Source organism: Arsenophonus sp. PmNCSU2021_1 (assembly GCF_036919435.1).
GTDB lineage: Bacteria > Pseudomonadota > Gammaproteobacteria > Enterobacterales > Enterobacteriaceae > Arsenophonus > Arsenophonus nilaparvatae.
In genome coordinates this window covers 1-54,879 of sequence record NZ_JAZHPL010000008.1, presented here as the reverse complement: position 1 = coordinate 54,879, position 54,879 = coordinate 1, and the positions used below count along the sequence as shown (strand labels likewise).

Genomic DNA, 54,879 nt, shown 5'->3' with positions numbered 1-54,879 from the left:
GAACACGCCCCCTTAATCAGGAGGTCAGCCAGTGAATATCAAACTTGATGAAAACGGTATCACGATTGCGACATTACCTGAACTGATTGAAATATTCATTGCCGAGTTTAAGACAATTTACGGCAGTGATATTAATCTTTCACAAGATACGCCTGACGGGCAGCGCATTGCTATTTATAACCGAATTGCCCATGAATGTTTGGTATTGGTCAAAAAGCTCTATCAGAACCACGAGTTTCGCACAGGCATATAAAATTCTAGAAATGGCTTAAAAGCAATGATCAACCTGCAAGTTACTAAAACACATTAATTTTCTTAAATTACAATAAGTTGCATTTGATTTATAAGGTTTTATCTATTTATATATTATGCTGAATTAAACTTAAAAATAGAGCGTTTTTTTATTGGTGCGAAACTCGTGAGAACTTGAAGCCGGAGCAAGCCGAAGGACTCCACCTTGATTATCTAGCCAGAATCAACGGGCTGTTACGTAAGGAAAACGAAAGTGATAGTCATTTACGGCGAGACGGTTAAAAACCTTTGCGAATGCCAGCCAAAGCACGATTGGCGGTATGGCTGCCCGTTTGAATCTGGTTAAAGGCGTTAATGATGCAGTGGTATACGAAAACACCACCAATGAGACTGATGCGCTGAATATTCCGCCTCATTCGATTTGGGTAATAGCAGAAGGGGGTGAAAATCAGGCAATTATTGATTGTATCGCCCGCAACAAAACAGGGGGGACGGGACTTAAAGGCACTATCACGGGAAAATACATTGACAAGATAGCCCAAGCAGACGACACGTTTTTTGAGGTAGTGCATGAATACCGATTTGACCGTCCTAAAATCACCACAATTTCAATTAAGCTCACCGCCACGCGTGAAAAAGCCAATGAGCCTGTGCCGATACAGGAGATTAAAGACGAACTGGTTAAATCCCTTATCGCATTGGCGAAAACATCAAAGTGACTGCGCTTTATTGCATTTTGAACCGCATTGCACGTACTTACTATGTCTCTGACCTTCAAATATCAAAGGACGGCAACACGTGGACGAGTGCCATTTTAAAAGCCGATGTTGATGAGAAATTCAACATCGTCAGTGACAACATCATCGTTAATGAGGTAGTCACATGAGTCTCAAAGAAGAATATCAAAAACTGCTAATCAAGCAGTATTACACCAAACCCAAGGCAAGGGCGGAGATTTCCGCCCTTTTTAATGGGTATGCGGATTGTTTTGATACCGTTAATGCCTTTCGGGAAGCGTTTAATCTCGAAACGGCGCAAGGTGACCCGCTGGATATCATCGGCAGTTGGGTAGGAATCAGTCGCTTTCAACCCAGTGGTGAGCGCAAAGGCTTTTTTGGCTTTAAAAATCACGCCAAAGCGTTGCCGTTTGGTCAAAAGAGCGGAAAAAACAAGGGGGCTTTCGCTCCAAATTTGCACAGGATTTTTTGCCATTGAAATTACCCGATAAGCAATATCGCAGCCTGATTAAGCTCAAAATCATCAAAAATACCGCCCTTGCTACCGCCACCCAAACCGGTGATGTGAGCCTGTTATCACTGCAACAGGCGGTCAATTTTGCCATAGAAGGCGAAGGCTATTTAATTGACCGCCAGAACATGAGCCTCACCATCGTTATTACACAAAGAGCCGATAGGGAGTGGCTGGAATTCATCTTACGGCTTGATTTACTGCCCCGTCCGCAGGGCGTGCAAATTAATTATGTAACTCAGGAACCGAAAGGCACGTTTGGCTTTAAGGGACATCAAAATGCCATTTCGTGGTACAGCCGTTTTGACGTTAACCCAGAAGCAAGCATTGGTTACTTTGCCAAGAAAACTTTTTTGAATAACAGGAGATAACTTTGAAAATAGACAGACCGAATATTGATATTCAACCGTTTGCAGGGGGCAGCAAAACGGAAGAAAGAACCGCGTTTGGTTCGAAAGAAATCACCGACAATCTTGAGAAAAATCTCAATGCCGATTTTGAGCGTGGATGGGGCATTTTGCCCGTGTCAGAATTGCCCACCATGCAGGATTTTAATGCGGTGGGATTTACCGTTAGCGCCCTTGTGACCCACCTTTACCAAAACGGGATTGCTGAATATGCCGAAAAGCAGATTTACAACAAAGGGGCGGCATGCCTGTCTGACGGTAATATCTATCTCTCAAAGACCGAAAACAACGCCGGCAATCCCTTAACCGATACCACCCAGTGGCAGTCGCTAAAAGACGCTATTTTATCCGCAAATATCGTGCAGCAAACAGGTAACGCCACTGATAAAGTAATGAGCCAGAAATCGGTGACAGATGCATTAAACAGCAAGCAGCCAAACGGAGACTACGCTACAAAAACAGAATTAACCCAAGGACTCAATACCAAGCTCAACAGTTCCGCTGTAAAACAAACAACGGGTAATTCGACAACCGACGTGCTAAGCCAAAAAGCTTCTAACGACAATTATGCCAAAAAGAATTCAGAAGAGCCCCTAAAAGTAGGCAGGCTTAACGTTGAATCACCAACGTTGTCACCGATCATGCAAAACTGATCCACTAACGATCATCTAAAACTGATCCACTTGGTATTATTCGCACATTTTTGTACGGATAATTTATGTTAACCAAGGAGATATTTGTGGATATTCATGTTCGCTTTGCACAAGGACAAAGCCTTCGAAAAATTGCCCGTGAATTGGGCATATCCCGTAACACCGTAAAACATCATTTACAACAACAGACAATGCCAACTTATGCTAAAAGAAGTCAACAACCGACTAAATTAGCACCCTTTAAACCTTATTTGCTTCAGCGAATTGAACTGGCTAAACCTGATTGGATCCCTGCAACAGTCTTATTTGATGAAGTAGTTGAAAGCGGCTATCAAGGCGGTATTGCTCAATTACGCCGATTTGTTTGTCAATTTAAACCAAGCATTGTTCCCGAAGCTGTCGTCCGTTTTGAAACACAGCCAGGTCAACAAATGCAAATCGACTTCACCAGCATCCGGCGAGGTAAAAAATCACTAAAAGCGTTTGTTGCAACGCTAGGCTATTCGCGTGCGAGTTATGTAAAGTTCTTTGATAATGAACGAGCAGAATCCTGGCAACAAGGTTTACGAGAAGCTTTCGACTATTTTGGTGGTGTACCACAGGAAATATTGTGTGATAACGCAAAATTCCTCATCATCGAACGGGATGCTTATGCAGAATGTGAACATAAATTACATGTCGAAAGATTACGGGTTTAAATTGTGTGCTTGCAAGCCCTACAGGGCAAAAACTAAAGGGAAAGTAGAGCGCTTTAACCTCTATTTAAAAAACAGCTTTATCGTACCATTAAATACCGACCTTCGTGCTCATAATCTTGAACTGGATATTGAGATAGCTAATGCAAGAGTGGGGCCCTGGTTACAACGCGTTGCCCATCAGCGGATTCATGGAACAACGTTAGAGAAGCCAGCAGATAGACTAGCTAAGGAAGTTAAGTATCTTCTACCCTTACCAGCAAGGGTTTGCCAATCTATCCCGCAGACTGATACGCTTAATATCCGTATCGTACCGCCCCTTGAATCTGTCAGTTTGCAACACTCAATCAGCGTATACGAAGCATTGCTGGGAGGTGAACATGTTATTGCATGAACAAATTGAACACCTGTGTGAGTCATTGAAATTAAATTCTATTCCGACTCATTGGTCATCACTTGCCGAACAATGCATTGCCCAAGACAAAAGCTACGGAGAGTTTTTACTGTCCCTATTAAAATGTGAGCAACAACAACGAGATGAACGAACCCGTAATCTTTTGAGTCGGATGGCAGGATTCCCAGCACATAAAGAACTTAATACGTTCGATTTTAAGTTTGCAACGGGGATCCCCAAACAACACATACACGAGTTTCGCAATCTCCAAAAAAGAAGTATAAATTTAAAAACAAGAAAAAATCAGGGTGTTCATATTTTGTCGGGTTATCCATGTATTAAAGATATCTATAAAACATTCTTACAAGTAAGCAGTTTAAGATACTCTGGTTTAGCATTATCAGAAGTAAGCCCATCGCCTTTATCTCATGACACTGTTAGCCGATGGCTAAAAAGTAGATGTTTTAGACCTAAAGACCTATGGCGATTAGTTGAACCTTCTATAGACAAAAAAAGCCCTTGCGTACTAATTGCCGATGATACATTGATTGCCAAAACACGTAGTCACGAGTTTCGCACAGGCATATAAAGTTCTAGAAATGGCTTAAAAGCAATGGTTAATCTGTAAGTTACTAAAACACATAAATTTTATTAAATTACAATAATTTGTATTTAATTTATAAGGTTTTGTCTATTTATATATCATGCTGAATTAAACTTAAAAATAGCGCGTTTTTTTATTGGTGCGAAACTCGTGGTAGTAAAAAAATAGAGATGGTCCATTATCAATATTCAGGTAATGAACATGAGGTTATTGCTGGCATAGGTTTAGTTAATTTGCTTTGGCATGATCTGACGAAGGTTGAATCAATTCCTATCAATTATCGGATTTATGATAAAGATTCTGATGGAAAAACAAAAAACACGCACTTTTCCGAAATGCTCACTCTTGCTAAAAAAAGAGGGATCATGCCAGAAGCCGTAGTGATGGATGCTTGGTATTCTAGCCTGGATAACCTGAAATCAATTCGCTCTCATGGTTGGATCTGGGTAACCACGCTGAGGAAAAATAGGATTGTTAACCATAACAAACAACTGAACAAGTTAGACATCTCAGAAGAAGGAACGTCAATACACTTGCGAGGATATGGTTGGGTAACCGTTTTCAAATTTACAGCCAAAAACGGCCGTATTGATTACATAGTAACAAACAAAGAGAATCACACCCGTCAATACCTCAAATCTATCATGGATGCCCGTTGGTCTGTTGAAGTTTATCATCGAGAAGTTAAACAAAACTGTGGTATTGAACGCTGTCAGGCTCGCACGAGCCGAGCGCAAAGAAATCATATTTTTCTCGCTATTTCTGCGTGGTTTGAACAACATAAACGTCGTATATCTGAAAAAATAACCCTTTATCAACAAAATTGGGACGTAATCAAAAGTGCTATTACTGAGCAAATCCGTGTTTTATTAGCGTACCCAAATTAGTTTTGTGCGAAACTCGTGACATACAGGAATTAAGCGCATTAACGTTTATTGAACGTAATGAAAATGTCGTGTTGCTTGGCCCAAGCGGTGTAGGCAAAACGCATTTAGCTATTGGGTTAGGATTAAAAGCAGTACAGGCCAAGAAGAAAACCCGCTTTACCACGGCAGCTGAACTGATGTTGCAACTCTCAACTGCCAAACGACAAAATAAGCTCAAACAATATCTATCACGTTCGGTGATGGCCCCGAAATTGTTGATTATCGATGAGATTGGATACCTGCCGTTTGGGCGAGAAGAAGCAAACCTGTTTTTCAATGTGATTGTCAAGCGTTATGAGTATGGCAGTGTCATATTGACGAGTAACTTATCATTTGGGCAATGGCCAAATGCTTTTGCTGATGACGCAACATTAACTGCCGCTATGCTTGATCGTTTACTTCATCATTCGCATGTACTGCAATTAAGCGGTGAAAGCTATCGATTGAAAGATAAGCGGCGCTCAGGAGCAATGACTGAGTAAAAGTGGATCAATTTTGATTGATCGGATTTAGCTAAAAAGTGGATCAGTTTTCGGTGATCGTTGACAACGGGTGATACGATTTTCAATTTAGGTGGCACTAACGGTTCCAGTGGTGCTGAGTTTGCTTATGTCAGAAATTCCAAAAGAACCCAGGTTCACGATACAAACACAAAAACAACGGTTTTGTTTCCTCCAAAATCAGGCACGCTCGCATTAACCTCCGATGTTGAAGCAATCGATAATTATCCGGTTGGCGCGCCTATTCCTTGGCCTCAAGCTGCACCACCAAAAGGTTATTTAATTTGTGACGGTCAACCGTTTGATAACCTGAGTTCGGGATAAGAAATAAAGAGAAAGTCTTGATATTCAAATAGTTGAATGAGCCTGTTTTGTTAAAATACTCTAACAGTCTGGTTAAAGAGTAGAGCATTGTTAAACAATTATGGAAAATCTTACTGAACTTTATTGCCTGATGGATGATTTTTGCAAAGACTTCGAGCCAAAAATGCATGAATATTTGCTGACTAACGGTACTAAGCGTCGTAGACGGTCTACTCAGCTTTCGTTGGCGGAAATGATGACACTGGTTGTGTTGTTTCATCAACTCCGATTCAGGCAATTCAAGGTATTTTATCTCTATTATGTCCGCTTATATCTCCGGAAGGAATTTCCTAACTTGCCATCCTATTCACGCTGTGTAGAGTTACTTCCGCGTAGTGCCTTAGCGTTAACGGCACTGTTTGAGTCAATTAAGGGAAAATGCACGGGGCTATCGGTTGCCGATTCTACTCCGATAGCGGTGTGTGATAACTTACGGATCCGCAGACATAAAGTCTTCAATGGGATAGCTGAACGGGGAAAAAATTCAACAGGTTGGTTCTTTGGTTTCAAGCTTCATGTAATTATCAATCATTTGGGGGAAATACTCAGTTTTCGACTCACACCAGGAAACACCGATGATCGGAAACCATTGCCTGAGCTGACAAAGGATCTTTCTGGTTGTTTGTACGCAGATAAAGGGTATTTATCGGCTTCACTGAAACAGCAACTCAAAACGATGGGAATTAGCCTTATAACGAATATCAAGAAGAAAATGAAGCCTATTAAACAGACTTGTTTCGACAAAGCCATCTTGCGTCATCGTTCTGTCATTGAAACGGTATTTGATGAGTTAAAAAATCTTTGTCAAATAGAGCATACGCGACATCGCTCTCCGGCTAACTTTGTAGTGAATTTATTAGGCGGACTGGTTGCATATTGTTTAATGCCATCTAAACCAAAGATACCTGTTGCAGGTACGTATCTTCAAGTATAATTGATAATGCTTATCCCGAACTCAGGTTTTGATAAGGTTAAATGTCCAAAATTAGCTTTAGCTTACCCATCAGGAAGACTACCTGAGTTACGTGGTGAATTTATTCGAGGACTTTCCGCAGGTAGAAAAGATGTTGACGTAGGAAGAACCGTATTGAGCGAACAAGGTGATGCTAGTCGCAATATCAAGGGGCGTATTGGGTATGTTCGACAAGGCGAGGCGATTCCGCCTATTGCAGCGGATGGCGCCTTTAAAGTAGACGGGAACTACAACGTGCAAGTCGCACAAGGCAATCGTGATAATTGGGGGTCAATTTCTTCTTTTGATGCTTCAAGAGTTGTTCCTACCGCAAATGAAAACCGACCGCGAAATATCGCGTTTTTATACATCGTGAGTGCAGCATAATGAAATACAGCTTAGAAATAACAAATAAGAATGACATTACTGAAAGTTCGATTACGAAACTTGGCGAAAGCGGTTTTGCTATATCGGATGGATATATGTTGGTTTATGAATATTTGGCTGATTCGACGAGAGAATACTTTGGAGCAAGGTATAGGTACGTCAGTCAGAATACAAGGCCGGGTTACGGCTATGCCCTAGATACACCTGTGATACCAGATAATGACGAATATGCGCTTATTCGTAGTGAAGATCACAAAAGTTGGTTATATGTGCCAGATCATAGAGGAAAAACAGTATACAAAACTGATGATCGCTATCAATACACTATTGATTACCCAGGCGAAATAAAAACGGGTTTCACTTTTTTAGCGCCAAAAACGCCTTTTGATTATTGGGACGGAGAAAAGTGGATCACCGATAAAGAAGCTCAGAAACAAGACGCTCTCCAGAATGCGGGGTATGAAAAACAATCTCGCATTAATAGAGCATCAGAGATTATACAGCCGTTGCAAGATGCGGTTGATTTGGATTTGGCAACAGCGGACGAAATCAAACAACTCAGGAATTGGAAACTCTATAGGTTAAACCTTCATCGTAAGGATATTTCGACAGCACCGGATATTGATTGGCCGAAAAAACCGGAAATAAGCAACATTATCGATTTCGGTGCGCCAAACGTTGCAGATTATCGTCAACATCGGCTTGGATGACCTCGCCAACTATCTGACCATCTTTATCATAACGAAACGCGCCTAACTGGATAAGGGCGCGATAATCAGCATGATAACCAATACTGCCTAAACAGGCTCTCAACCGCCTTCTCGTTATTGGGAAACTTCTTTCCTTCACCTCTTGCCACATATCCTGCTGGATGCCAATTTTCATTGGGCACAACTTGCCATCGGGAAAAAGATAAGGCCAAAAGGTGCTTATCTGGGAAATTGCCTCATCTAACAGCAATCGCTTTTTAGGCGGTGTGGGTGGTTTTGGGATTTTAACCTTCACTGCCTGTTTAGGTTTAACAACCGATTTCTTGGGCTGCTGTTTTGCTACTTTCGGAGGATGAGGCTTTTTTGCATGTTTTTTAGGCGTAGCATTCACCCAGACCTTTTTACCGTAAACAGGGTTACTTTGGGGCTGCTCTTCTTGTGAAGCCTTTCTAGGGCGATTGAGGCTTAATTTCTGGCGTTTCGTCATAATTTAATCTTTAAACAGGTTACTCATTTCGGCATCAGTTAACCCCGTAAATTTCATCACAGATTGTCTGTCCATACCACTTTCTAGCATTTGGCGCGCTATCTTCATTGAAGCCTGTTTTTCGCCCTCTTGGATGCCCTCAATTTTCCCTTGTTGTATGCCTTTCTTGATTCCAATTTCTTCAATCTGTTGAGCAATAGTCATAAATGCCCCCTCGTGTTTTTCTGATTGTTTCGCTATCTCATTGATAAATTCCATTGGCTTTGTGGTGTTACCTTCTTGGATGAGATAGTTAAACATCGTGATAACCTGATTATCGGTATAATAATTATACGACAACAGTTTAACAATACTATCCAGTAGCTCGGTCATATCCCGTCTTCGAATGTGCTTTTGAAGTAACTCAAGCAACGCTATTCGCTTGTGTTGCATGATGTCACCATCATCAAGCGTGGTGACATCAACCAGCTTAAACGGTTTGGTATATATTTCTTCTGCAATATCTCGCCCACTAAAGCAATCAAGCCAGTCAGTACTGTATGGGTGTGGGCTTTTTTCACCACAATAAAACAGGATGGGGAAAACGAGTGGCAGCTCTTTGTGTCCCGCTTCCAGATGCTTCTGCATGGCAGCCATACAGTAACGCATGAGTCGCCAAGCCATCAATTTATCAGGCGTTGACTGGTGTTCAATCAGCAGATAGAAATAACCGCTTCCCTTTTCTGTTTTGACAGAATAGAGAATATCGCTCTGATAGTTTTTCATTTCACTATCGACGAATGAGCCTGATTCCACTTTTAGGCTATCCAAATCACACAAGGCTTTAATCTCATCCGGTAGCCAGATGTCAAAGAAATCTTTTGCCGTCTCTTTTTCACTTAAAAATTGCTTGAATATGGCATCATGGGGCGTTGGGGTAAATTTTTTACTCATCCGATATCTTCAATAATTGTTAATAAGGTATTGAGTTATTAGAAATAAGTAAATTATATTAAATGTGATACTCATTTATAACCCAACGTTAACATACGCGCCCCTATTTACATCGGGGCATTTTTTTAATGACTCGGACTAAATCGGTATTGTTTCTGCTTTTCAAGCACCGCGCCTATCTCTTTAGCTTTTTTCTCAGCCTCAAAAAAACCGTGAACGATTTCACCGTTTCGAAATCGCCAAGCATCGCCTGTGCCGTTCACCAGTCTTGCCATCCACACTTCGCTATCTTTATTGGGTGGCATTAACCGCTTTTTGCTAGCCTTAATCTTTTCACGGAGTTGTATTTTTTCATCCTCAGACAACTCGGCGGACAATAGGGTACAATGCTCAACGATTTCAGCAAGGCTTTTTTCGTCGGTGGCATCGTCGAGGGCGATTAATGCCGCTTCCAGTTTTGGATGGGTTGCTGGTTGTTTTTCTGGTGGTGACGTTGTCACTGTTTCTGCTTTTTCACGCATTTTTTCATTGCGTTCACGGATGACATCCCTCAGTGATAGCCGTTTAAACGAAGCAGGAGCCATTTTGAGCGGTTTTTCCGTTAAATTTGCATCTTCTGTATATCTCAAACATCGAAAATAGCTCAGAGGCGCAAGGAAGCCGTCTAGCAAGGCGATGAATCACTGTTTTGAGTGCCATTCTGTCAAACCACTTCACCCACGGGCTAGAATCGTATTTTGCGCTTTGTACCGTATCCCGTATCTTTTCCACGTCAGCCCGACTCATCACTTCCATTAAAAATTCGCCATTTTTCAGTTTAGCAACAGCATAAACCAGTCGAATTTCACCGCGCTCTTCTGTGTCGTTCGAGATGTGCTTGAAATGTTTCCCTCGCTCATCCGCCCAACGTTTGAATTCATCGGCTTCATAAACCACATCAACAAAAATACTGGAGACCTGACCCGATTGACAGGCACATTTGATAACGCCGTCCACCATCGGCATGTAGACGGCTTTTTTCACAAACTGATTATTCACTTTGGTACTGCGAACAACCAAGGCTGCTTCTCTCCCGTCAGGCATCAGTCCGTCTTTGGCGCAGCGGGTTAAGGCGAGCACCAGCGATTGCTTGTCGGCTTTTTGCAACTCCGCATTTTCAATCAACGCGGTAGCTGCGGTTCGGGTGAACTGCTCAGGGGTAACCTGAGCAGGTAACAGGGCGGCGATTCCTTACTGCATAATGACCGATTGTAGATTTGTATAGACGTTATTCATCGTTTGTAATTCGGTATTCATGACACACCCCCTTCCAACATCAACGCTTCTCTGCGTTTTCTGTCCGCCTGTTTTGCCCAGAAAGGACGGGATATTTTGACTATTGGGTAGGTTTCTATGACACTTTCTAGCATATCAATCACCCGATTTACTTCGTATACGCCCTGTTCGCTATCTTCGTCGTCTGGCTCACAAAGTATCACCGGAAAACGCCCACAAACTGTTTTTTTCCAATCGCGCAGAAAGTGAAAGTCATCGCTTGACCAAAAACCCAATAGGCAACCAGACGGTAAAATTCCGCCTGTATGTGATAGCTATATTTGTTAACGGAATTGCCAAAATCAAAAACATCTTCTGTTGTTTTCACATCCAACAAGGAGGGTTTGTCGGAATATATGCCGAAAAAATCAGGGCGGATTTTCAAGAGTGTTCCCTTTTCCGTACGATAGAAAATTGAAACCTCTGGTTCGCCGTTTTCAAGCAACTCCTCAACCATGGGGTAAGCCAGTGCAGAATCTCGCATCATTTCAACTTGCTCAAAGTCGTCTTTTTTGAGCACGATTTGATTTTTGGCCACGGCTTGCGCCTCAAAATCCGCCAATGTTTGCCTGCCGTCCTTTGCTCTCAAATCAACATCTGGCGCACAAGTGTACTGTTCACCGAAGCGCTCCGGCTCAAGAATAGCGGCATGTACAGCCGTACCAATCACAAATGCACCGTTTTTAGTCTCTTTGTAGGGAGCGTCCTTGTTTGAATTTACGACAGCTATTGTTTTTGCCTTTTGAACCAATCGTATTTGCGTACTCGAATAGCCGTTTGCCGCATGATAGGTGCCGTTTGACAGACGGCGAACAATCAAGCTCTCTGTTGATTTTAATGCATCAATACAGCCGTTCAACATCTCAAGCGTGATACCTTCACCGCTCATGATTTTCCCGTTAACGGGTGGGAAAGCAGAGAAGATAGAGTTATTGTCAATGTTTTTGATGACTGAGCCCATTAGCTCTTTTTCTTCTGTGCAATTATTAATCAATTCTTCAAGTGCGACATTCGTCACGCTTTTTTCGACTTCTCCCACGTTTTCCACAGGGATAACGACAGATTCAGTGGATAACTCTGTTGATTGCGTTAATAACTGATTATCTTTTCCACAATCAAAAAGTTGAATCGCTATTCCCTTGATTTCGCTTAAAGAGATGGTTTTGTATGTTTCCTCAATTTTTGAGGTTACCGCGTCACGTAATTCAGTATATTTCTCAAAAATCTCAGGCTCTTCTGACGGATTGGCTAGCAAATCATCCGCGTCTCGAATCTCGCCTTCGTCGTATTCTTCCTGAACACCAAAAATCGTTAGCAAAGCGCAGAACTGGTCTATTTCCTGTTCTTCGGTAATATCCGTCTGTTTTTCGGTATGAGCGAGATATTCATCAACACTGATTTCTTCCAATCGCGGCGATTTGTAAAAACAGCAATTTGCGCCGTCAGTTTTAAATATATGCCCAGAAGCCTTTTTTTTAGCGGCAATTTTTGTCTCAGACGCAAGATAGATGAAATTTGTTGTCTTGCCCTTCTCGTGGTCAACGGTTGTGATGATGGTTGCCTTGAAGTATTTCATTATTTCGCCCCCTCTATGCGGTTATTCGCCTGTTGTTCCAATCTCCGTAAAATGCTGCCTCTGGCTTTGGGTAATGCCTGTTCTCGCTGCTCATCAAAGCAGTGACAGCAAGCACTCGAACACGCTTTCATCGTTGAGGGTTTGTAAAAAAGCAGCTTGAATTGTTTACGGTTAATTTTTTCAACAAACTCAGTACACGCTTCTTCAAGATAAACGCAGGAGCGGTTATCCAGTCTTGCACGCCAGAAAAAACTCACGAGATTTAAGGAAAGTTTGCCACAGTGACAACAGGTGAAACGCACATCAGGGCGCCCCTGAAAGGTTCGCCGAAATCCATTGAGGGTATACCCCAATATGACACACAAAATCGGCTACAATGTATCCAAAAAAGAGACTGAACCTTTGATATATCCATCAAGTGAATAACGCACTGCATCCCAACAGTGATTGTGAGCATCAACGATAACAGGGAGCACGTCACCCGTATTGCGGTCAACTTTGTACGAGTACAAACGCGCCTCATCAATCGTATGTCTGCAACGTGGGTGAATAATGATTTTTTTGAAGCCTCGAAGGTGCGCTATACCATCTTCTACGCTACCATTCCATTTTGATGCCGGAGCAATATTAAAGCCCTGTCGTTTTAAGTAGCTAATAGTCTCTGGTCTGCTTTAATTGGCCAACGTTTTGCTTCCAGTATTGCTTGATAGAAATGAGGTAGTGCGTCCAATTCCACACCTACTTTGTAGGCTTCGTATTCGACGTACAGACAGTCACCAAGGATGAAACTACGGATCAGGGTGCTAGGGTCATTTGAAAATCCAAAATCGGCGCCAAACAAAAGTCTGTCTGCTTTTTTCCAGAGATCATCATCAAACTCAACAACATCATATTTACCGTTCAATACTTGCTTATTGGCATTTTCCAAATAATCCCCTTCCCAAATCCACGCATAGGTATGGGCATCAAGCCTGATCCGGTCGTTTTTCCGGTCTTCCTCCAAAACATCAGGAAACCACGGGTTGTCATTGTAGTTAAGTTCAACCGAAATACAGTTACTTGGCTTTTTTTGTCTAAAGCGAACATCGGTTGCGCTCCCTTTTCGCTCTGGATTCCACGTCACCCAAATTTCAGAGCCTTCTTCTCGTACCGTGGGAATTAATTTTTGCCATGCATACTCTGGTACGTTTTCAGCCTCATCTATCCAGCAGAACAAAATTGAGGATTTTGATTTTAGGCTATCCAAGTTATGCCTTAATCCACAAAATACAAAAAAAACCCACTTGTCTTTGGTACGAATATATCTTTCACCAATATCAAAAAAGGCATTGAGCCAGTTGACGCTTTGTATTGCCTGTTTGACTTCCTGCATACTGGAGTCTTCAAGTGAGTTCATGAATTCACGGGCGCAAAGTATCACGCCTTTTTTACCGATCCTTGCGGCATTGAAAGCGTTAACCGCCAACATCAACGCAAAGGGGCGTGTTTTGCCACTTCCGCGCCCACCGTAACCACAGCGATAACGGGCACAACGGTTAAAAACCTTAACAAGTTTTGGAGGAACTTTAACGGTTGCTACTTTCATCATTTTTGAATTTTCCGCCGATGACTTGAATAACAGAAGGGAAAATATCTTGTGATTCATCAAGTCCCGATGCTTGTTTAATTTCTAGCAATAGCGTGTTAGGGACGGGTATACCTTCTATCTCCATAAATTGCGCTGCTTCCAGTGAAGTCATTTCACCCGCTTTTTTGCGCTCAAGTATCGATCTTAAATATTCTTTTTGTTGCTGCTTTTCTTCGTCAAAGAAGACTTCGCTTACCCCCATTTTTTTGTAAACGGCAATATCATTGTGGCTAGGCAATCCTTCTTCTATCGTGGTCGTTTCGCCGTCCGGTGTTTTCTTAATGACACGAGTTTCGCACGGGCATATAAAATTCTAGAAATGGCTTCAGAACAATAATTAATCTGTAACTTGCTAAGACGTATAAATTTAATTAAATTACAATAAGTTATTTTTAATTTATGAGATTTTTTCTATTTATATATTATGCTGAATTAAACTTAAAAATAGAGCGTTTTTTTATTGGTGCGAAACTCGTGAATCACTGTCAGTAACTGCTCATTGAGTATCAGACTATCACGCCATGTCATCATACTCGTGATTGCTGGCGGTAAGCAGTCAGCGAGTAGGTGAGAGGGTATCGGAATGCGAGGTGTCTGAACGTATTCGGCTCGTGTGCTGCTGCAACTCGACAACAGCACCATGAGGGATAATGCGATTGGCGCAATCCTGATTGACGACATGCGTTTTAATTGCTGCTTGTGTTGCCTCAGAGTCAACCACTTTACGTTGGCGGGTTTCAACTATTAATTCGTGCAATATCATTGATTACCCTCATTGACTGAAAAGCATTAGTGGTGATGGCTATCTGTTTATTGAGGTCAACGGTGAGTTTTTTATTCAATGCCCTGACTTCGTTTAAGGATGTCAACAACCAAGATGCACATAAGATTAATCCTGCAATAATCACTACGATAAATATGTAAGGTCGCCATAACATATTAGGCTCTCTATCTCTCGACGGGTCATTAGTCCTTTCCAAACTTCGCCTTTTACATAAACCCACCTTTTCATCTCATCACAAACGCCCTTTCGGTCATTGGCGTTGAGCTTTTTGAGTAATGTGGATTTCGCAAAATTCCCCACGCCCACGTTGTAAGCAAATGAGTAAAGCGCTGCTTGAGTCAGTGTATTGATATTGACCTTAACCAGCGGGTCAACATAGCGTTTAACTGTGTTTAAATCGTCATTAAGCCACTTATCACAATCTTCTTCCGTGTACGTCAGGTTACGTTCAATATCGCTGCCTGTGTGCCCGTAGCAAACAGAGAGAATACCGCCCCCATCGAAATAGGGTTTAAATTTCAATCCCTCAAAATGCGTTATCATCGCTGAGGCTAAAAACAACGCACTACCGCCCGTTGCCATCAATATTTTTTTCGGTATCTTCATGGTGATGTTCCTTGAGTTCAAATTCCTTTTTGCGGTAATACCAATTAACAAAAAATGTCCCTATCGTGCAGACAATACCCACTACGGCTACCCACTGCTCAAGCGTGAGAATGCCAATAGCGGTTGTCGCCCCAGCCCATAGGTACGACAAGGGGCTGGAATACTTTTCCATCATGTGATTTTTTCCGGTGAGGTTTTTGGGAGGTAGTGAAAGTTGAGTTTTTATTTACTGCAAATGACCCGACAAAAACGCCATTAATTTTTCCCAATTGCTAAGCTCGTTTTTGACAGGCTCACCCAGTATTTGCCTTGTTCGAAGGTCTGCTACGTTACTCAAAGAGAGTCAGATATTAGGGTCTTCTTTTTGGATACACATCAAATCTTCTGTTAGCTGGGATTCAGGGGCGGTCAATGCTTGGGATGTATAGAGATTAAGATAATTGACCGCTTGCTTTCTGGCTGACTCTGCTATTTTTTCAAATGAAAATGCCATTCTGACGGCGGTAATAACAGCAATACAAATACCCACAAAAATATGATTTCCTAAATTACCAATGACAGATGAACTGAGCAGAAGCAGCAAAAATGATAAAAATTTATCGACTCGTCCAAGTAAAACACTAAACATACTGTTTAATTGATATGAATAATAAATTTGATACAACAATTGTTCCCGATTCATAGTTCCTCACTGCTTTTTACGGTTTCCTCCACCGGAATACGTGGATTGCTTTTCTTGTTTATTTTGTGAAATTTGTTTTGCCTTCTCATATATCTCTCTTGCAAGACTAGTAGGCATGCTGTCACCTAAATTTGTACTTTTCTTACTCATTGTATTTTCCTTATTTGAATCGTTAATTTTTATCGATTTAACAATATCAAATAAGGATCAAACCAAAAACTATTTAACCTTATGTCGACAAAGATTTCTTACTTCCGGTGAGATTTTGAGGTGGTGAGGTGTGAATTTTTGTTTAAAAACGCCTGTCTTTTCACCACGTCAGGCTCGGTGGTATCCTTATCACTCTTCAACTTATAAGGAATTTTTTATGTCTAAAAAATATGAAAAAATCGGATTTTATCCATACGACGCTCGTGCTTTGGCTGTTGAATATTTAAAACGCAGCGATAAAGAATTTACGCCGGAAGAATATATTAATGAGATTTTGAAATTTGAAGAAACTTACAAAATCTGTCTTGAAAAAATGAGTAATAATTCTTGTAACTTCCTCAATACTCTTAACGACGAAAAATAGACGTCATCCCTTCAACTATCGCCTCGGCGGTCGTTCTTGCTGCTTCGATGACCTCCGCTTTTTCGCACCGTTCTTTGACCAAATGTGTCACCACCTCAAAAATAGCGGGCTCCACTTTTTCGAACCATTTTATTATCCACGAGTTTCGCACAAAACTAATTTGGGTACGCTAATAAAACACGGATTTGCTCAGTAATAGCACTTTTGATTACGTCCCAATTTTGTTGATAAAGGGTTATTTTTTCAGATATACGACGTTTATGTTGTTCAAACCACGCAGAAATAGCGAGAAAAATATGATTTCTTTGCGCTCGGCTCGTGCGAGCCTGACAGCGTTCAATACCACAGTTTTGTTTAACTTCTCGATGATAAACTTCAACAGACCAACGGGCATCCATGATAGATTTGAGGTATTGACGGGTGGGATTCTCTTTGTTTGTTACTATGTAATCAATACGGCCGTTTTTGGCTGTAAATTTGAAAACGGTTACCCAACCATATCCTCGCAAGTGTATTGACGTTCCTTCTTCTGAGATGTCTAACTTGTTCAGTTGTTTGTTATGGTTAACAATCCTATTTTTCCTCAGCGTGGTTACCCAGATCCAACCATGAGAGCGAATTGATTTCAGGTTATCCAGGCTAGAATACCAAGCATCCATCACTACGACTTCTGGCATGATCCCTCTTTTTTTAGCAAGAGTGAGCATTTCGGAAAAGTGCGTGTTTTTTGTTTTTCCATCAGAATCTTTATCATAAATAAGATAATTGATAGGAATTGATTCAACCTTCGTCAGATCATGCCAAAGCAAATTAACTAAACCTATGCCAGCAATAACATCATGTTCATTACCTGAATATTGATAATGGACCATCTCTATTTTTTTACTACGTGTTTTGGCAATCAATGTATCATCGGCAATTAGTACGCAAGGGCTTTTTTTGTCTATAGAAGGTTCAACTAATCGCCATAGGTCTTTAGGTCTAAAACATCTACTTTTTAGCCATCGGCTAACAGTGTCATGAGATAAAGGCGATGGGCTTACTTCTGATAACGCTAAACCAGAGTATCTTAAACTGCTTACTTGTAAGAATGTTTTATAGATATCTTTAATACATGGATAACCCGACAAAATATGAACACCCTGATTTTTTCTTGTTTTTAAATTTATACTTCTTTTTTGGAGATTGCGAAACTCGTGTTATCCTGGAAGCCCTCAAGATATCTTTATGAAAATTTGTACCAATCGACTATTTATTCTCGAAATAATTCTTTATGAGCACCGGAAGAAATACTCAACTATATTTCAGCCTTTAATTGGTAAAGAAGCGCTTAACCACATGATTTTTATCCAAACCCGTTGGAAACCCGCAGAAATACGTAGCTTATCACTTGCGGATAGCTTATTTGTTATTGATGAAGAACTCCAAATTGACAAACTGCCAGAAGACGCAAAGTCATTTATCGAACAGTTTGAAATTCCTGAAAATCCGATTATGGCTTATTCGCTTTTAGAAGCGGACTGGGATCCCAAGGAAAACTCAGTTTATCTGATGTAAAGAAATTATTAGCACTCTCCAACATCCTTTCTACCTCTGATAGCTGCTTGCTCAAGGCAGCTTTTTCTCGTTTTAAATTATTGTAATGCGATAAGGCGGTTTTTTGCTCAGCCAACCAATCCTCAAGCTCTTCACTGCTTAAGTTTGGATTGAAAAAATAAGGTTTTTTATTCATGTTTGACCTCGTGTTTGTTATTGAATTTTCCGGCGGTAGCTTGACCAGTTGAAATTGAGCCAAATCCCATTGCTCATCATCATTCTGTCGATAACTCTATCGCCCAAGACTTGTCGAATTTGTTCACTGCTCAGATTCGTGAGCATGCCAAGCGTTTTTTTGTGGGAAGTTCGCCTATCAACCAGTTGATTTACAATAATCTTCGTGTTTTCGCTATGCTGATACTGAATACCTCACGAGTTTCGCACAGGCATATAAAATTCTAGAAATGGCTTAAAAGCAATGATCAATCTGCAAGTTACTAAAATACATGAATTTTCTTAAATTACAATAAGTTGTATTTGATTTATAAGGTTTTATCTATTTATATATTATGCTGAATTAAACTTAAAAATAGAGCGTTTTTTTATTGGTGCGAAACTCGTGTACCTATCTCGTCTAGAATCAACAAATCAACTTTGCAAAGTTCATCGAGTAGTTGTTGTTCGGTCACTTTTGTGTTTTTTTCGTAGGTTGCCCGAAAGCGCATCATCAAATCGGCTACAGTGATACACAATACGGAACGACCTTTGCTCATGAGATAATACCCTATCGATGCCGCAAGATGATTTTTGCCCGTTCCGCACCCACCACTGAAAACAAATCCGCCAAATCCTGTACCAAAACTCTTTGCAAATGCGACAGATTGATTCAACGCATTTTTCTGACCCACGTTGAAAATGCGATAGTTTTCAAATCGGCAATGTGCATGCAGTGGAGCAATACCCGAGCGACCAAATAGGTTTTCTATCCGATGTTGCTTGCGAAAAATGGTATCTTGCAAGCTGGCTTCCTCGGATATTTTTTGCATTTTGGCTAAATGTTCTTCCCAACTACACGCAATTGGCTTGATATTTTCGGGCATGATTTTTTGTAGCCGTTGAATAATATCCATAGTTTTGTTCCAAAAAAATTAACCGTTGATAACCACAAACCCCTCAGGATTGCTGGGACGAGTAGCTATTTCATTGATGAGACTGTTTCGCTGATAGTTTTTCTGCTCAAGCCAAGAAACCTCAAAGCCTTGCCAGTTTCTGAGCATACATTCAGCCAGTATGTCATCGGTTGCATAGCCCAATTTGTTGGCGGCATTAATTTTTTGCACAAGTCGGTTAAGTGCCGTTTCGGTCAGTTTGGCTTTTTTGTTTTTTCGATGCTCAAGATAATCTTGCCAAATGTTTTGACTTGGAGGCTGAAAAAATTTTGGGCGTTGGTCACTAATATTATTAGGTTCTATTTTATGACTGGTTCTATATGACAGATTCGGGTGACACTGTGTCACCATGAGGTTGTCGTTTTTGTTACCATCACTTGCCAAATTGTCACCATCATTTTTTAGTTTTTTCGTTTCTGGATTAGGTGCCAAAGATTGGCTATTATTTAATCGCAAAACATACTTGTTTGATTGATTATGGTGATGCCCATTTCGCTCTCTTTGAAAAACCTGAACGAGTCCTTGTTTTTCCAGTTCGGTAATATGCCGAATGACGGTTCTTTTTGAAATTTCACACTGCTTGGCAATAGATTCATACGAAGGCCAACAGATACCTTCATCATTAGCGTGGTCAGCAAGTTTAAGTAAAACGAGTTTTCGAGCGGGATTTCCTACTTGGGTATTCATGGCTTCTACCATTAGCAGCATACTCACTATCGCTATCCTCCAAAATTTTTTCAAAAAGAAGTTCGCCATCAAATTAATTGACGGTCATTTCACGTGTGATTTCCCTGATGTGGTTGAAAAAATGACAAAGAAAGGCTTTAATTTAAAAAGAGCACGTCAATATGCGCTTTCTGTTCGATGATTTTTTGTTTTTGCTGTTTTTTTTCGGTGATTCATGAACAGAGTGGCGTAAACTACTATCTTTCGTTGAAAATCCCGTAACTGCTGGCGTGGATTTTCGTGTCGCCAAAAGGCTTTTTTGAGCTTTTGGTTAAATTCACGTTCAGCGTCTTTTCTCTTTAAAATCTCTCCAAAACGTTCATAGTCTCTAGATTTCGCATTACTTTTTTTCTGCAAAAAAATAATTTCTACTGTTTTGCTCTGCTTTTTCAAAATGGTTCCTCCTCAAATGTCTTGTGTTGATACTTTTTGTATGAGTTATCCACGCATAGCACAGAAGTAAAAAACATCAAAACAGAACACTCAAACTTCTGTGTTCTGTCTTCCAGACACACTGGAAGAAAACCAAATTTTATAAAGAGCGAAAGCCGTACAAAAAACAGCTAAAAATCGACTTTTAAATTGTAACCAGAAATTTCACTATGTCAAATAGTTGATCAAAGTCAATAATTTAGATAAAAAATAAAACGATCAAAATCAATAGGTTGCGACTCAAAAAATAATCGTATTTTTTGGTGGGATGAGTTGAATTTTTCGCTAATTTAGCAATTTTTTGGCGCGTATATTCGGGTGCCGCTTTCTCCTATCAAAACGCCGTTGCCACCGATGACATCAAAGTGGTACATCAACCCTTTTTCGGTCATTTCGTGCTTTCTCAATTTCACGATTTTTAACGTTTCGTCGTTGTGAAAAACCGACATGCCAGCCTTTAAATGTCGAAAGGTTGTTCTGTATTTTTTTGGCTGAATCATGAGTATTTCCCCTTGTTTTCGAATGAAAAAATAGAAATATCAGAAATTTTTTGCTTTATTGAAAAAAAGGGAATATGCTTTGCCGATGCTACATATTCCCTTTTGGGTTTACCTGGTGTTGGCATGATGTCCAATTGCGAGTTGGACTATTAAAAACAAAATTTCAAACAAATATAGTTATTATTGTATTTCCCTGATATTGGCCAGTTTGCCAGCCAAAACTAACTCTCAAAGCCCCATTTATTCGGGGTTTTTCATTATAAAATTCACGTTATTTTTATTTAAAATAATCTAAAGTATCTTCTGTAAGAAATTTCACTGTAAAATAAAAAACATCAAATAAAAAAATTAAAAATTATAGATAGCAATATAAACCACTTATACTTATAAAAATTCAAATAAAAAAACGCAACTTCTTATTTTTCTATATTTATTACTATGAAATAAATAATGGGTAGGTAATTTAATTACTATTTAAGTATTTCTCTGGTGTTGAAATGAAATTTTTATTTTAATTATTCTTAATATGACTTAAGTATAGATAAATACATCTAATAGTATATACCATATTTTATGGGTATAAATTTAAGCTATAAGCTGTACACCTTTGCGAATAAAATTAGCAGGAATATATCTATCAAGTCCTGTATGTTTACAATATTCATTCAGTTGAATAACACTATGAACATCTGCTTTTTTATAGATATGCTTAAAATGCATTACCACCGTTTGTGTAGCAATATCTAACCTTCTGGCAATTTCCTTAGCACTCAGTCTTTGCTGAGCCCAAAATATAACTTCCAATTCTCTTTTGGTGAAAATGTCATTAGGGGCATCGATTTGTATCGTCTTTCTATTAAGTTTATTTATATAAAATAATAATGCTGGTGCATCAATACGCCTACCATGACTGACAATACCAATTAATTTATTTTCTCCGTCGTAAAGCGGTGTTCTTTCCAAATAATGCGGAACTAGAACACCTGTATTTCCTTTTCCGTAATGATGAATTGCTATAGAAGTTACTTTTTTATTTTCTTTAATTGCTTTTTGATCAGTTTTAATAAACTCTGGCCAGAGTTCTTCACATATCTCAGTTGGAACTTCTTTATCAGATTTTCCTTCCGGATTGAATTTTTTAGGAAATCTGAAAAATTCAAATGCAGGGTCATTTACAAAAATATATCTAGCTTCTAGGTCTTTTATAAGCCAATGGTCTGAACTTTTCCTGATAAAGGATATTAATGATTGAGGTGATGACACATATGATTGTATCTTGTCTCGACTATTGTTCATGTTTTTTACCTTCTAATTTTAAAATTAATTAGATAACTTAATAGTAAACTTACAATGGATATAAATGAAGGGAAATTTATGAATGTTTCCAAAGATGAATACGCATTTAGACGATTACCAAAAGAAAAGAAAACTAGTTTATTTAACGTGACAGTCGTCCGTATGGGTATGGCTACTTCCTTAGCTCAATTCATGTTGGGAGCGACATTAGGACATAGAATGACATTTATTGAAGCAATGATAGCTACTTTTTTAGGTAGTTTAGCTTTGACTTTTGTTAGTTTTGGTTTGGGTTATGCTGGCATGAAAGAAGGGGTATCCACTAGTATTTTAGCAAAATTTTGTGGGTTTGGAAAAATAGGGTCAATGTTAATAGGTGTTGTTATTTCTGTAAGTCTTTTAGGGTGGTTTGGTATTAATGTTTCCCTTATTTCTCAAGGTTTCGTTAATACAATTATTCCAAATGTTAATGTGATTTGGATTACCGTTATTACTGGTTTCTGTTTTTCTTTACTTGTTGCGTTTGGATTTAAAGCATTAAGTATTACAGCTAAGGTAGCAGTGCCTTTATTTTTGATGGTAATACTATTTGTTAGTTTAAATGAAATATTTTTAAAACCAATTAATAGTTTTAGTTTTTCACATCATAATGGTGAATTACTCTCTGTTGGTGATGGCGCTACAATGGTTGCCGGATTATTTATTATTTTCGCTTTATTAACGCCCGATATAAGTCGCTATTGTAAAAATGGTAAACATGTTTTTTGGATGATATTCAGTTCTATTATTATCGGTGAATTTTTTATTAATGGTATTGCTATATTAGTTGTTCATGCAGTAGGTACTGATGATGTAGTGAAAATAATGTTACATAGTGCGGGGTTTATTGGCATTCTTACCATTATTTTGTCTGCAATAAAGGTTAACGACATAAATCTTTATTCTTCATCTCTTCATATTTTAGGATTTTTAGAAACTCTCTCAAATCGAAAATTTAATTATGCAGCAATAACTGTTTCTTTGGGGTTATTCGGAACGTTGTTGGCATCATTGGGTATTTTAGAACATTTAGTTTCATTTCTATTGCTGCTTGGCGTCATTTTCCCTCCTATCGCTGGCGTAATGCTGGTTGATTACTACATTCTGAAAACGAGCAGAAAAATTCTAGACGAAACGAGAGAGAAAGGATTATTGCCGGATGACTCAGCTACGCCACTCATTGGCTGGTCTGCTATTTTTGCCTGTATTGTAGGTACACTTGTCGGCGTATTCTTCACATTCGGCATCCCTTCTTTGAATTCTATTCTTGCGGCTGGAGTGGCTTATTGGGTGTTGATGCAGTTTAAGCTGCGCTATACTTAAATTAAATTGCTGATATTAATCTTTTGAATCTCTTCTAGCTCTGTACGCCGGGTATTGGATATCTGGCGTTTTTTTCGCTATTAAATAGAATATCTCAACAAGTTCTCATATTTATCTCAACTTACCGGAATAAATTCATGTTTTCTCTTAAAGTTATCATTTAAGAGATTATATTGAGATTAATTTGAGAAAAAAGGTAATTTTAAACCTTAATCTACTATATAATTCTCAGTTTAAGACTTTAATTATCTCTTATTTTTCTCAAAGGTGACTCATGAAAATATATATCGATGATGGTTCGACAAATATCAAATTATCATGGAGTGAGGAAGGAATTCAGAAGCACTTCATTAGCCCAAATAGCTTTAAGCGTGATTGGTCAGTTTCTTTTGGTGACAGCAATAGTTCAAATTACACCATCAATGGCGAAATGTACTCTTTCGATGCGATAAGTCCTATTGCCGTTACGACAACCAATGTGGGTTATCAGTATAGCGATGTGAATGTGATTGCAGTGCATCATGCCTTACTCCAGTCAAAATTAACACCTCAAGATGTGGAAATCATCGTCTCTTTGCCGATTGCTGAATATTTCGATACCAAAAATCAGCCGAATTTTGCAAACATACAGAGAAAAAAAGACAATTTTAAAAAATCGGTTGAAGTTAAAGGTGGACGAGCTTTTAACATCATAAATGTTGAAGTAATGCCGGAATCAATCCCTGCTGGTTTTTCAATAGCAAAAGAGCTTGATGACCTAGACTCGCTTTTGATTGTGGATTTAGGTGGCACAACGCTGGATATAGCTCAAGTGATGGGAAAAATGAGGGGTGTATCAAAAATATACGGAAACTCTCATCTAGGTGTATCAATGATTACGCAATCTGTCAAAGAAGCACTTAGTTTGGCAAAAACCAATGGTAGCAACTATTTGGCGGATGATATTATCATCAACAGTCACGATATGAATTATCTAAAACGCCGTATCAACGATGCAAGCCAAATAAATCAGGTTCTTGCTGCACTCAAGGAATCAAGACATCGACTGATTAATCGTGTACTGGACGCTGTCAATACATTCAGTGGGTATACCCATGTGATGGTGATAGGTGGAGGTGCAGAAATTATCGCTGATGCAATTAAATCCCTCTGTGTAACGAGGGAAGACAGGTTTTTTAAAAGCGAAAATCCTCAGTTTGACTTGGTTAATGGCATGTTTTCTATAGGGTGAAATCGATATGGACACACGTAGAAAAATTCAATTTTATATCAATCCTGATAGACATAGCGCTGACAAGTACGTAGGTGAAGTATTGGAAAAAATGCCTCAGGGAGAGAGAGGTAAGTTTATGCCTGGAGCATTTTTATCCGGTGTGGCACTGTTCAAACAAGAGCCTAGATTAATTTACACGAGTTTCGCACGGGCATATAAAATTCTAGAAATGGCTTCAGAACAATAATTAATCTGTAACTTGCTAAGACGTATAAATTTACTTAAATTACAATAAGTTATTTTTAATTTATGAGATTTTTTCTATTTATATATTATGCTGAATTAAACTTAAAAATAGAGCGTTTTTTTATTGGTGCGAAACTCGTGATTTATATGCTCAGCGAGCTTTTGACAGATAAAACCACACTAGAAGAAATCACGACAGTGATGGAAACCGTGTTAAAAAACAAAATGTCTGATTTTAATGATGAGTATGTTGAATTGGAGCCATTGAATTCAATCGACGATTTGAGGGCATTTGAAACCCGAAAAAACGCCAAAAATATTTTTGGTAATTAGTGACGATTTGAAATTTTCAGATTAAGCGCCACACTAAACGAGTAGTTAGGATTTTTAGCTCAAACATGATTACATCTTTTTGCCAACTTTCGGGGTTGGCTTTTTTCTTTTCTGAAATCTGAAAACTAAAAAATTCATCAAACTCATTATGAGCGGCGATAAATTTTTGGCTGTACGAATTACGTTTTTATCGAGAAAGTTGCTCATAAATTGATTACAGGAGCTTTTAAAAGGTATTTTGACTCTTCTTTCTGTCTTCCTTTAGCACTTCAATGAAGACTTGTTCGAATTCGTCATTTTTGGGTAGGTCTTGTTTGAGGAGATATTTGCTGACGAAGAATTCTGGTTCAATACCGAGTCGCCTTGACCCTTCAAATCCGCGTTTGACCCAATCTAGGGGCAAAATGTGTTCGTGGGCTAATTCCTCAGCCCAATGCCAGTCAAACTGTTTGATTTCGTCTTCACGTAGAATGCGAATTGACTTTGCGTCGTAGGTCATGAATTACTTCACTGCCTCTTTGAGTCTTTGACCCGCTTTAAAACTCGGTACGTTTGCAGCAGCAATTTTAAGTGTCTCGCCCGTTTTTGGATTGCGTCCATCTCTAGCTGCTCGATGCTTAACTTGAAAGCTACCAAAGCCAATAAGTTGTACGTCATTTCCAGCCTTTAGCGCTTCTGTCACGGTTTCAATGAAAGCATTCAGCACCTTCTCTGAATCTTTTTTGGTTAAGTCGGCTTTTTCAGCAATTTGATTGATGAGTTCTGTTTTGTTCATGGTGTGCCTGAATTAATGGATACGTTAATCCTAGTGATGCTAGCTGGAGCAACTGAATAGTGCAATGTTTCGGGTTAATTAACTCAAAAAAATCTTTTTTATTAAAATCCCGCCGCTCGCCACAGTCTGTGACCGAGCGGAGCGAATGAGCAGACGAGGAAGCGGAATGTCATCTGTAGTCAAAAAGAAATTTGGTCACTCTGTAGTAACATATTTTTCGATTCAGGGTTTTTGTTAGAAACAAATTTATCCACAGGTGAATTGCGGTAAATAAAGGTATATTTTTAGGTAAAGGTCAAAAGAAGGTAAAGGGGTGGGACATTTTTTATTTTAAACAGAACGTTAGAGCAACAAATACCACCTAGTTTTTGCTAATATCACACCTTAAAGTTTACTGATACCCCACCTAGTTTTTACTAATATCAACATAGTCAACTAGTCTCTGCAGGTTACACAGGCTGTATCTTACTTTTTCATATTCTAGAGCAATTAAAAATGAATTTAAAAGCTATATTAGCCACCTTGACATGCCACCTTTTTATTTTATAATAGATGTTATGTTGTTATTATTAGGGTGGGATGAATGACATCCATAAAAAAATCGCATCACTTTATTTCAGCAAGAATGAGTCTTTCACCAAGAGAGCAAGATTTACTTAGTCTTATGATTTTAGGATTAAAAAAAGAAGCAGATAAAATAAAGTTCACAAAAGCTAATGAAAAAATACCAACTTCATTCATTTTTCATACAAACGAGTTATGTGAGCATTTCTCTATGACTAGACAGGGTTTATATAAAACCCTTGATGATGCAACTAGTTCAGTTATGGGACGATTTTCTGAGATTAAAAATGATGAAATTCAATCATTTGAAAAAGTATCATTATGCAGTTATGCAGAGTTTAAAAATGGAGTTTTAAGACTTTCTGTGACAGAAGAAGCTGCTCATTACATGCTTGATTATTCTAAAGGATTTGGTGAAATAGATCTTAAATTGTTGTTGTCTTTTAAAGGTGGCTACGAAAAAAGGATTTTAGAACTTATCAGTAGATTTAAGACTATAGATTATTCCACTTCCTTAAGCGAACTTTGCTTTATGTTAGGTACAGACTTTAGGAAGTTCAAAAGATTTGATGTATTCAAAAATACCGTATTAATTAAGCCTATAAAAAATATAGTAAAAAACTCTAATGGAGTTTGGAAAGTAAAAGAAGGTTTTAGATATGGATTTATTATTAGCAAAAAGGGCAGAAGTTATCAACCAGAAGATAAATTAACTTTTAAGATGGCTTGTTTTACACAGTCAGTTAACAAAGCTTCTGATGTAATAGAAAATAAAATTGATGAACGTTATAAGTTTGTTGATTATTTATCTGAAAAAATAGAAGCAAATGAGAGTTCGTCATCTGAAGCCTCAGTTTTCTTATCCTTAATTGATGAATTGAATATTATTTACAGTCCAAGTTTTATTGAAAAAGCAAAAAAGATAGCAGTCAGCAAATAAATACAGCGCTCTACGCCAGTGTTCCAGCACTAACGCAGAGCTAACCCTAAACCTACGATACTAGGAGTAAGGCTATGAAAAAGTCTACCTTCCGTGTGCTTGTCTGTGAAGCACCGAATTACACAATTAAGCAGTTTGTTGAAAAATCCCGCAATTTAACCCTACGTCAGCGTGCACGAATTCTGAATAGAGTTGGAGGTGGGGTATGAACTCTGATTTGAAATTATTCAGAAGATTAACCAAGCGTGAAAACGAGGTACTTCATTGGGTGAGTGCGGGCAAAACGTATTGGGAAATCTCAGTAATATTGGGAATCAAGGAAGGCACGGTCAAATTCCACATGGGCAACGTGGTACGTAAGCTGGATGTATGCAGCGCAAAACAGGCGATAAGAGCCAGTGTTGAGTTGGAATTTAGCAAAAGCGTTGGAGGTGCAGCATGAAATATACCTATACCCTCAATGGATTTCGGCGAACCTTTCAGGGGCGCCCTGATGTGCGTTTCACCTGTTGTCACTGTGGCAAACTTTCCTTAAATCTCGTGAGTTTTTTCTGGCGTGCAAGACTGGATAACCGCTCCTGCGTTTATCTTGAAGAAGCGTGTACTGAGTTTGTTGAAAAAATTAACCGTAAACAATTCAAGCTGCTTTTTTACAAACCCTCAACGATGAAAGCGTGTTCGAGTGCTTGCTGTCACTGCTTTGATGAGCAGCGAGAACAGGCATTACCCAAAGCCAGAGGCAGCATTTTACGGAGATTGGAACAACAGGCGAATAACCGCATAGAGGGGGCGAAATAATGAAATACTTCAAGGCAACCATCATCACAACCGTTGACCACGAGAAGGGCAAGACAACAAATTTCATCTATCTTGCGTCTGAGACAAAAATTGCCGCTAAAAAAAAGGCTTCTGGGCATATATTTAAAACTGACGGCGCAAATTGCTGTTTTTACAAATCGCCGCGATTGGAAGAAATCAGTGTTGATGAATATCTCGCTCATACCGAAAAACAGACGGATATTACCGAAGAACAGGAAATAGACCAGTTCTGCGCTTTGCTAACGATTTTTGGTGTTCAGGAAGAATACGACGAAGGCGAGATTCGAGACGCGGATGATTTGCTAGCCAATCCGTCAGAAGAGCCTGAGATTTTTGAGAAATATACTGAATTACGTGACGCGGTAACCTCAAAAATTGAGGAAACATACAAAACCATCTCTTTAAGCGAAATCAAGGGAATAGCGATTCAACTTTTTGATTGTGGAAAAGATAATCAGTTATTAACGCAATCAACAGAGTTATCCACTGAATCTGTCGTTATCCCTGTGGAAAACGTGGGAGAAGTCGAAAAAAGCGTGACGAATGTCGCACTTGAAGAATTGATTAATAATTGCACAGAAGAAAAAGAGCTAATGGGCTCAGTCATCAAAAACATTGACAATAACTCTATCTTCTCTGCTTTCCCACCCGTTAACGGGAAAATCATGAGCGGTGAAGGTATCACGCTTGAGATGTTGAACGGCTGTATTGATGCATTAAAATCAACAGAGAGCTTGATTGTTCGCCGTCTGTCAAACGGCACCTATCATGCGGCAAACGGCTATTCGAGTACGCAAATACGATTGGTTCAAAAGGCAAAAACAATAGCTGTCGTAAATTCAAACAAGGACGCTCCCTACAAAGAGACTAAAAACGGTGCATTTGTGATTGGTACGGCTGTACATGCCGCTATTCTTGAGCCGGAGCGCTTCGGTGAACAGTACACTTGTGCGCCAGATGTTGATTTGAGAGCAAAGGACGGCAGGCAAACATTGGCGGATTTTGAGGCGCAAGCCGTGGCCAAAAATCAAATCGTGCTCAAAAAAGACGACTTTGAGCAAGTTGAAATGATGCGAGATTCTGCACTGGCTTACCCCATGGTTGAGGAGTTGCTTGAAAACGGCGAACCAGAGGTTTCAATTTTCTATCGTACGGAAAAGGGAACACTCTTGAAAATCCGCCCTGATTTTTTCGGCATATATTCCGACAAACCCTCCTTGTTGGATGTGAAAACAACAGAAGATGTTTTTGATTTTGGCAATTCCGTTAACAAATATAGCTATCACATACAGGCGGAATTTTACCGTCTGGTTGCCTATTGGGTTTTTGGTCAAGCGATGACTTTCACTTTCTGCGCGATTGGAAAAAAACAGTTTGTGGGCGTTTTCCGGTGATACTTTGTGAGCCAGACGACGAAGATAGCGAACAGGGCGTATACGAAGTAAATCGGGTGATTGATATGCTAGAAAGTGTCATAGAAACCTACCCAATAGTCAAAATATCCCGTCCTTTCTGGGCAAAACAGGCGGACAGAAAACGCAGAGAAGCGTTGATGTTGGAAGGGGGTGTGTCATGAATACCGAATTACAAACGATGAATAACGTCTATACAAATCTACAATCGGTCATTATGCAGTAAGGAATCGCCGCCCTGTTACCTGCTCAGGTTACCCCTGAGCAGTTCACCCGAACCGCAGCTACCGCGTTGATTGAAAATGCGGAGTTGCAAAAAGCCGACAAGCAATCGCTGGTGCTCGCCTTAACCCGCTGCGCCAAAGACGGACTGATGCCTGACGGGAGAGAAGCAGCCTTGGTTGTTCGCAGTACCAAAGTGAATAATCAGTTTGTGAAAAAAGCCGTCTACATGCCGATGGTGGACGGCGTTATCAAATGTGCCTGTCAATCGGGTCAGGTCTCCAGTATTTTTGTTGATGTGGTTTATGAAGCCGATGAATTCAAACGTTGGGCGGATGAGCGAGGGAAACATTTCAAGCACATCCCGAACGACACAGAAGAGCGCATGCTACAAGAACCCTTGGCACTGTTGCCGCTGCCGAAAGTCATGCAAGCATTTCCTTTACCGATACATCAGACTCGCCCCATTCCTATCGAGAGCCTACAACATCCTTTGTCCGTCTATCAGTCGATTCTGGAGATGCCGATATGAGTCTTCAGTATGAACGCATCGAAAAATTCTGCCAGCAGCTTAAACTGGACAGACTAAGCACAGAGTGGCCAGCTGTAGCGCAAGGAACTGTCGACAAGAACGGCACACTCGCTGACTTTCTAGAGTCTGTTTTTCGACTCCAGTATGAAGGACTTACTGAACGTCGGCGTCAAACAATACTCCGTTTATCTGGGCTGCCAGTGATAAAGACGTTGGAGCAGTTTGATTACAAATATGCCAGCGGTGTTCCCCGTAACCAAATACAGGAACTGGCTGGACTGGCTTTTATTGAGCGCCAGGAGAATATCGTGTTGCCTAGGTCCGTCTGGTGTCGGTAAGACCCACCTTGCTACTGCCATCAGCTATAGGGCTGCGATGCAGGGATTAAGCATCCGTTTTCTAACTGCGGCGGACATGATGTTGCAGCTGCTTAGCTCTCATCGACAAGGTGACCTTAAAGGATATCTTACCCGAGTTATCAGTAAACCTAGACTATTGATTATCGATGAAGTTGGCTATTTACCTTTTGGCAAGGAAGAAGCAAACCTGTTCTTCCAGGTGGTGGCAAAGCGATATGAAGCGGGTAGTGTGCTCTTAACTAGTAATCTGTCTTTTGCTCAGTGGTCAAGTACATTTGGTGACGATGAGACGCTAACAGCGGCTATGCTGGATAGATTGCTGCACCATGCACATATTGTACAGATTAGTGGACAAAGTTATCGGTTAAAAGACAAGCTAAAAAGCGGTCAGCTACATAAAAAATTGAAACCGGAACTTAACGAGTAAATTAAAGGGGGTGGATCAGTTTTACTTTAGCAAAGTGGATCAGAATTCAGTTGGCATTGACATTTACATCAAGATGAGCGCTTGCCGGGGGTCCCATTCGCTGAGTTGCACACCAATCAAAAGCAAGCTCGCGACCATGACGTGCCTGCGGATCAAAAGGCAATACATCATCAGTTAACCATGTAGCCAACCGTTTAAGATCAACCGCTGTTATAGGGTGAAATCTCAAAAAAACACGGATAGTGCGTCTATGTCGCCTGCTCTGACGACCGTGAAAATAATACGAAACCAGTAGTCAGGTGTAACTTTTATCTGTGTTGCTAACCATTGAACGGCCTGTGGATCAATCTCATTGTGGTGTTCAGGGAAACGTCCATGAATATCAATGAATTTAAGTTGTGTGGCAAAACCCAAACGACCTTTATCTGTCATGCCAGGCAATAATGTGCTTTCTTCCGCAGTGAGTGTCCAAAAATCTCGAATGGTTTGATCATAGTATGAAGACACCAACTATCCCCTTGGACTGTTTTATATGGATGTATAATATCAGTATTGAGATAGGTTTTGGGAGATGAGCGGGTGATTTTTTCATGCGAGAAATTTGTTTAAAAATCAAATGGCCTCAAATTGTAGCTTCGCTTCCACTGGGCCAAATAGATTGAATTCCGCACAGAAATAAGATTTATCAATTTCATTAAGTTTTTTGAAGGACTACCTCACCGCCCGATGCCAGCTTGCCATACGCCAATTTTGCTGGGACGGCAAGCCTTCAAGTGGCTTTCTAGGCATATCCTCGCCACATGTGGCTCCGGTATTCCACGTTCCACTTGACGTCTAAGAATTTGAAAAGTAATTTAACATAAAATCAACAAATATTATTAAGCCGGGGTCTCCTCAGAAAACGGAACATAAAGCACGCTAAGCTAGTTGTAGTGGTCGTAGCGGCCTGAACTTACCTGCACCGATCTTGACACTATTGCGCCACAGGTAATCCCCTGTGAGGTTAATGTGCCCAGCCTAGCCGCGACAGATGTTGTAATAACTCATCATCGACGGTATACCCCTTGGCTCGTAATCCATTAGCCACCATTTCCAGATTGTAGTGGCCAAATTTAGTTGACCACTACAGTTCTTGAGGAAGTGGGCACTTGCGGCCTGCTTACCTAATCAATGGCAACTTTATACGAAGGAAAACAATTTTAGAGAGAAAAAGATTTAAATCACATTTAGCCTGACAGATACTGTATAAATAATCTGTAACTGTCAGATCTAGTCTGAACTACTACAAATATGCTTTCTTTAAATTTTATGCACTTAAGAAATCTGATTGACTAACTTGTCCTGCAATTTGAAGTTCAAAGTCGGGAGTATCGTCTATATCTTTTTTTAATAAGAAGTCACTTATATTGTTTTTTTCATCATATTTCAAAATAGCTTCTCCTGAATTATGTCGAAAAACATCTACAAAATGAATTTTTTCATTAGATAACTCTTGATTAATCAATGAGATATCAATTTTGTCAAATCCTGTCTTGAAATCCATAATTTTATCAGCTTTACCATATTCTGAATCTTTAATGCTCTTAAACACAAAAGTATTTGATTCTTCAGAAGGGGTTGAATTACGAGGATAAATAGGTTTTTCTAAATCATCTGAAGTATCAGGATAAATAGGTTTTTCTAAATCATTTGAAGTATCAGGATAAATGGGATTTGTAACGTTAGTTGGAATACATGGTCGAATTGGAACACATGGATTAATACAAGTAATATTTTGCATCCAAGGGTTATTTTGTATGCAATGATTAGTTTCCATCGAATTATTATTGGGACCGTAAATCTCAAGAAGGTCATTTGATAAATCTTGTTCTACACTAGTAATATTGATTTTTGGTTCTTCAATACTGTCAAACACTTTAAACTGTTCTTCCACATTTATGTTTTGCTCATTTTTAGAGCCATATAATTTTTGTAAAGCAATGCCATCCGCAATTTGTAATTTTTGTGGATGTTCAGAACTAGAAGGAGACATGATAGTATATTTATGTATATCGTTTATCTCGTGAGACATCTTTAGATCCGCTAATTGTAAAATATGACCAAATTGATGCATGATTTTTTTCAAACCGTTGTCATTAATATTAAGAAAATATTTACCATCATGGTATTCGTGTTCAATATAATGGTCGTCAGAGACGAAAACTATTTTCGCCTCTGAGGAGTTGTTAACAAGCTCAAGGGTAACATTCACAACTTGCCTGCATTCCTTTATAGCTTCTTTTATTATTTTTTCTTGTTTTTCAGATATACTGCCGATTTTTTCGTCAATTAAATATTTCAATTTAACTGGTTTATTATTTATTTGACTCATTTCTTTGGTTATCTTTTCCGCTATATATTCGGAAAACTCTAAATCAAAAGGATCTACTTCTATAGTATTTTCATGACTAAAAATATCCTTTTTTTCTTCAACTATTACTACTCTGGATTGTTCTTCTTTATCTGGCTTATGTATTTTAGAACCATATAGACTTTGTAAAGCGAGGAGATCAGCATCTTGTAGTTCTTGTTCATATTTAGAACTTAAAGGCGACATAATAGTGTATTTATGTACATCAGTTCTGTTTGAAGGCACAACCAGATCATTTAGTCCCATTACGTGACCTAACTGATGCGTAATACTTGTCGAGTTGTCATCACGAATATTAATGAAGTGCTGTCCATCTCGTTTTTCGTTATCAGTATTATAATTATAAGAACCAAAAATTATCTTTGCCTTTGATGGATTATCAACTAGTTCAAAAGTAATATCGGTAACTTTTGCGTACTTTTCAATAGATTCTTTTATAATTTTCTGCTTTTCAGATACATTTTCCAATTTTTCATCGAGGAAATAAGTTAATTTCATACCTCTAACAAATATATCTTCACCCATTTTATAAGAGGTTGTTGTAATATTATTTGCAACATATTCATTCATAGCCGCATTATATTTTTTCACACTATTGTCATACTCTAAATTATAATCGTTTTCTTCAGTGACCTTTTTGACTTGTTCTTCTACATTAAGGTCTTGTTTACTAATGTTAGAATCATACAGTGTTTTTAAAGCGAGGAGATCAGCATCTTGTAGTTCTTGTTCATATTTAGAACTTAAAGGCGACATAATAGTGTATTTATATACATCAGTTCTGTTTGAAGGTACAACCAGATCATTCAGTCCCATTACGTGACCTAACTGATGCATAATACTTGTCGAGTTGTCATCACGAATATTAATGAAGTGCTGTCCATCTCGTTTTTCGTTATCAGTATTATAATTATAAGAACCAAAAATTATCTTTGCCTTTGATGGATTATCAACTAGTTCAAAAGTAATATCGGTAACTTTTGCGTACTTTTCAATAGATTCTTTTATAATTTTCTGCTTTTCAGATACATTTTCCAATTTTTCATCGAGGAAATAAGTTAATTTCATACCTTTGATAAATTGTTCATTACTGCTTTTATCTTCTACTGTCATAATATTATTTGCAACATATTCATTCATAGCTGCATTATATTCTTTCGTGCGATTCTCATATTCTAATTTGCTATTTTCTGCTTCATTTTTTTCATATTTTCCCTCTAAATTAATGACTTGATTTTTAATATTTTTTCCACTTATTTTCTGTAAAGAACTCTGGTTTAACTGTTTTTTCTCAGGAGAATCGATATCTTCAAAATCTAATATTGAATTACTATTTATTTCTTCATATACTTTTTTTATGTCTTGAGTATTTTTGTTAGCTATTATCTTGTTATGATTATGTCTGACCCATAATTGGTCTTGTCCTTCGCCACCATAAATAACATCGTTACCCCTCCCCCCTTTTATAATATTATCTTCTTTATTGCCTACGATTAAATCGTTTCCTGATCCGCTAATTACATTCTCAATAACTGTTCCTTTAGCTATGCTAATATTTGATGTTAATCCACCTACATCAGAAAATGAGTTTTCATTCAAATTAATACGTTGGTCATCATCATAGCCCGACAAATCTAATGTATCATCGCCCCCAGCATCCCATATGCAGAAAATATTTTTTTGTTCTTTTTCTGTTATTGTATAAAATTTTCTGTTTGTATTTGAGTTAAATCCATAAATAGAGTCATCAATTCTAGTTTTAGTATTTGCTCCATGAGTTTTTTGTGCAGATGCAATGTCATCAAGAAGAGGTGCAGCACTATACAGACCGCCATGATTAGCCCCAGTCTCGGATGCATCAAAATAACTCATAACGGTATATTGTTTTGAACCTTCAGCATACTCGGCTTGTGAATCATAACTGTAATAGCTATTATAGTCGCCAGGATGTCTAAGACCTAATGCGTGCCCTAATTCATGGACTATGGCTTGTCGAGGATAATTTCCAATTGCGGGATTATGAGAATCACCATTAAGATTAACTAAAATATCAGAATGAGTATAATTATCTCTATATCTATAGTTAGTTATTGCATCATAACTTCGTCCTGAATACTGATTAGAAAAAGTAATATCAGATTCATCAACAGAATCAACTTTATTAAATTTAATATTAGCTACATCTTCCCATGATTGTAAACTTTCTTCTGCTTGTTTTTTTTGTAATGGGGTAAATGTTTTGTCTCCGCCAAAATTAGGAAAAGAATAGTTGATTACTAAAGGTTGGGTACTTTTATGCTGACTCTCCCAGGCGGTGTGATTATCAGCTTTAAGGTATTCCGCAGCTGTATCAACACTAAAAGATTTTTTCCCATTTTTAATTAATCCACTTCCCCGCATATTTGAATTAAGAAATTTATCAATTTCATCATTGGAGTTACTCTTTTTATTAAAAATATTATCCATAATTTTTCTCAGTAATTTATACTTGATTAACTCAATATGTAATAATGTGTTTTATTCATGAATTACGCAATGCTTCATATCTGTCCTTCCACAAAAATCGGTGCTCTTTATAGATAATGTTAGTTTTCACAGACGTGAGGATATTTTACAAGCCATATAAGGGGTCTGAAGCCCAATCGTACGAAAACGTACGTTAAGTACATTTTTTATACAATTGCGAATTATGGCCCCACACAAATATGACCGTCACAGCGGCCATTCATCCGTTTCTTCCGCTTGCTTCAGTGGTCTAAGTTGACCTTTTGTTACCTGCTCTACAAGCATGAATGTGTAGTGCCCCAGCATGTTTATATGCGCATGTCTCAGTGGCGAAAGTCTGGCTTCTTCCTCTTCATTGATGGTTTTACCTTCATTGCGCAAATGATCTAGCGCAGCTTGCATGTAGATGGTATTCCAGAGAACAACTGCATTGGTCACCAACCCCAGCGCACCCAGCTGATCCTCCTGCCCGTCCTGATAGCGTTTTCTGATTTCACCTTTTTGTCCATGACAGATGGCTCTGGCGACGGCGTGTCGGCTTTCTCCCCTGTTGAGTTGAGTCAGAATACGGCGGCGATAATCTTCATCATCAATATAGCACGAGTTTCGCACAAAACTAATTTGGGTACGCTAATAAAACACGGATTTGCTCAGTAATAGCACTTTTGATTACGTCCCAATTTTGTTGATAAAGGGTTATTTTTTCAGATATACGACGTTTATGTTGTTCAAACCACGCAGAAATAGCGAGAAAAATATGATTTCTTTGCGCTCGGCTCGTGCGAGCCTGACAGCGTTCAATACCACAGTTTTGTTTAACTTCTCGATGATAAACTTCAACAGACCAACGGGCATCCATGATAGATTTGACGTATTGACGGGTGGGATTCTCTTTGTTTGTTACTATGTAATCAATACGGCCGTTTTTGGCTGTAAATTTGAAAACGGTTACCCAACCATATCCTCGCAAGTGTATTGACATTCCTTCTTCTGAGATGTCTAACTTGTTCAGTTGTTTGTTATGGTTAACAATCCTATTTTTCCTCAGCGGGGTTACCCAGATCCAACCATGAGAGCGAATTGATTTCAGGTTATCCAGGCTAGAATACCAAGCATCCATCACTACGGCTTCTGGCATGATCCCTCTTTTTTTAGCAAGAGTGAGCATTTCGGAAAAGTGCGTGTTTTTTGTTTTTCCATCAGAATCTTTATCATAAATACGATAATTGATAGGAATTGATTCAACCTTCGTCAGATCATGCCAAAGCAAATTAACTAAACCTATGCCAGCAATAACATCATGTTCATTACCTGAATATTGATAATGGACCATCTCTATTTTTTTACTACGTGTTTTGGCAATCAATGTATCATCGGCAATTAGTACGCAAGGGCTTTTTTTGTCTATAGAAGGTTCAACTAATCGCCATAGGTCTTTAGGTCTAAAACATCTACTTTTTAGCCATCGGCTAACAGTGTCATGAGATAAAGGCGATGGGCTTACTTCTGATAACGCTAAACCAGAGTATCTTAAACTGCTTACTTGTAAGAATGTTTTATAGATATCTTTAATACATGGATAACCCGACAAAATATGAACACCCTGATTTTTTCTTGTTTTTAAATTTACACGAGTTTCGCACCAATAAAAAAACGCTCTATTTTTAAGTTTAATTCAGCATAATATATAAATAGATAAAACCTTATAAATTAAATATAACTTATTGTAAATTAAGTAAATTTATGCATTTCAGTAACTTGCAGATTAATCATTACTTTTAAGCCATTTCTAGAATTTTATAGGCCTGTGCGAAACTCGTGATTTATACTTCTTTTTTGGAGATTGCGAAACTCGTGTATAAGACTTAGTTTTCGTAACCTGGCACGATTTATTCTGATCCAAGAAAACGAAATTCAAAAAAAAGACTCACCTTTTTGTAGTGGACAATACACTACAAAAACCTCTGAGTTGGCAACCATAAAACTTTTACTGACGGGTATTGATGATTCTGCGGTCAACGTAGTGAATGAAAAAAGTTCTAACAATACAGCTCAAATTGAGCTGATTGATGAATTACTAGCAGAACTGTTTATTGAAAATATGGCTAAAGATCGTAAGGAATTAACCTCTCAATCTACCTATCTTGAAGATTCAATTGAGCATCAACGCCAAACTCTTATCTGTGCACAACAGCAACTGGATCTACTACTGCAACAAAGAAAACAAGCTTTTGAAGAACAAAATAGAATTCAAGAACGTCTTGATCAAATATCTGAATTACTTGCCAGATTTACTCTTTTACGTAAACATTATGTTGTAGATATTGATCGCCTGAAATCCATCCAGGAAAGTGGAATTATTTTCAAATATATCGATGTGATGCCTTGTCCGCATTGTGGAGCAAATCCAGCTCACCAAAATTCAGAACAAACATGTAACGGGGATGTAGATTCAATCGTCACTTCAGCAACAGCTGAAATAGAAAAAATTGAGCAACTTTTGATAGAGCTAAATGGTACTATCTCTGATCTTCTCAATGAAGCAGACGGACTTAAAATCCATTACAGAAATTCTGAAACAATTTACCAGAATTTAGATAAAAATATTCGTGAAATTATTGCTCCTAAAATTGATGGTTATAGAAGCTCTTATACTGAATTAATTGACAAACGTGCAGAAGTTCAAAAGTCCGTCGATTTGTTCTCACAATTGGATCGACTAGAAAGTAAAAAAACCACATTACAGAGAAATGTACCCATAAAAAAAGAGAACAAAAATTCACTAGTAGATATGTCCAACTCTATAACTCATAAACTTTCGTTAAAAATATCCTCTATTCTTAAAGCTTGGGATTTTCCCGGTGATTGCCATGTGTATTATGAAAAAAAGGATTCTGATTTTGTGATTGATGGAAAACCTAGAGGAAACCAAGGTAAGGGGCTACGGGCCATTAGTCATGCAGCGGTCAGTATAGCACTACTTGAATTTTGTCAGGAAAATGAATTACCACATCCTGGCTTTTTGGTTCTAGATTCCCCTCTACTTGCTTACTATAAACCAGAGGGTAAAGATGACTTTGCCTTACAATGTACAGATTTAAAAGTGAAATTTTATGATTACCTTATTCACCAGCACTCCCAAAATTGGCCGTTTTGGATTACTTTAATTAAAGTTTTTTATTAAAAAGCAATATTAAATAAAGTACATAAAATAGGGTTGCTCTAGATATTAAAAAGAATTTGTCGTATCTTATTTTTTCAGTTTTTAAGCTAAAATTAAATTATAAAACACTTTATAAACTGTTGAATTCGAAATCTTTAATTGACCGACAATTACTCTTACCCCCATTCCATAAGAACACAGTTGTCTTATTTCTTCTTATAAACACTGTGCTTATGCCCAAAAACTAAATATTATTTACTTTCGCTTCCAATAAACTTTCGTTTGTACGCTCTAGAATATGTTCACGTTCGGCTTGAGCAATTGCTGATAAGATAGTGACTATCATTTTGCCCATGGTACCTTCGATGTTGATACCATCATCTAAAAATCGTATCGCTACCCCCTTAATAGATATACAATAATCTCATTTAGATCATGAATTTTAACAAAAATAAAAGTTACTAAAATTAAATAAATTACGCAGAGATTCATAGTAATAATAAAATCAATATTTCGTCTTAAGCCATTGGGATACAAGGGATTGAAGCAATGAGTCGTACAAACCGTTCTTTAAGTCAAAACACCCCATGAACAGCTCCGAAGTAGCGTAGCTGTGCCGCTCACGCCATAGCGTGCTACGTTCTCTGATGGTACAATTATAAACCTGTTAACAAGTTTTAAAGCCAATCGGCGTAAGATGGCGAAGCTTCAGCGCCAGTTAAGCCGTAAAATAAAATTTAGCGTAAATTGGAAAAAGCAAAAACGTAAAATACAGTGCTTGTATTCTCACATAGCCAATATTCGTAAAGATTACCTCCATAAAACTACAACGGAAATCAGCAAAAACCAGGCGATGATAATCATTGAGGATTTGAAGGTCAGCAAAATGTCGAAATCGGCGAAAGGTACGGCGGAACAACATGGACGCAATCTACGCGCAAAATCAGGGGTAAATCGCTCGATACTCGACAGCGCTGGTACGAAATGCGGCGTCAGCTTGAATACAAGCAGCTATGGCGTAGTGGTCAAGTTTATCCACCTGCATATACAAGTCAGCGATGTGCCTCCTGTGGTTATATAGTGAAAGAAAACCACTTATCACAAAGCAAATTCGTGTGTTAGTCATGCGGCTCGTTGAAGCAGAAACCCACTGAAATGATTCAGACTGAAGTCTGAATGTAGTAGAAATCCTCGGCCTTTAGGACGGGGAGGATGTCAAAGACCAGTCATTGAGGAAGTGAGAGTGTGCAAAATGAGTAAAAATAAACAGGTTTTATTTCCAACTGTTAAGGAAAACCTAGTTCTAAATATGTCTTCGTTGGAGGCTAAGAAACATGAAGCTATGTCCTTTTTTGAACCTGTAAAACAAGGTTTCCAACTACAGTATGAAAATCTTAATGGGCGCTTATATCAAGGTAATTCATTTGACTGGCTTGAGTCTCTTGATGATGCGAGTGTCGACCTAGTTTTTGCTGATCCACCATATAATATAAAAAAAGCCAATTGGGACAATTTCGATAGCCAAGAAAAATACATTGAATGATCTATCAAATGGATCAAGCAATCATCACGAGTCTTGAAACCTACAGGGTCTTTGTATGTATGTGGTTTTTCGGAAATCCTTGCTGATTTGAAGCACCCGGCATCAAAGTATTTCAAGCATTGTAGATGGCTTATTTGGCACTACAAAAATAAAGCCAATTTAGGAAGTGATTAGGGACGTTCACATGAAAGCATAATTCACTTTCGTAAGTCTGATGCATCAAAAATCAATATTGACGATGTAAGAATACCTTACGGTGCACACACACTGAAATATCCATCTCACCCGCAGGCGGAGACAAGCGCTTATGGCAAGAGTACAAATAAATCACGAGACAATTCGACTCCTCACCCAAGAGGGGCAAAGCCAAAGGACGTGATAGATATTCCGACCACCTGCAATGGGATGGGCGAAAAAACACCTCATCCAACACAAAAGCCTGAAGAATTGGTGCGTAAGTTTGTTCTAGCATCCTCGAATGAGGGCGATCTAGTTATAGACCCATTTTCCGGATCTGGTACAACCTCTGTTGTTGCCGAGCAGCTTAACCGTAAGTGGATGGCTTGTGATCTCGATCCACAATATAATCAGTGGGCTATAGACAGGCTTAAAAGTGTTCGACGTATGACAAAATATGAATGGATAGCGCACGACCAAAAAATAGCAAAACAAAGGGAATCTATCCGATGAGTCTTTCTGATTTAGTAAGTCACGTAATAAATAAAGAACGATTTCACACCATCGAGCAATATATTGATTTTTGTACCAGTTACTTAGAATTCGTTGATACAGGATTGCAAGCGCGGATAGTGTCGCAAAACGAAGTCCACTATCAATTTTTCCAGTACCGAGAAGATGGAAGTTTCAATATCACTCGGCAACTGAATTCTAGCTTGATGTATGATGCTGAAGGTTTCGCCAAAGCTGAAAATCAGTTCCGCATGGCTTTTAGGCAATGGCGAGATGGTCAAATGCCATCCGACGACCTGCGTGAAAATTTGATTCGCACTATCTACACTATTCAACAATCCATTGGTGCCGCGCTCGATGCTTTCCTGCAGGGAAATCAAACCAAGCTAGAAAGGTGAATGGTGATTTATTTGAGCGACTTATTCGCTTGCTAAGTATCTGGAACGATGCAAGTTCCAGTAAAAGATAGTGATGATATTGAGCTTTTCAAATCCAGCTATCAGCATGATTTGCTGTTGAATAAAGATAATGAGTTAAAAATTATTGGCTCGGTAAAAACGTCCAGTAAAGACCGAATTGATAAGATTTTCATGGATAAATTTCTTTATAACCGTCTCACTGATACTGCTCTACCTCATATCGCTATTTTCTTGAATGATGTACAGCGAAAAAAGACAAAGCACAAAAATAAGTATGGAGTCAATGGTACGTTTTTACCAGGGCATTTCAAAGCATACACAGTCAAATTAAACCCATTAGACGGAGTTTATTACTGCGATATTCGTCCAAATATGGTCAGTGATCCATTACTTTCACAGCATATAAAAACAATTGACCATTTTTTCTATACTGATCTTTGGGAGCTACTAGATAGACCTAGTCAGACTCTGAAAGAAGTAGCTATCAAAGACTAAGACAAAAAGGCACTGTTGCAAAGATCGGGTCACTGATAATCTTCTCTGACAATTTAACCAACAGTGCCAAAAAATTAATAAAATTTGTGTTATGGGTTATTTAAATTAAATATTAATCATTAAGTGCTTTATAAACTGTTGAGCGCGCAATCTTTAATTGACGGGCAATTGCTGTCGCTCCTATTCCCTGGGAGCATAGTTGTTTAATTTTTTCTCGATCAACACTGCGCTTACGTCCAAATTGAACGCCTTTTAATTTCGCTTCCAGGCGGCCTTCGTTTGTTCGTTCTAAAATACGTTGGCGTTCTGCCTGAGCAACTGCTGATAAGATGGTGACTATCATTTTGCCCATCGTACCTTCGGTGCTGATACCATCATCTAAAAATCGTATCGCCACCCCTTCTTGGTCAAACTCTTTTATCAATTGGATCATATCAGCGGTATCACGGCCCAGGCGATCCAGTTTTTTAATCAAAATAATATCGCCCTCTTCGACCTTCAAACTCAATAGATTGAGTCCATCCCGATTAGTATGGCTGCCTGAGACCTTATCAGTAAAAATTCGATTTGCTCTTACACCGGCTTGTTTAAGCGCTTTAACTTGAATATCGAGCGATTGTTGACTGATTGAAACTCTGGCATAGCCAAAAAGCCGCATTAAATGTCTCCTTAATCGATTTAAAGACACAGAATGTCTTTTATTTTTATGAAACGATTTAATAGACATTTTAGAGCAGATATTTTTCCCTGTCTAAAAATTTATAACTTTGTCCACTAATCTGTACAATATGAGCATGGTGCAGCAATCTATCCAGCATAGCCGCTGTTAGCGTCTCATCGTCACCAAATGTACTTGACCACTGAGCAAAAGACAGATTACTAGTTAAGAGCACACTACCCGCTTCATATCGCTTTGCCACCACCTGGAAGAACAGGTTTGCTTCTTCCTTGCCAAAAGGTAAATAGCCAACTTCATCGATAATCAATAGTCTAGGTTTACTGATAACTCGGGTAAGATATCCTTTAAGGTCACCTTGTCGATGAGAGGTAAGCAGCTGCAACATCATGTCCGCCGCAGTTAGAAAACGGATGCTTAATCCCTGCATCGCAGCCCTATAGCTGATGGCAGTAGCAAGGTGGGTCTTACCGATGTCAGCGATCATGCAAAACTGATCCACTAACGATCATCTAAAACTGATCCACTTGGTATTATTCGTACATTTTTGTACGGGTAATTTATGTTAACCAAGGAGATATTTGTGGATATTCATGTTCGCGTTGCACAAGGACAAAGCCTTCGAAAAATTGCCCGTGAATTGGGCATTTCCCGTAACACCGTAAAACATCATTTACAACAGCAGGGAATGCCAACTTATGCTAAAAAAAGTAAACAACCGAGTAAACTGGCACCCTTTAAACCTTATTTGCTTCAGCGAATTGAATTGGCTAAACCTGATTGGATCCCTGCAACAGTCTTATTTGATGAGGTAGTTGAAAGAGGTTATCAAGGCGGTATTGCTCAATTACGCCGATTTGTTTGTCAATTTAAACCAAGCATCGTTCCCGAAGCTGTCGTCCGTTTTGAAACACAGCCAGGTCAACAAATGCAAATCGACTTCACCACCATCCGGCGAGGAAAACAACCCCTAAAAGCGTTTGTTGCAACGCTCGGCTACTCGCCTGCGAGTTATGTAAAATTCTTTGATAATGAGCGAGCAGAATCCTGGCAACAAGGTTTAAAAGACGCTTTCGACTATTTTGGTGGTGTACCACAGGAAGTATGGTGTGATAACGCAAAAGCTCTCATCATCGAACGGGATGCTTATGCAGAAGGTGAACATAATTAAATGTCGAAATGCTTCAGATGTCGAAAGATTACGGATTTAAATTGAGTGCTTGTAAGCCCTACAGGGCAAAAACAAAAGGGAAAGTAGAGCGCTTTAACCACTACTTAAAAAACAGCTTTATCGTACCATTAAATAACGACCTTCGTGCTCATAATCTTGAACTGGACATGGAGATAGCCAATGCAAAAGTGGGGCCCTGGTTACAACAAGTCGCTCATCAGCGGATTCACGGAACAACGTTAGAGAAGCCAGCAGATAGATTAGCTAAGGAAATTAAGTATCTTCTTCCTTTGCCAACAAGGATTTGCCAATCTATCCCGCAGACTAATGCGCTTAATATCCGTATCGTACCGCCGCTTGAATCTGTCAATTTGCAACACTCAATCAGCGTATATGAAGCATTGCTGGGAGGTGAACATGTTATTGCATGAACAAATTGAACACCTGTGTGAGTCATTGAAATTAAATTCTGTTCCGACTCATTGGTCATCACTTGCCCAACAGTGCATTGCCCAAGACAAAAGCTACGGAGAGTTTTTATTGTCCCTATTAAAATGTGAGCAACAACAACGAGATGAACGAACTCTCCATCTCTTTAGTCGGATGGCAGGATTCCCAACGCACAAAGAACTTAGTTCGTTCGATTTTAAGTTTGCAACGGGTGTTCCTAAGCAACAAATACAAGAATTAAGTGCATTAACTTTTATTGAACGTAATGAAAATGTCGTGTTGCTTGGCCCAAGCGGTGTAGGCAAAACGCATTTAGCTATTGGATTAGGATTAAAAGCAGTACAGGCCAGGAAGAAAACTCGCTTTACAACAGCGGCTGAACTGATGTTGCAACTCTCAACTGCTAAACGACAAAATAAGCTCAAACAATATCTCACGAGTTTCGCACCAATAAAAAAACGCTCTATTTTTAAGTTTAATTCAGCATAATATATAAATAGAAAAAATCTCATAAATTAAAAATAACTTATTGTAATTTAAGTAAATTTATACGTCTTAGCAAGTTACAGATTAATTATTGTTCTGAAGCCATTTCTAGAATTTTATATGCCGGTGCGAAACTCGTGTATCTATCACGTTCGGTAATGGCCCCGAAGTTGTTGATCATAGATGAGATTGGATACCTGCCATTTGGGCGAGAGGAAGCAAACCTATTTTTCAATGTGATTGCCAAGCGTTATGAGCAGGCAGTGTCATATTGACGAGTAACTTATCATTTGGACAATGGCCTGGTGCTTTTGCTGATGACGCAACATTAACCGCCGCTATGCTTGATCGTTTACTTCATCATTCGCATGTACTGCAATTGAGCGGTGAAAGCTATCGATTGAAAGATAAGCGGCGATCAGGAGCAATAACCGAGTAAAACAGTGGATCAATTTTGATTGATCGTATTTAGCTAAAAAGTGGATCAGTTTTCGGTGATCGTTGACACTGTGTTTGATTTCATGGTGAGACGCCTTTTTCCTGGTGTTGATTAATAAACTGACGTGGGTCGAATTCCCCTAGCTGACTAAGCATGTTGTCGGTATTAAACCCGTTTAAGTTACTGCCTTGGGGCACAGTCCGTTTATCCGTCCTTTCCCTGTTACCTGCTTCTGCTTGCATTTCTTCAATGATTTTTAGCTGAAACCCTTCCTAGAAAACCACCGTCACTTCATTGCCTGCGCCGATAGGGATAATCGGGTGATATTGTCCAGCGCGTTTGATGTAATAGTTACACGAGTTTCGCAATCTCCAAAAAAGAAGTATAAATTTAAAAACAAGAAAAAATCAGGGTGTTCATATTTTGTCGGGTTATCCATGTATTAAAGATATCTATAAAACATTCTCACGAGTTTCGCACAGGCATATAAAATTCTAGAAATGGCTTAAAAGCAATGATCAATCTGCAAGTTACTAAAACACATGAATTTTCTTAAATTACAATAAGTTGTATTTGATTTATAAGGTTTTATCTATTTATATATTATGCTGAATTAAACTTAAAAATAGAGCGTTTTTTTATTGGTGAGAAACTCGTGAAGATTCAGAGAAGGCACTGAACGCTTTCATCGAAACGGTGACAGAATCTTTGAAATCCGGCAGTGACGTACAGCTGATTGGCTTTGGTAGCTTTCAAGTTAGGCCAAGAGCAGCTAGAGATGGACGAAACCCAAAAACGGGCGAGGCACTTAAAATTGCTGCTACCAACGTCCCAAGTTTTAAAGCGGGTAAAACTTTGAAAGAAGCTATTAATTAAAAATTCAGGCAAAAAAATAGCCAATAGGCTGGTGTTGGCTAGAAACAATGAGTAAAACTCTTTATGTAATAAGATAACATATAGTATTACAATTGATAATAATTATCAACAACTATGCTTCAATACCTCATCTTCGACAATTAACATCATCATCGCTGTTAATCCGGTGTCTTTAGTTCGCTTCGTTCACAGCTTAGCAAGAACGCTAACGCAGTATTCCATATAATATATTCGTTTCTCACCGCTTCCCGGGCTTCCGTGATTAAACTATTGGCATTCTCTATCACTATTGAACCTGAGTTCGGGATAAGAAATAAAGAGAAAGTCTTGATATTCAAATAGTTGAATGAGCCTGTTTTGTTAAAATACTCTAACAGTCTGGTTAAAGAGTAGAGCATTGTTAAACAATTATGGAAAATCTTACTGAACTTTATTGCCTGATGGATGATTTTTGCAAAGACTTCGAGCCAAAAATGCATGAATATTTGCTGACTAACGGTACTAAGCGTCGTAGACGGTCTACTCAGCTTTCGTTGGCGGAAATGATGACACTGGTTGTGTTGTTTCATCAACTCCGATTCAGGCAATTCAAGGTATTTTATCTCTATTATGTCCGCTTATATCTCCGGAAGGAATTTCCTAACTTGCCATCCTATTCACGCTGTGTAGAGTTACTTCCGCGTAGTGCCTTAGCGTTAACGGCACTGTTTGAGTCAATTAAGGGAAAATGCACGGGGCTATCGGTTGCCGATTCTACTCCGATAGCGGTGTGTGATAACTTACGGATCCGCAGACATAAAGTCTTCAATGGGATAGCTGAACGGGGAAAAAATTCAACAGGTTGGTTCTTTGGTTTCAAGCTTCATGTAATTATCAATCATTTGGGGGAAATACTCAGTTTTCGACTCACACCAGGAAACACCGATGATCGGAAACCATTGCCTGAGCTGACAAAGGATCTTTCTGGTTGTTTGTACGCAGATAAAGGGTATTTATCGGCTTCACTGAAACAGCAACTCAAAACGATGGGAATTAGCCTTATAACGAATATCAAGAAGAAAATGAAGCCTATTAAACAGACTTGTTTCGACAAAGCCATCTTGCGTCATCGTTCTGTCATTGAAACGGTATTTGATGAGTTAAAAAATCTTTGTCAAATAGAGCATACGCGACATCGCTCTCCGGCTAACTTTGTAGTGAATTTATTAGGCGGACTGGTTGCATATTGTTTAATGCCATCTAAACCAAAGATACCTGTTGCAGGTACGTATCTTCAAGTATAATTGATAATGCTTATCCCGAACTCAGGTTATTTATAAATGTAATATCCACTTGAGAACTTTTTGGTTATCAGCCAAGTTTGTGATAAGTGTGAAATTAAAAAAATTATTAGCCTCGCTTTTGCGAGGCTTTTTGCTATTTGCTATCAAGGAGTTGATTGGTGAAGTTTTACGTTATTGATGATGCTTAGATAAAATATTTAAAAAGTTGCGATGAGAAAGTGTGAGAGATCAAAGAAAGACCGTATATTGGTGTTGTGTTTGAGGTAAATGGAATAGTTTAGTAATTAAAATAGCAACGTTAAAAAATAAATAGATGCTGGGGAAGTAGGAAATATGCCAGCCCAATATACAAAATTAGATTTTAAAAGGGGTATATTGTGAGAATTGAAGAAGAATACAAAAAAATTGGCTATTTTTGGCTACCGGGAAATGGAGAAAAGAATATCCCCGGCATATTATCAATCAGCGATGGTGGAAAAATTGAGTTAGAAATCGCAGGTCTTTTCGATGAGGGTGCGAAATCTTTCCTGGAAAACATTAACATAGATAGAATAATAGGCCATGTTGAACATGATGGCCTAGTAACTCTTGATAACTGTTTTTATATTAAAAAAAGCTTCCCGTTTGGAGGTATCTCAAAATCAAAAATTTTTGTTCATCGAATGTTAAGTGGGGCAGCTTGGGATCAAAATGAGGCCGTAACATTTAATACTTTTTCCTTTGCAGTAGACTGCCTGGATGAATGAATTGGGAGCAGTGGAATAAATGTAGATCACGACTGGAAAGGCAAGACCGCAACGATTAGTTATAACCCTCCTGAAAAAATAAGCTTTATTCTTGATAATGGAATGAAGCTTGAAATTTGCTTCACATATACTCTTCCTTGTTTTCCAAGTTTAAAAGAGGCAAAGATCACTCAGAGACACGAGTTTCACAATCTCCAAAAAAGAAGTATAAATTTAAAAACAAGAAAAAATCAGGGTGTTCATATTTTGTCGGGTTATCCATGTATTAAAGATATCTATAAAACATTCTTACAAGTAAGCAGTTTAAGATACTCTGGTTTAGCGTTATCAGAAGTAAGCCCATCGCCTTTATCTCATGACACTGTTAGCCGATGGCTAAAAAGTAGATGTTTTAGACCTAAAGACCTATGGCGATTAGTTGAACCTTCTATAGACAAAAAAAGCCCTTGCGTACTAATTGCCGATGATACATTGATTGCCAAAACACGTAGTAAAAAAATAGTGATGGTCCATTATCAATATTCAGGTAATGAACATGATGTTATTGCTGGCATAGGTTTAGTTAATTTGCTTTGGCATGATCTGACGAAGGTTGAATCAATTCCTATCAATTATCGTATTTATGATAAAGATTCTGATGGAAAAACAAAAAACACGCACTTTTCCGAAATGCTCACTCTTGCTAAAAAAAGAGGGATCATGCCAGAAGCCGTAGTGATGGATGCTTGGTATTCTAGCCTGGATAACCTGAAATCAATTCGCTCTCATGGTTGGATCTGGGTAACCACGCTGAGGAAAAATAGGATTGTTAACCATAACAAACAACTGAACAAGTTAGACATCTCAGAAGAAGGAACGTCAATACACTTGCGAGGATATGGTTGGGTAACCGTTTTCAAATTTACAGCCAAAAACGGCCGTATTGATTACATAGTAACAAACAAAGAGAATCACACCCGTCAATACGTCAAATCTATCATGGATGCCCGTTGGTCTGTTGAAGTTTATCATCGAGAAGTTAAACAAAACTGTGGTATTGAACGCTGTCAGGCTCGCACGAGCCGAGCGCAAAGAAATCATATTTTTCTCGCTATTTCTGCGTGGTTTGAACAACATAAACGTCGTATATCTGAAAAAATAACCCTTTATCAACAAAATTGGGACGTAATCAAAAGTGCTATTACTGAGCAAATCCGTGTTTTATTAGCGTACCCAAATTAGTTTTGTGCGAAACTCGTGAGAGAGCTTATTTTAAGCTTGAATCAGAAGAGTTGCTTGATCTGAACGACTTTACAGCTGTTGCTTTTAAGATTACCCACCTTATGTGCTTTGCCATGGATGACGTTGTTGCTATGAAAAACGTTTCAGCAACGTCATGCGAAATACCACGTGATCTTGGAGATGGTAAACAAGACTCTGTTCCAATCAAAATCTATTATCAAAGTATTCCATATTCTGAAAAAGTACCCAAACGAGATTCGCATGACATGCTATTTAATTATGGTGCTATCAAGGATAAGGCTCATCAAGTATTCAACAATTGGATAAATGCTTATGAATATTTATCTCCTGCATTTGGTTTATATTTCTCAACTAAAATGGGGGCTCGAAAATACCTTGATGGTAAGTTTTTAGCTTTTGCACAAGGGTTGGAAATCTTTCATAGAAGAACTAGCGATGAAAAGTTAATGGAGCCAGAAGTTTTTGAGTCATTGGCAGTGTGCCCAGATGATCATATTGACTGGTTAAAAGGCAGATTAATGCAGGGAAATGAAATTAATCTACGTAAAAGGTTAAAAAGGCTTATTGAGCCGTTTAAAGAGCATCTTGGAACAAGTGAAGAACGAAATAAGTTTATAAGAAAAATTGTAGATATGAGGAATTATTTGACTCATTACAATGAAAACTTAGAAGGTGAATTTGTTAAGGAACGAAATCTCTATATTCTCTGTTTAAAAATGGAATTTATATTAAATTTACACTTTTTGAACGTTATTGGTTTCACTGTTGATGAGGTTAAAAAAATAGTTAAAAATTGTGAACCACTGAAACGAAAATTACAAAAAAATTAATAAATAAAGCACTGACATGCAATGGAGCTGCGCGAGCCTGTACATAAATTTGTGTAATTGCCTGATTTTGATATGTTCAATCCAGCATCAAATGAAGGTTAATTTATGGACGAAAAACAATTGCAGGCTCTGGCTAATGAATTGGCCAAAAATCTCAAAACCCCTGACGATCTCAGCCAGTTCGATCGTCTGCTGAAGAAAATCAGCGTTGAGGCGGCTCTCAACGCCGAAATGTCCCACCATCTGGGCTACGATAAAAATCAGCCCAAACCGGGTGCCAACTCCCGCAACGGCTATTCCACAAAGACCGTTACCACCGGCGATGGTCCTCTGGAACTACGCACTCCGCGCGATCGTGACGGTTCTTTCGAACCGCAACTGGTGAAGAAAAACCAGACCCGGATCTCCGGGATGGATAACCAGATTTTATCGTTGTACGCCAAAGGGATGACCACCCGCGAGATAGCGGCTGCGTTCAAAGAACTGTATGACGCGGATGTCTCACCGGCGCTGGTCTCGAAGGTCACCGATTCCGTGATGGAGCAGGTTACCGAATGGCAAAATCGCCCACTGGATGCAGTCTATCCTATTGTTTATCTTGACTGTATCGTCCTGAAGGTCCGGCAGGACAGTCGCGTCATCAATAAATCCGTGTTTCTGGCCCTGGGTATCAACATCGAAGGTCAGAAAGAACTGTTGGGTATGTGGCTGGCCGAAAACGAGGGCGCGAAGTTCTGGCTCAGTGTGCTGACAGAACTAAAAAACCGTGGTCTGAACGATATCCTCATCGCCTGTGTCGACGGTCTGAAAGGCTTTCCGGACGCCATCAACACCGTGTATCCGGAAGCCCGCATTCAGCTGTGCATCGTGCATATGGTGCGTAACAGCCTACGGTTCGTCTCCTGGAAGGACTACAAAGCCGTCACACGCGACCTGAAAGCCATCTATCAGGCTTCCACGGGAGAAGCAGGCCAGCAGGCGCTGGAAGCGTTCGCCAGCGCATGGGACAGCCGCTACCCGCAGATAAGCCGGAGCTGGCAGACAAACTGGGCCAACCTGGCGACGTTCTTCGCTTACCCGGCAGACATCCGCAAGGTGATCTACACAACGAATGCCATAGAGTCGCTGAACAGCGTGATCCGGCATGCCATCAAAAAGCGTAAGGTGTTCCCGACGGATGACGCAGTGAAAAAGGTGGTGTGGCTGGCAATCCAGGCGGCGTCACAGAAATGGACAATGCCGCTGAGGGACTCGCGTATGGCGATGAGCCGCTTTATTATCGAGTTCGGTGACCGCCTGGACGGTCACTACTGAGAAAAGGCATTTACACAGAATCGTGTACAGGGTCGTAGCTGGGGATTTCATATTACACCAGAAACCCTAATCAACATTGCTAACGAAGTTGGAGAACAATCTATTATTTCAAGAGCCGGTGGGGCACCAACCCTGGCTGTTGGGATGGCTTATCTACTACATAGTGCATTTAGCGGCTTACTCAATGTCTCTTTCTGGTACCATTTCGCGATCTTGTTCGAAGCGTTATTCATTTTAACCGCTGTCGACGCTGGAACAAGAGCTGCACGCTTTATGTTGCAAGATTTATTAGGTGTTATATCACCACCGCTAAAAAGAACTGATTCATTACTTGCCAATGTTATTGCCACAATACTTTGTGTGTTAGCGTGGGGATATTTTCTTTATCAAGGTATAGTAGATCCATTAGGCGGTATCAATACATTATGGCCACTGTTCGGTATTGCCAATCAGATGCTAGCAAGTATGGCGTTAATGCTCTGCACCGTCGTTTTATTCAAAATGAAACGACATATTTATGCTTGGGTAACCCTATTACCACCTGTTGGCTGATCATTTGTACGATGACAGCGGCTTGGGAGAAAGTATTTAGTAAAAATAGTAGTATCGGTTTTTTGGCCATTGCCAACAAATTTCAGTCGCTGATTAACAGCGGTAATATTCCGCCACAATATAACCAATCTCAGTTAGTGCAATTAGTTTTTAATAATCGTGTCGATGCAGGATTGACCAGTTTTTTTATGATCACGGTGGTGATTTTAGCATTGTTTTCAATCAGAACGATTTTAAGCGCGCTCAAATCAGCCACTCCAACCAGCCGTGAAACACCCTACTTAGCAATAGCGGCAAATGATAAGAACATTATTGTGAATCCACAGCGAATTATTAATACCTAAGTCCTAAATCACTAATGGCTAATAGAAAACAGATAAATCAATAGCTAAGATAATAGAAAATATTGAGGAAACAATAATAGCCTGAAATTTTCAGGCTATTATTAGCAATAAAAAATAATGCTCCTATCACTCCATTCATTGTTAACAAACAACCTTTAATTAAAAGCGATAGATTAGCTAAATATTATTTCACCCGAGAAACATATTCACCGGAGCGGGTATCAACTTTAATTACCTCACCAATTTGAACGAATAGCGGAACTTTTACCACCGCACCGGTACTTAATGTTGCCGGTTTTCCGCCCGTACCTGCGGTATCCCCCTTTAAACCCGGATCGGTATCAACCACTGCCAGTTCAACAAAATTCGGTGGCGTGATAGCAATAGGCTGTCCATTCCATAATGTAACAATGCAATCAGCTTGATCGATTAACCATTTTGCATTATCACCGACCGCTTTTTCATCAGCAGCTAGTTGCTCAAAAGTCTCATTATTCATAAAATGCCAAAACTCACCATCACTGTATAGATAGGTCAAGTTCAGATCCATAACATCAGCACTTTCGACAGAATCAGTTGACTTAAATATTTTTTCTAATAACTTATTAGAAATTAATTTACGGATCCGTACGCGAGCAAACGCTTGTCCTTTGCCTGGTTTGACAAATTCGCTTTCCACAATTGCACAAGGCTTGCCATCTAACATGATTTTAAGACCTGAGCGAAATTCATTGGTACTATAGGTAGCCATAGAAATCCTCTAAATTTTTTAAGTAAAAATGGCATAGCCAAAAAATGTTTAATATTGTAACTCAAAAAAGCCCTGCCAGAGAAGTCTGGCTACAACAACTTGCAGAAGCTGTCACTGATCCTGACGAATTGCTACGATTACTGTCACTACAAAATGATCCGGAATTGCGTGCTGGAAGTGCTGCTCGTGCTTTATTTCCGCTGCGCGTACCTCACCCTTTTATTGCAAAAATGCGGATCGGTGATGCCAATGATCCCCTTTTACGCCAAGTTATTACGCTAAAATCTGAATTTAATATTACGCCAACATTTTCGACTGACCCGTTAAATGAGCAAAATAGTCCAATTCCAGGATTATTACATAAATATCAGGATCGCGTCCTACTATTAGTTAAAGGAGGTTGTGCCGTTAATTGCCGCTACTGCTTCCGGCGTCACTTTCCGTATGAAGAAAACAAAGGCAACAAACAAAATTGGCAGACTGCATTAAATTATATTCAACGCCATACTGAGCTTAATGAAGTTATTTTTTCAGGCGGCGATCCTTTGATGGCAAAAGATCATGAGTTAGATTGGCTGATGTCACAGTTAGAAACTATCCCTCATATCAAACGGCTTAGGATCCATAGCCGATTACCGGTGGTTATTCCTGCTCGCATTACCACAACACTTTGCCAACGTTTCAATATTTCTCGATTACAGATTATTATGGTGACTCATATCAATCATGACAACGAAATTGACAGTGAGTTTAGTCGCGCGATGGAACAGTTAAAACAGGTAAGTGTTACCTTATTAAATCAAAGTGTACTTTTGCGCGGTGTGAATGATAATGCTGACTGTCTCGCTAAATTAAGTAATAAACTGTTTGAAAACGGCATACTACCTTATTATTTACATCTATTAGATAAAGTCCAAAGTGCCGCGCATTTTATGGTAACGGATGAAGAGGCTCGCA

At 39.0% G+C, this 54,879-nt stretch carries 62 protein-coding genes and 18 pseudogenes; 44 read left to right on the top strand and 36 right to left on the bottom strand.

Annotated elements, in window-relative coordinates:
• Positions 1-31: 31 nt before the first annotated feature.
• The 14 genes and pseudogenes from V3224_RS19495 (at position 32) to V3224_RS19435 (ending at position 8,091) form a co-directional block, all read left to right on the top strand.
• Positions 32-253 carry a hypothetical protein gene (locus V3224_RS19495; RefSeq protein ID WP_334472339.1) on the top strand — a complete coding sequence of 74 codons (222 nt, stop codon included), beginning with the start codon at positions 32-34 and terminating at the stop codon, positions 251-253.
• A 319-nt stretch (positions 254-572) separates the two neighbouring features.
• Positions 573-971 carry a hypothetical protein gene (locus V3224_RS19490; protein WP_334472338.1) on the top strand — a complete coding sequence of 133 codons (399 nt, stop codon included), beginning with the start codon at positions 573-575 and terminating at the stop codon, positions 969-971.
• A 163-nt stretch (positions 972-1,134) separates the two neighbouring features.
• On the top strand, positions 1,135-1,467 hold the full coding sequence (locus V3224_RS19485) for a DUF2612 domain-containing protein (RefSeq protein ID WP_334472337.1): 333 nt from the start codon (positions 1,135-1,137) through the stop codon (positions 1,465-1,467).
• A complete protein-coding gene (locus V3224_RS19480) occupies positions 1,464-1,871 on the top strand; it encodes a DUF2612 domain-containing protein (protein WP_334472336.1) in 408 nt (135 codons plus the stop codon). The genes V3224_RS19485 and V3224_RS19480 overlap by 4 nt, the downstream gene beginning before the upstream one ends.
• 2 nt (positions 1,872-1,873) lie before the next feature.
• On the top strand, positions 1,874-2,560 hold the full coding sequence (locus tag V3224_RS19475; RefSeq protein WP_334472335.1) for a hypothetical protein: 687 nt from the start codon (positions 1,874-1,876) through the stop codon (positions 2,558-2,560).
• 65 nt (positions 2,561-2,625) lie between these two features.
• Positions 2,626-3,649: pseudogene (istA, locus tag V3224_RS19470) on the top strand (IS21 family transposase).
• Positions 3,636-3,908: pseudogene (locus V3224_RS30190) on the top strand (ATP-binding protein); the annotation flags it as partial. The pseudogenes istA (V3224_RS19470) and V3224_RS30190, both read left to right, overlap by 14 nt.
• A 60-nt stretch (positions 3,909-3,968) precedes the next feature.
• Positions 3,969-4,211, top strand: a pseudogene (locus V3224_RS30185) (IS701 family transposase); the annotation flags it as partial.
• 197 nt (positions 4,212-4,408) lie between these two features.
• Positions 4,409-5,140 (top strand): annotated as a pseudogene (locus V3224_RS19460) (IS701 family transposase); the annotation flags it as partial.
• A gap of 20 nt (positions 5,141-5,160) precedes the next feature.
• Positions 5,161-5,661: pseudogene (istB, locus tag V3224_RS19455) on the top strand (IS21-like element helper ATPase IstB); the annotation flags it as partial.
• Positions 5,662-5,721: 60 nt separating this feature from the next.
• Entirely contained in the window at positions 5,722-6,003 is a 282-nt protein-coding gene (locus V3224_RS19450; protein ID WP_334472332.1) for a hypothetical protein, read from the top strand.
• A gap of 100 nt (positions 6,004-6,103) precedes the next feature.
• Positions 6,104-6,976 (top strand): IS982 family transposase, encoded by an 873-nt coding sequence (locus V3224_RS19445; RefSeq protein WP_334467716.1) that lies wholly within the window; start codon positions 6,104-6,106, stop codon positions 6,974-6,976.
• A gap of 6 nt (positions 6,977-6,982) precedes the next feature.
• Entirely contained in the window at positions 6,983-7,381 is a 399-nt protein-coding gene (locus tag V3224_RS19440) for a phage tail protein (protein WP_334472331.1), read from the top strand.
• Complete coding sequence (locus tag V3224_RS19435; protein WP_334472330.1) at positions 7,381-8,091, top strand: tail fiber assembly protein; 711 nt, start codon at positions 7,381-7,383, stop codon at positions 8,089-8,091. The genes V3224_RS19440 and V3224_RS19435 overlap by 1 nt, the downstream gene beginning before the upstream one ends.
• Here V3224_RS19435 and V3224_RS19430 read toward each other — a convergent pair.
• The 16 genes and pseudogenes from V3224_RS19430 to V3224_RS19360 form a co-directional block, all read right to left on the bottom strand.
• Positions 8,036-8,578 carry a ProQ/FINO family protein gene (locus V3224_RS19430; RefSeq protein ID WP_334472329.1) on the bottom strand — a complete coding sequence of 181 codons (543 nt, stop codon included), beginning with the start codon at positions 8,576-8,578 and terminating at the stop codon, positions 8,036-8,038. The genes V3224_RS19435 and V3224_RS19430 overlap by 56 nt on opposite strands.
• Positions 8,579-8,581: 3 nt before the next feature.
• Positions 8,582-9,511, bottom strand: a complete 930-nt coding sequence (locus V3224_RS19425) for an Rpn family recombination-promoting nuclease/putative transposase (protein WP_334472328.1) — start codon at positions 9,509-9,511, stop codon at positions 8,582-8,584.
• A 125-nt stretch (positions 9,512-9,636) separates the two neighbouring features.
• Positions 9,637-10,095, bottom strand: a complete 459-nt coding sequence (locus V3224_RS19420) for a hypothetical protein (protein WP_334472327.1) — start codon at positions 10,093-10,095, stop codon at positions 9,637-9,639.
• Entirely contained in the window at positions 10,076-10,729 is a 654-nt protein-coding gene (locus V3224_RS19415; RefSeq protein WP_334472343.1) for a recombinase RecT, read from the bottom strand. Before V3224_RS19415 ends, V3224_RS19420 begins: the two co-directional genes overlap by 20 nt.
• Before the next feature lie 74 nt (positions 10,730-10,803).
• On the bottom strand, positions 10,804-10,989 hold the full coding sequence (locus V3224_RS19410) for a hypothetical protein (RefSeq protein ID WP_334472302.1): 186 nt from the start codon (positions 10,987-10,989) through the stop codon (positions 10,804-10,806).
• Entirely contained in the window at positions 10,986-12,401 is a 1,416-nt protein-coding gene (locus V3224_RS19405) for a PD-(D/E)XK nuclease-like domain-containing protein (RefSeq protein WP_334472303.1), read from the bottom strand. Before V3224_RS19405 ends, V3224_RS19410 begins: the two co-directional genes overlap by 4 nt.
• A complete protein-coding gene (locus V3224_RS19400; protein WP_334472326.1) occupies positions 12,401-12,703 on the bottom strand; it encodes a hypothetical protein in 303 nt (100 codons plus the stop codon). The genes V3224_RS19405 and V3224_RS19400 overlap by 1 nt, the downstream gene beginning before the upstream one ends.
• A 69-nt stretch (positions 12,704-12,772) precedes the next feature.
• A pseudogene (locus tag V3224_RS19395) lies at positions 12,773-13,989 on the bottom strand (PBSX family phage terminase large subunit).
• On the bottom strand, positions 13,967-14,266 hold the full coding sequence (locus V3224_RS19390) for a hypothetical protein (RefSeq protein ID WP_334472325.1): 300 nt from the start codon (positions 14,264-14,266) through the stop codon (positions 13,967-13,969). The pseudogene V3224_RS19395 and the gene V3224_RS19390 overlap by 23 nt, the downstream one beginning before the upstream one ends.
• A gap of 200 nt (positions 14,267-14,466) precedes the next feature.
• Positions 14,467-14,670: an Rz1-like lysis system protein LysC gene (gene lysC, locus V3224_RS30180; RefSeq protein ID WP_442890743.1), complete on the bottom strand. Its 204-nt coding sequence runs from the start codon at positions 14,668-14,670 to the stop codon at positions 14,467-14,469.
• Positions 14,585-14,791: a hypothetical protein gene (locus V3224_RS19385; protein WP_334472324.1), complete on the bottom strand. Its 207-nt coding sequence runs from the start codon at positions 14,789-14,791 to the stop codon at positions 14,585-14,587. Before V3224_RS19385 ends, lysC begins: the two co-directional genes overlap by 86 nt.
• A complete protein-coding gene (locus V3224_RS19380) occupies positions 14,766-14,966 on the bottom strand; it encodes a hypothetical protein (RefSeq protein WP_334472323.1) in 201 nt (66 codons plus the stop codon). Before V3224_RS19380 ends, V3224_RS19385 begins: the two co-directional genes overlap by 26 nt.
• Positions 14,936-15,418 carry a lysozyme gene (locus V3224_RS19375; protein ID WP_334472322.1) on the bottom strand — a complete coding sequence of 161 codons (483 nt, stop codon included), beginning with the start codon at positions 15,416-15,418 and terminating at the stop codon, positions 14,936-14,938. The genes V3224_RS19380 and V3224_RS19375 overlap by 31 nt, the downstream gene beginning before the upstream one ends.
• Positions 15,378-15,593: a phage holin family protein gene (locus tag V3224_RS19370; protein WP_442890733.1), complete on the bottom strand. Its 216-nt coding sequence runs from the start codon at positions 15,591-15,593 to the stop codon at positions 15,378-15,380. Before V3224_RS19370 ends, V3224_RS19375 begins: the two co-directional genes overlap by 41 nt.
• Positions 15,594-15,761: 168 nt before the next feature.
• Positions 15,762-16,100 carry a hypothetical protein gene (locus V3224_RS19365; protein WP_334472321.1) on the bottom strand — a complete coding sequence of 113 codons (339 nt, stop codon included), beginning with the start codon at positions 16,098-16,100 and terminating at the stop codon, positions 15,762-15,764.
• A 6-nt stretch (positions 16,101-16,106) separates the two neighbouring features.
• Positions 16,107-16,250 carry a hypothetical protein gene (locus tag V3224_RS19360; RefSeq protein WP_334472320.1) on the bottom strand — a complete coding sequence of 48 codons (144 nt, stop codon included), beginning with the start codon at positions 16,248-16,250 and terminating at the stop codon, positions 16,107-16,109.
• Between the two features lie 217 nt (positions 16,251-16,467).
• Between V3224_RS19360 and V3224_RS19355 the strand changes: the two genes are divergently transcribed.
• Complete coding sequence (locus V3224_RS19355) at positions 16,468-16,674, top strand: hypothetical protein (RefSeq protein WP_334472319.1); 207 nt, start codon at positions 16,468-16,470, stop codon at positions 16,672-16,674.
• On the opposite strand, the gene V3224_RS19350 is transcribed toward V3224_RS19355, so the two are convergent.
• Complete coding sequence (locus V3224_RS19350) at positions 16,658-16,825, bottom strand: hypothetical protein (protein ID WP_334472318.1); 168 nt, start codon at positions 16,823-16,825, stop codon at positions 16,658-16,660. The two genes, V3224_RS19355 and V3224_RS19350, sit on opposite strands and share 17 nt — an antisense overlap.
• A gap of 4 nt (positions 16,826-16,829) precedes the next feature.
• A complete protein-coding gene (locus V3224_RS19345; protein WP_334472317.1) occupies positions 16,830-17,804 on the bottom strand; it encodes an IS701 family transposase in 975 nt (324 codons plus the stop codon).
• A 55-nt stretch (positions 17,805-17,859) separates the two neighbouring features.
• Between V3224_RS19345 and V3224_RS19340 the strand changes: the two genes are divergently transcribed.
• Entirely contained in the window at positions 17,860-18,231 is a 372-nt protein-coding gene (locus V3224_RS19340; RefSeq protein WP_334472316.1) for an ECs1072 family phage-associated protein, read from the top strand.
• 581 nt (positions 18,232-18,812) lie between these two features.
• Here V3224_RS19340 and V3224_RS19335 read toward each other — a convergent pair.
• The 5 genes from V3224_RS19335 to V3224_RS19315 form a co-directional block, all read right to left on the bottom strand.
• The gene (locus tag V3224_RS19335) at positions 18,813-19,340 is read right to left on the bottom strand and encodes an ATP-binding protein (protein ID WP_334472315.1); all 528 of its coding nucleotides are present in this window, start codon (positions 19,338-19,340) and stop codon (positions 18,813-18,815) included.
• Positions 19,341-19,358: 18 nt separating this feature from the next.
• A complete protein-coding gene (locus tag V3224_RS19330) occupies positions 19,359-20,087 on the bottom strand; it encodes a helix-turn-helix domain-containing protein (protein ID WP_334472341.1) in 729 nt (242 codons plus the stop codon).
• Positions 20,088-20,222: 135 nt separating this feature from the next.
• On the bottom strand, positions 20,223-20,498 hold the full coding sequence (locus V3224_RS19325; protein WP_334472314.1) for a hypothetical protein: 276 nt from the start codon (positions 20,496-20,498) through the stop codon (positions 20,223-20,225).
• Between the two features lie 329 nt (positions 20,499-20,827).
• Positions 20,828-21,037, bottom strand: coding sequence for a hypothetical protein (locus tag V3224_RS19320; RefSeq protein ID WP_334472313.1), 210 nt, complete (start codon positions 21,035-21,037; stop codon positions 20,828-20,830).
• A gap of 585 nt (positions 21,038-21,622) precedes the next feature.
• Positions 21,623-22,333, bottom strand: a complete 711-nt coding sequence (locus V3224_RS19315) for a LuxR C-terminal-related transcriptional regulator (protein WP_334472312.1) — start codon at positions 22,331-22,333, stop codon at positions 21,623-21,625.
• 54 nt (positions 22,334-22,387) lie between these two features.
• Here V3224_RS19315 and V3224_RS19310 point away from each other — a divergent pair, with 54 nt between their 5' ends.
• The 4 genes from V3224_RS19310 (at position 22,388) to V3224_RS19295 (ending at position 25,487) form a co-directional block, all read left to right on the top strand.
• On the top strand, positions 22,388-23,695 hold the full coding sequence (locus tag V3224_RS19310) for a purine-cytosine permease family protein (RefSeq protein WP_334472311.1): 1,308 nt from the start codon (positions 22,388-22,390) through the stop codon (positions 23,693-23,695).
• A 274-nt stretch (positions 23,696-23,969) separates the two neighbouring features.
• Positions 23,970-24,926: a plasmid segregation protein ParM gene (locus V3224_RS19305; RefSeq protein ID WP_334472310.1), complete on the top strand. Its 957-nt coding sequence runs from the start codon at positions 23,970-23,972 to the stop codon at positions 24,924-24,926.
• A 7-nt stretch (positions 24,927-24,933) separates the two neighbouring features.
• On the top strand, positions 24,934-25,155 hold the full coding sequence (locus tag V3224_RS19300) for a plasmid partitioning/stability family protein (protein ID WP_334472309.1): 222 nt from the start codon (positions 24,934-24,936) through the stop codon (positions 25,153-25,155).
• 137 nt (positions 25,156-25,292) lie between these two features.
• Entirely contained in the window at positions 25,293-25,487 is a 195-nt protein-coding gene (locus V3224_RS19295; protein ID WP_334472308.1) for a hypothetical protein, read from the top strand.
• Between the two features lie 226 nt (positions 25,488-25,713).
• Here V3224_RS19295 and V3224_RS19290 read toward each other — a convergent pair whose 3' ends face one another.
• Both V3224_RS19290 and V3224_RS19285 read right to left on the bottom strand, forming a co-directional pair.
• A complete protein-coding gene (locus V3224_RS19290; RefSeq protein WP_334472307.1) occupies positions 25,714-25,986 on the bottom strand; it encodes a hypothetical protein in 273 nt (90 codons plus the stop codon).
• A 3-nt stretch (positions 25,987-25,989) separates the two neighbouring features.
• Positions 25,990-26,262 carry an HU family DNA-binding protein gene (locus V3224_RS19285; RefSeq protein WP_334472306.1) on the bottom strand — a complete coding sequence of 91 codons (273 nt, stop codon included), beginning with the start codon at positions 26,260-26,262 and terminating at the stop codon, positions 25,990-25,992.
• A 583-nt stretch (positions 26,263-26,845) separates the two neighbouring features.
• Here V3224_RS19285 and V3224_RS19280 point away from each other — a divergent pair.
• From V3224_RS19280 to istB (V3224_RS19250), 7 genes and pseudogenes are all read left to right on the top strand, one after another.
• Complete coding sequence (locus V3224_RS19280; RefSeq protein WP_334472305.1) at positions 26,846-27,766, top strand: replication initiation protein; 921 nt, start codon at positions 26,846-26,848, stop codon at positions 27,764-27,766.
• 244 nt (positions 27,767-28,010) lie between these two features.
• A pseudogene (locus tag V3224_RS19275) lies at positions 28,011-28,208 on the top strand (helix-turn-helix domain-containing protein); the annotation flags it as partial.
• Positions 28,205-28,564: a hypothetical protein gene (locus tag V3224_RS19270; protein ID WP_334472304.1), complete on the top strand. Its 360-nt coding sequence runs from the start codon at positions 28,205-28,207 to the stop codon at positions 28,562-28,564. The pseudogene V3224_RS19275 and the gene V3224_RS19270, both read left to right, overlap by 4 nt.
• Positions 28,564-29,979 carry a PD-(D/E)XK nuclease-like domain-containing protein gene (locus V3224_RS19265; protein WP_334472303.1) on the top strand — a complete coding sequence of 472 codons (1,416 nt, stop codon included), beginning with the start codon at positions 28,564-28,566 and terminating at the stop codon, positions 29,977-29,979. The genes V3224_RS19270 and V3224_RS19265 overlap by 1 nt, the downstream gene beginning before the upstream one ends.
• Positions 29,976-30,161, top strand: a complete 186-nt coding sequence (locus tag V3224_RS19260) for a hypothetical protein (RefSeq protein ID WP_334472302.1) — start codon at positions 29,976-29,978, stop codon at positions 30,159-30,161. Before V3224_RS19265 ends, V3224_RS19260 begins: the two co-directional genes overlap by 4 nt.
• Before the next feature lie 65 nt (positions 30,162-30,226).
• Positions 30,227-30,751 (top strand): recombinase RecT, encoded by a 525-nt coding sequence (locus V3224_RS19255; RefSeq protein ID WP_334472340.1) that lies wholly within the window; start codon positions 30,227-30,229, stop codon positions 30,749-30,751.
• A pseudogene (gene istB, locus V3224_RS19250) lies at positions 30,748-31,537 on the top strand (IS21-like element helper ATPase IstB). Before V3224_RS19255 ends, istB (V3224_RS19250) begins: the two are co-directional and overlap by 4 nt.
• A gap of 225 nt (positions 31,538-31,762) precedes the next feature.
• On the opposite strand, the gene V3224_RS19245 reads toward istB (V3224_RS19250), so the two are convergent.
• From V3224_RS19245 to V3224_RS19225, 5 genes and pseudogenes are all read right to left on the bottom strand, one after another.
• Positions 31,763-32,044, bottom strand: a complete 282-nt coding sequence (locus V3224_RS19245; RefSeq protein ID WP_334472301.1) for a DUF4158 domain-containing protein — start codon at positions 32,042-32,044, stop codon at positions 31,763-31,765.
• Positions 32,045-32,455: 411 nt separating this feature from the next.
• Positions 32,456-32,633, bottom strand: a pseudogene (locus V3224_RS19240) (Tn3 family transposase); the annotation flags it as partial.
• 210 nt (positions 32,634-32,843) lie between these two features.
• The gene (locus tag V3224_RS19235) at positions 32,844-36,413 is read right to left on the bottom strand and encodes a M10 family metallopeptidase C-terminal domain-containing protein (protein WP_334472300.1); all 3,570 of its coding nucleotides are present in this window, start codon (positions 36,411-36,413) and stop codon (positions 32,844-32,846) included.
• Positions 36,414-36,659: 246 nt separating this feature from the next.
• Positions 36,660-37,049, bottom strand: a pseudogene (locus V3224_RS19230) (Tn3 family transposase); the annotation flags it as partial.
• Positions 37,050-37,068: 19 nt separating this feature from the next.
• Positions 37,069-38,043 (bottom strand): IS701 family transposase, encoded by a 975-nt coding sequence (locus V3224_RS19225; protein WP_334472299.1) that lies wholly within the window; start codon positions 38,041-38,043, stop codon positions 37,069-37,071.
• Between the two features lie 252 nt (positions 38,044-38,295).
• Between V3224_RS19225 and V3224_RS19220 the strand changes: the two genes are divergently transcribed.
• On the top strand, positions 38,296-39,636 hold the full coding sequence (locus V3224_RS19220; RefSeq protein ID WP_334472298.1) for a hypothetical protein: 1,341 nt from the start codon (positions 38,296-38,298) through the stop codon (positions 39,634-39,636).
• A gap of 81 nt (positions 39,637-39,717) precedes the next feature.
• Here V3224_RS19220 and V3224_RS30175 read toward each other — a convergent pair whose 3' ends face one another.
• Both V3224_RS30175 and V3224_RS19215 read right to left on the bottom strand, forming a co-directional pair.
• Complete coding sequence (locus V3224_RS30175; RefSeq protein WP_442890740.1) at positions 39,718-39,825, bottom strand: hypothetical protein; 108 nt, start codon at positions 39,823-39,825, stop codon at positions 39,718-39,720.
• Between the two features lie 34 nt (positions 39,826-39,859).
• On the bottom strand, positions 39,860-39,970 hold the full coding sequence (locus V3224_RS19215; protein ID WP_442890724.1) for a recombinase family protein: 111 nt from the start codon (positions 39,968-39,970) through the stop codon (positions 39,860-39,862).
• Between the two features lie 279 nt (positions 39,971-40,249).
• Between V3224_RS19215 and V3224_RS19210 the strand changes: the two are divergent.
• From V3224_RS19210 to V3224_RS19190, 5 genes and pseudogenes are all read left to right on the top strand, one after another.
• Positions 40,250-40,734 (top strand): annotated as a pseudogene (locus V3224_RS19210) (RNA-guided endonuclease InsQ/TnpB family protein); the annotation flags it as partial.
• A gap of 133 nt (positions 40,735-40,867) precedes the next feature.
• Positions 40,868-41,158 (top strand): hypothetical protein, encoded by a 291-nt coding sequence (locus tag V3224_RS19205; protein ID WP_334472297.1) that lies wholly within the window; start codon positions 40,868-40,870, stop codon positions 41,156-41,158.
• 189 nt (positions 41,159-41,347) lie between these two features.
• A pseudogene (locus tag V3224_RS19200) lies at positions 41,348-41,848 on the top strand (DNA-methyltransferase); the annotation flags it as partial.
• Between the two features lie 119 nt (positions 41,849-41,967).
• Positions 41,968-42,246, top strand: a complete 279-nt coding sequence (locus tag V3224_RS19195; RefSeq protein WP_334472296.1) for a hypothetical protein — start codon at positions 41,968-41,970, stop codon at positions 42,244-42,246.
• Positions 42,247-42,294: 48 nt separating this feature from the next.
• Positions 42,295-42,762 carry a hypothetical protein gene (locus V3224_RS19190; protein ID WP_334472295.1) on the top strand — a complete coding sequence of 156 codons (468 nt, stop codon included), beginning with the start codon at positions 42,295-42,297 and terminating at the stop codon, positions 42,760-42,762.
• Positions 42,763-42,874: 112 nt separating this feature from the next.
• Here V3224_RS19190 and V3224_RS19185 read toward each other — a convergent pair whose 3' ends face one another.
• Both V3224_RS19185 and V3224_RS19180 read right to left on the bottom strand, forming a co-directional pair.
• Positions 42,875-43,420: a recombinase family protein gene (locus V3224_RS19185; protein WP_334472294.1), complete on the bottom strand. Its 546-nt coding sequence runs from the start codon at positions 43,418-43,420 to the stop codon at positions 42,875-42,877.
• Between the two features lie 70 nt (positions 43,421-43,490).
• Positions 43,491-43,913: pseudogene (locus V3224_RS19180) on the bottom strand (ATP-binding protein); the annotation flags it as partial.
• 87 nt (positions 43,914-44,000) lie between these two features.
• On the opposite strand from V3224_RS19180, the pseudogene istA (V3224_RS19175) reads away from it, so the two are divergent.
• The 3 genes and pseudogenes from istA (V3224_RS19175) to V3224_RS19165 form a co-directional block, all read left to right on the top strand.
• Positions 44,001-45,040, top strand: a pseudogene (gene istA, locus V3224_RS19175) (IS21 family transposase).
• Positions 45,027-45,548, top strand: a complete 522-nt coding sequence (locus V3224_RS19170; protein ID WP_334472293.1) for an ATP-binding protein — start codon at positions 45,027-45,029, stop codon at positions 45,546-45,548. The pseudogene istA (V3224_RS19175) and the gene V3224_RS19170 overlap by 14 nt, the downstream one beginning before the upstream one ends.
• A 140-nt stretch (positions 45,549-45,688) precedes the next feature.
• Positions 45,689-45,984, top strand: a pseudogene (locus V3224_RS19165) (ATP-binding protein); the annotation flags it as partial.
• A gap of 80 nt (positions 45,985-46,064) precedes the next feature.
• Here V3224_RS19165 and V3224_RS19160 read toward each other — a convergent pair.
• Positions 46,065-46,337 (bottom strand): annotated as a pseudogene (locus V3224_RS19160) (F-type conjugal transfer pilus assembly protein TraB); the annotation flags it as partial.
• 310 nt (positions 46,338-46,647) lie between these two features.
• On the opposite strand from V3224_RS19160, the pseudogene V3224_RS19155 reads away from it, so the two are divergent.
• The 7 genes and pseudogenes from V3224_RS19155 to V3224_RS19125 form a co-directional block, all read left to right on the top strand.
• Positions 46,648-46,860, top strand: a pseudogene (locus tag V3224_RS19155) (HU family DNA-binding protein); the annotation flags it as partial.
• A 410-nt stretch (positions 46,861-47,270) separates the two neighbouring features.
• Positions 47,271-48,143, top strand: a complete 873-nt coding sequence (locus tag V3224_RS19150; RefSeq protein WP_334467716.1) for an IS982 family transposase — start codon at positions 47,271-47,273, stop codon at positions 48,141-48,143.
• Between the two features lie 377 nt (positions 48,144-48,520).
• Positions 48,521-48,889 carry a hypothetical protein gene (locus tag V3224_RS19145; RefSeq protein ID WP_334471977.1) on the top strand — a complete coding sequence of 123 codons (369 nt, stop codon included), beginning with the start codon at positions 48,521-48,523 and terminating at the stop codon, positions 48,887-48,889.
• Positions 48,890-49,135: 246 nt separating this feature from the next.
• Positions 49,136-50,110: an IS701 family transposase gene (locus V3224_RS19140; protein WP_334471975.1), complete on the top strand. Its 975-nt coding sequence runs from the start codon at positions 49,136-49,138 to the stop codon at positions 50,108-50,110.
• Between the two features lie 2 nt (positions 50,111-50,112).
• On the top strand, positions 50,113-50,961 hold the full coding sequence (locus V3224_RS19135; RefSeq protein ID WP_334471973.1) for a HEPN domain-containing protein: 849 nt from the start codon (positions 50,113-50,115) through the stop codon (positions 50,959-50,961).
• Between the two features lie 105 nt (positions 50,962-51,066).
• On the top strand, positions 51,067-52,275 hold the full coding sequence (locus V3224_RS19130; RefSeq protein WP_334471971.1) for an IS256 family transposase: 1,209 nt from the start codon (positions 51,067-51,069) through the stop codon (positions 52,273-52,275).
• Between the two features lie 36 nt (positions 52,276-52,311).
• A pseudogene (locus tag V3224_RS19125) lies at positions 52,312-53,171 on the top strand (carbon starvation CstA family protein); the annotation flags it as partial.
• A 184-nt stretch (positions 53,172-53,355) separates the two neighbouring features.
• Here V3224_RS19125 and efp read toward each other — a convergent pair.
• Positions 53,356-53,922 (bottom strand): elongation factor P, encoded by a 567-nt coding sequence (gene efp, locus V3224_RS19120; RefSeq protein ID WP_334471969.1) that lies wholly within the window; start codon positions 53,920-53,922, stop codon positions 53,356-53,358.
• A 44-nt stretch (positions 53,923-53,966) separates the two neighbouring features.
• Here efp and epmB point away from each other — a divergent pair.
• Positions 53,967-54,879 (top strand): EF-P beta-lysylation protein EpmB (gene epmB, locus V3224_RS19115; protein WP_334472292.1); only part of this gene is annotated, 913 nt, incomplete at its 3' end.

What these genes read in the sequence shown, in the direction of transcription:
- V3224_RS19170 (WP_334472293.1), top strand. Translation starts at nt 45,027, where the DNA reads ATGTTATTGCATGAACAAATTGAACACCTGTGTGAGTCATTGAAATTA.
- V3224_RS19425 (WP_334472328.1), bottom strand. Translation starts at nt 9,511, where the DNA reads ATGAGTAAAAAATTTACCCCAACGCCCCATGATGCCATATTCAAGCAA.
- V3224_RS19315 (WP_334472312.1), bottom strand. Translation starts at nt 22,333, where the DNA reads ATGAACAATAGTCGAGACAAGATACAATCATATGTGTCATCACCTCAA.
- V3224_RS19190 (WP_334472295.1), top strand. Translation starts at nt 42,295, where the DNA reads ATGCAAGTTCCAGTAAAAGATAGTGATGATATTGAGCTTTTCAAATCC.
- V3224_RS19420 (WP_334472327.1), bottom strand. Translation starts at nt 10,095, where the DNA reads ATGGCTCCTGCTTCGTTTAAACGGCTATCACTGAGGGATGTCATCCGT.
- V3224_RS19265 (WP_334472303.1), top strand. Translation starts at nt 28,564, where the DNA reads ATGAAATACTTCAAGGCAACCATCATCACAACCGTTGACCACGAGAAG.
- V3224_RS19290 (WP_334472307.1), bottom strand. Translation starts at nt 25,986, where the DNA reads ATGACCTACGACGCAAAGTCAATTCGCATTCTACGTGAAGACGAAATC.
- V3224_RS19150 (WP_334467716.1), top strand. Translation starts at nt 47,271, where the DNA reads ATGGAAAATCTTACTGAACTTTATTGCCTGATGGATGATTTTTGCAAA.
- V3224_RS19355 (WP_334472319.1), top strand. Translation starts at nt 16,468, where the DNA reads ATGTCTAAAAAATATGAAAAAATCGGATTTTATCCATACGACGCTCGT.
- V3224_RS19485 (WP_334472337.1), top strand. Translation starts at nt 1,135, where the DNA reads ATGAGTCTCAAAGAAGAATATCAAAAACTGCTAATCAAGCAGTATTAC.
- V3224_RS19365 (WP_334472321.1), bottom strand. Translation starts at nt 16,100, where the DNA reads ATGAATCGGGAACAATTGTTGTATCAAATTTATTATTCATATCAATTA.
- V3224_RS19310 (WP_334472311.1), top strand. Translation starts at nt 22,388, where the DNA reads ATGGATATAAATGAAGGGAAATTTATGAATGTTTCCAAAGATGAATAC.
- V3224_RS19330 (WP_334472341.1), bottom strand. Translation starts at nt 20,087, where the DNA reads ATGCTGCTAATGGTAGAAGCCATGAATACCCAAGTAGGAAATCCCGCT.
- V3224_RS19285 (WP_334472306.1), bottom strand. Translation starts at nt 26,262, where the DNA reads ATGAACAAAACAGAACTCATCAATCAAATTGCTGAAAAAGCCGACTTA.
- V3224_RS19405 (WP_334472303.1), bottom strand. Translation starts at nt 12,401, where the DNA reads ATGAAATACTTCAAGGCAACCATCATCACAACCGTTGACCACGAGAAG.
- V3224_RS19380 (WP_334472323.1), bottom strand. Translation starts at nt 14,966, where the DNA reads ATGTTATGGCGACCTTACATATTTATCGTAGTGATTATTGCAGGATTA.
- V3224_RS19360 (WP_334472320.1), bottom strand. Translation starts at nt 16,250, where the DNA reads ATGAGTAAGAAAAGTACAAATTTAGGTGACAGCATGCCTACTAGTCTT.
- V3224_RS19385 (WP_334472324.1), bottom strand. Translation starts at nt 14,791, where the DNA reads ATGATATTGCACGAATTAATAGTTGAAACCCGCCAACGTAAAGTGGTT.
- V3224_RS19430 (WP_334472329.1), bottom strand. Translation starts at nt 8,578, where the DNA reads ATGACGAAACGCCAGAAATTAAGCCTCAATCGCCCTAGAAAGGCTTCA.
- V3224_RS19370 (WP_442890733.1), bottom strand. Translation starts at nt 15,593, where the DNA reads ATGATGGAAAAGTATTCCAGCCCCTTGTCGTACCTATGGGCTGGGGCG.
- V3224_RS19235 (WP_334472300.1), bottom strand. Translation starts at nt 36,413, where the DNA reads ATGGATAATATTTTTAATAAAAAGAGTAACTCCAATGATGAAATTGAT.
- V3224_RS19335 (WP_334472315.1), bottom strand. Translation starts at nt 19,340, where the DNA reads ATGGATATTATTCAACGGCTACAAAAAATCATGCCCGAAAATATCAAG.
- V3224_RS19185 (WP_334472294.1), bottom strand. Translation starts at nt 43,420, where the DNA reads ATGCGGCTTTTTGGCTATGCCAGAGTTTCAATCAGTCAACAATCGCTC.
- V3224_RS19130 (WP_334471971.1), top strand. Translation starts at nt 51,067, where the DNA reads ATGGACGAAAAACAATTGCAGGCTCTGGCTAATGAATTGGCCAAAAAT.
- V3224_RS19435 (WP_334472330.1), top strand. Translation starts at nt 7,381, where the DNA reads ATGAAATACAGCTTAGAAATAACAAATAAGAATGACATTACTGAAAGT.
- V3224_RS19270 (WP_334472304.1), top strand. Translation starts at nt 28,205, where the DNA reads ATGAAATATACCTATACCCTCAATGGATTTCGGCGAACCTTTCAGGGG.
- V3224_RS19375 (WP_334472322.1), bottom strand. Translation starts at nt 15,418, where the DNA reads ATGAAGATACCGAAAAAAATATTGATGGCAACGGGCGGTAGTGCGTTG.
- V3224_RS19305 (WP_334472310.1), top strand. Translation starts at nt 23,970, where the DNA reads ATGAAAATATATATCGATGATGGTTCGACAAATATCAAATTATCATGG.
- efp (WP_334471969.1), bottom strand. Translation starts at nt 53,922, where the DNA reads ATGGCTACCTATAGTACCAATGAATTTCGCTCAGGTCTTAAAATCATG.
- V3224_RS19280 (WP_334472305.1), top strand. Translation starts at nt 26,846, where the DNA reads ATGACATCCATAAAAAAATCGCATCACTTTATTTCAGCAAGAATGAGT.
- V3224_RS19445 (WP_334467716.1), top strand. Translation starts at nt 6,104, where the DNA reads ATGGAAAATCTTACTGAACTTTATTGCCTGATGGATGATTTTTGCAAA.
- V3224_RS19320 (WP_334472313.1), bottom strand. Translation starts at nt 21,037, where the DNA reads ATGATTCAGCCAAAAAAATACAGAACAACCTTTCGACATTTAAAGGCT.
- V3224_RS19205 (WP_334472297.1), top strand. Translation starts at nt 40,868, where the DNA reads ATGAGTAAAAATAAACAGGTTTTATTTCCAACTGTTAAGGAAAACCTA.
- V3224_RS19440 (WP_334472331.1), top strand. Translation starts at nt 6,983, where the DNA reads ATGCTTATCCCGAACTCAGGTTTTGATAAGGTTAAATGTCCAAAATTA.
- V3224_RS19490 (WP_334472338.1), top strand. Translation starts at nt 573, where the DNA reads ATGGCTGCCCGTTTGAATCTGGTTAAAGGCGTTAATGATGCAGTGGTA.
- V3224_RS19300 (WP_334472309.1), top strand. Translation starts at nt 24,934, where the DNA reads ATGGACACACGTAGAAAAATTCAATTTTATATCAATCCTGATAGACAT.
- lysC (WP_442890743.1), bottom strand. Translation starts at nt 14,670, where the DNA reads ATGGTGCTGTTGTCGAGTTGCAGCAGCACACGAGCCGAATACGTTCAG.
- V3224_RS19215 (WP_442890724.1), bottom strand. Translation starts at nt 39,970, where the DNA reads ATGGGCAAAATGATAGTCACTATCTTATCAGCAATTGCTCAAGCCGAA.